The sequence below is a fragment of the Arthrobacter sp. Soil761 genome (assembly GCF_001428325.1).
In the GTDB taxonomy this organism is placed as follows: Bacteria; Actinomycetota; Actinomycetes; order Actinomycetales; family Micrococcaceae; genus Arthrobacter.
Window position 1 is genome coordinate 1 of the sequence record NZ_LMSF01000031.1, and the last position, 56568, is coordinate 56568.

The 56568-nt window shown below is 67.5% G+C and carries 51 protein-coding genes, 6 tRNA genes, 4 pseudogenes and 1 riboswitch (1 of these 62 only partly in view); of the genes and pseudogenes, 37 read left to right on the forward strand and 24 right to left on the reverse strand.

Features of this window, described 5'->3' with window-relative positions; genetic code table 11:
- Positions 1–289: 289 nt before the first annotated feature.
- From ASG79_RS24495 to ASG79_RS24200, 3 pseudogenes are all read left to right on the forward strand, one after another.
- A pseudogene (locus ASG79_RS24495) lies at positions 290–786 on the forward strand (endonuclease); the annotation flags it as partial.
- A 1-nt stretch (position 787) separates the two neighbouring features.
- A pseudogene (locus tag ASG79_RS24195) lies at positions 788–1259 on the forward strand (endonuclease); the annotation flags it as partial.
- A 1-nt stretch (position 1260) separates the two neighbouring features.
- A pseudogene (locus ASG79_RS24200) lies at positions 1261–1621 on the forward strand (HNH endonuclease signature motif containing protein); the annotation flags it as partial.
- Positions 1622–1896: 275 nt separating this feature from the next.
- Here ASG79_RS24200 and ASG79_RS20315 read toward each other — a convergent pair.
- The 3 genes from ASG79_RS20315 to ASG79_RS20325 all read right to left on the reverse strand — a co-directional run bounded on the left by ASG79_RS20315 (position 1897) and on the right by ASG79_RS20325 (position 4573).
- Positions 1897–2502: a dihydrofolate reductase family protein gene (locus ASG79_RS20315; RefSeq protein WP_026265995.1), complete on the reverse strand. Its 606-nt coding sequence runs from the start codon at positions 2500–2502 to the stop codon at positions 1897–1899.
- Positions 2503–2611: 109 nt separating this feature from the next.
- Positions 2612–3934 carry a septation protein SepH gene (gene sepH, locus ASG79_RS20320; protein ID WP_056393619.1) on the reverse strand — a complete coding sequence of 441 codons (1323 nt, stop codon included), beginning with the start codon at positions 3932–3934 and terminating at the stop codon, positions 2612–2614.
- Between the two features lie 150 nt (positions 3935–4084).
- Positions 4085–4573, reverse strand: coding sequence for a DUF3093 domain-containing protein (locus ASG79_RS20325; RefSeq protein ID WP_018770730.1), 489 nt, complete (start codon positions 4571–4573; stop codon positions 4085–4087).
- A 115-nt stretch (positions 4574–4688) separates the two neighbouring features.
- On the opposite strand from ASG79_RS20325, the gene dut reads away from it, so the two are divergent.
- From dut to ASG79_RS20345, 4 genes are all read left to right on the forward strand, one after another.
- On the forward strand, positions 4689–5207 hold the full coding sequence (gene dut, locus ASG79_RS20330; protein WP_056393621.1) for a dUTP diphosphatase: 519 nt from the start codon (positions 4689–4691) through the stop codon (positions 5205–5207).
- Between the two features lie 107 nt (positions 5208–5314).
- Positions 5315–6028 (forward strand): DUF3710 domain-containing protein, encoded by a 714-nt coding sequence (locus tag ASG79_RS20335; protein WP_056393623.1) that lies wholly within the window; start codon positions 5315–5317, stop codon positions 6026–6028.
- Positions 6029–6104: 76 nt separating this feature from the next.
- Positions 6105–6383, forward strand: a complete 279-nt coding sequence (locus ASG79_RS20340) for a hypothetical protein (RefSeq protein ID WP_018770733.1) — start codon at positions 6105–6107, stop codon at positions 6381–6383.
- Positions 6380–7147: a DUF3159 domain-containing protein gene (locus ASG79_RS20345; protein WP_018770734.1), complete on the forward strand. Its 768-nt coding sequence runs from the start codon at positions 6380–6382 to the stop codon at positions 7145–7147. The genes ASG79_RS20340 and ASG79_RS20345 overlap by 4 nt, the downstream gene beginning before the upstream one ends.
- A 56-nt stretch (positions 7148–7203) precedes the next feature.
- On the opposite strand, the gene ASG79_RS20350 is transcribed toward ASG79_RS20345, so the two are convergent.
- Complete coding sequence (locus ASG79_RS20350) at positions 7204–7977, reverse strand: potassium channel family protein (protein WP_018770735.1); 774 nt, start codon at positions 7975–7977, stop codon at positions 7204–7206.
- The gene (locus ASG79_RS20355; RefSeq protein ID WP_018770736.1) at positions 7974–8648 is read right to left on the reverse strand and encodes a potassium channel family protein; all 675 of its coding nucleotides are present in this window, start codon (positions 8646–8648) and stop codon (positions 7974–7976) included. Before ASG79_RS20355 ends, ASG79_RS20350 begins: the two co-directional genes overlap by 4 nt.
- Before the next feature lie 118 nt (positions 8649–8766).
- Between ASG79_RS20355 and ASG79_RS20360 the strand changes: the two genes are divergently transcribed.
- The 11 genes from ASG79_RS20360 to ASG79_RS20410 all read left to right on the forward strand — a co-directional run bounded on the left by ASG79_RS20360 (position 8767) and on the right by ASG79_RS20410 (position 23967).
- Positions 8767–10743, forward strand: a complete 1977-nt coding sequence (locus ASG79_RS20360; RefSeq protein ID WP_043425214.1) for an APC family permease — start codon at positions 8767–8769, stop codon at positions 10741–10743.
- On the forward strand, positions 10740–12128 hold the full coding sequence (locus ASG79_RS20365; protein ID WP_056393625.1) for a class I SAM-dependent RNA methyltransferase: 1389 nt from the start codon (positions 10740–10742) through the stop codon (positions 12126–12128). The genes ASG79_RS20360 and ASG79_RS20365 overlap by 4 nt, the downstream gene beginning before the upstream one ends.
- 165 nt (positions 12129–12293) lie before the next feature.
- The gene (locus ASG79_RS20370; protein ID WP_056393627.1) at positions 12294–15119 is read left to right on the forward strand and encodes an aconitate hydratase; all 2826 of its coding nucleotides are present in this window, start codon (positions 12294–12296) and stop codon (positions 15117–15119) included.
- A gap of 128 nt (positions 15120–15247) precedes the next feature.
- Complete coding sequence (dxs, locus tag ASG79_RS20375; RefSeq protein ID WP_056393629.1) at positions 15248–17221, forward strand: 1-deoxy-D-xylulose-5-phosphate synthase; 1974 nt, start codon at positions 15248–15250, stop codon at positions 17219–17221.
- Positions 17218–17835: a DUF402 domain-containing protein gene (locus ASG79_RS20380; protein ID WP_200953201.1), complete on the forward strand. Its 618-nt coding sequence runs from the start codon at positions 17218–17220 to the stop codon at positions 17833–17835. The genes dxs and ASG79_RS20380 overlap by 4 nt, the downstream gene beginning before the upstream one ends.
- A complete protein-coding gene (locus tag ASG79_RS20385) occupies positions 17832–18392 on the forward strand; it encodes a hypothetical protein (protein WP_056393631.1) in 561 nt (186 codons plus the stop codon). Before ASG79_RS20380 ends, ASG79_RS20385 begins: the two co-directional genes overlap by 4 nt.
- Before the next feature lie 9 nt (positions 18393–18401).
- Complete coding sequence (locus ASG79_RS20390) at positions 18402–19379, forward strand: aldo/keto reductase (RefSeq protein WP_056393633.1); 978 nt, start codon at positions 18402–18404, stop codon at positions 19377–19379.
- A gap of 6 nt (positions 19380–19385) precedes the next feature.
- A complete protein-coding gene (locus tag ASG79_RS20395; RefSeq protein WP_056393635.1) occupies positions 19386–20411 on the forward strand; it encodes a nucleoside hydrolase in 1026 nt (341 codons plus the stop codon).
- A gap of 185 nt (positions 20412–20596) precedes the next feature.
- Positions 20597–21484 carry a hypothetical protein gene (locus ASG79_RS20400; RefSeq protein ID WP_056393637.1) on the forward strand — a complete coding sequence of 296 codons (888 nt, stop codon included), beginning with the start codon at positions 20597–20599 and terminating at the stop codon, positions 21482–21484.
- Between the two features lie 10 nt (positions 21485–21494).
- On the forward strand, positions 21495–22283 hold the full coding sequence (locus ASG79_RS20405) for an energy-coupling factor transporter transmembrane component T (protein ID WP_056393639.1): 789 nt from the start codon (positions 21495–21497) through the stop codon (positions 22281–22283).
- Complete coding sequence (locus ASG79_RS20410; protein ID WP_082581846.1) at positions 22276–23967, forward strand: ABC transporter ATP-binding protein; 1692 nt, start codon at positions 22276–22278, stop codon at positions 23965–23967. Before ASG79_RS20405 ends, ASG79_RS20410 begins: the two co-directional genes overlap by 8 nt.
- 40 nt (positions 23968–24007) lie before the next feature.
- Here the strand turns inward: ASG79_RS20410 and ASG79_RS20415 are convergent, their stop codons facing one another.
- From ASG79_RS20415 to ASG79_RS20455, 9 genes are all read right to left on the reverse strand, one after another.
- A complete protein-coding gene (locus ASG79_RS20415; RefSeq protein ID WP_056393641.1) occupies positions 24008–26170 on the reverse strand; it encodes a 3-hydroxyacyl-CoA dehydrogenase NAD-binding domain-containing protein in 2163 nt (720 codons plus the stop codon).
- Positions 26167–27441, reverse strand: coding sequence for a thiolase family protein (locus ASG79_RS20420; protein ID WP_200953202.1), 1275 nt, complete (start codon positions 27439–27441; stop codon positions 26167–26169). Before ASG79_RS20420 ends, ASG79_RS20415 begins: the two co-directional genes overlap by 4 nt.
- A 119-nt stretch (positions 27442–27560) precedes the next feature.
- Positions 27561–28895, reverse strand: a complete 1335-nt coding sequence (locus ASG79_RS20425; protein WP_018770750.1) for an HRDC domain-containing protein — start codon at positions 28893–28895, stop codon at positions 27561–27563.
- Positions 28896–28907: 12 nt separating this feature from the next.
- Positions 28908–29600, reverse strand: coding sequence for a DUF3000 domain-containing protein (locus tag ASG79_RS20430; RefSeq protein ID WP_056393644.1), 693 nt, complete (start codon positions 29598–29600; stop codon positions 28908–28910).
- Between the two features lie 58 nt (positions 29601–29658).
- Entirely contained in the window at positions 29659–30756 is a 1098-nt protein-coding gene (locus ASG79_RS20435; protein ID WP_018770752.1) for a threonine aldolase family protein, read from the reverse strand.
- A 58-nt stretch (positions 30757–30814) separates the two neighbouring features.
- Complete coding sequence (locus ASG79_RS20440; RefSeq protein ID WP_056393647.1) at positions 30815–31561, reverse strand: SDR family oxidoreductase; 747 nt, start codon at positions 31559–31561, stop codon at positions 30815–30817.
- Positions 31558–32925 (reverse strand): DUF6421 family protein, encoded by a 1368-nt coding sequence (locus ASG79_RS20445; RefSeq protein ID WP_056393649.1) that lies wholly within the window; start codon positions 32923–32925, stop codon positions 31558–31560. The genes ASG79_RS20440 and ASG79_RS20445 overlap by 4 nt, the downstream gene beginning before the upstream one ends.
- Positions 32926–33096: 171 nt before the next feature.
- Positions 33097–33663 (reverse strand): peptide-methionine (R)-S-oxide reductase MsrB, encoded by a 567-nt coding sequence (gene msrB, locus ASG79_RS20450; RefSeq protein ID WP_200953203.1) that lies wholly within the window; start codon positions 33661–33663, stop codon positions 33097–33099.
- A 14-nt stretch (positions 33664–33677) separates the two neighbouring features.
- Positions 33678–34169 (reverse strand): hypothetical protein, encoded by a 492-nt coding sequence (locus tag ASG79_RS20455; protein ID WP_018770756.1) that lies wholly within the window; start codon positions 34167–34169, stop codon positions 33678–33680.
- A 172-nt stretch (positions 34170–34341) separates the two neighbouring features.
- Here ASG79_RS20455 and ASG79_RS20460 point away from each other — a divergent pair, with 172 nt between their 5' ends.
- The 4 genes and pseudogenes from ASG79_RS20460 (at position 34342) to ASG79_RS20475 (ending at position 39970) form a co-directional block, all read left to right on the forward strand.
- The gene (locus ASG79_RS20460; protein ID WP_056393651.1) at positions 34342–35613 is read left to right on the forward strand and encodes an alpha/beta hydrolase family protein; all 1272 of its coding nucleotides are present in this window, start codon (positions 34342–34344) and stop codon (positions 35611–35613) included.
- Position 35614: 1 nt separating this feature from the next.
- The gene (locus ASG79_RS20465) at positions 35615–37255 is read left to right on the forward strand and encodes a succinic semialdehyde dehydrogenase (protein ID WP_082581847.1); all 1641 of its coding nucleotides are present in this window, start codon (positions 35615–35617) and stop codon (positions 37253–37255) included.
- Between the two features lies 1 nt (position 37256).
- A pseudogene (locus ASG79_RS20470) lies at positions 37257–38134 on the forward strand (SDR family oxidoreductase).
- A gap of 60 nt (positions 38135–38194) precedes the next feature.
- Positions 38195–39970 carry a multicopper oxidase family protein gene (locus tag ASG79_RS20475; RefSeq protein WP_056393652.1) on the forward strand — a complete coding sequence of 592 codons (1776 nt, stop codon included), beginning with the start codon at positions 38195–38197 and terminating at the stop codon, positions 39968–39970.
- A gap of 25 nt (positions 39971–39995) precedes the next feature.
- Here the strand turns inward: ASG79_RS20475 and ybaK are convergent, their stop codons facing one another.
- From ybaK to ASG79_RS20490, 3 genes are read right to left on the reverse strand one after another with little or no spacing between them, the layout of a single operon-like run.
- Positions 39996–40508, reverse strand: coding sequence for a Cys-tRNA(Pro) deacylase (gene ybaK, locus ASG79_RS20480; RefSeq protein ID WP_056393654.1), 513 nt, complete (start codon positions 40506–40508; stop codon positions 39996–39998).
- Between the two features lie 10 nt (positions 40509–40518).
- Positions 40519–40977: a SufE family protein gene (locus ASG79_RS20485; protein ID WP_056393656.1), complete on the reverse strand. Its 459-nt coding sequence runs from the start codon at positions 40975–40977 to the stop codon at positions 40519–40521.
- Positions 40978–41006: 29 nt separating this feature from the next.
- A complete protein-coding gene (locus ASG79_RS20490; RefSeq protein WP_018770763.1) occupies positions 41007–41930 on the reverse strand; it encodes a sulfurtransferase in 924 nt (307 codons plus the stop codon).
- Between the two features lie 215 nt (positions 41931–42145).
- Here ASG79_RS20490 and zapE point away from each other — a divergent pair, with 215 nt between their 5' ends.
- A complete protein-coding gene (gene zapE, locus ASG79_RS20495) occupies positions 42146–43183 on the forward strand; it encodes a cell division protein ZapE (RefSeq protein ID WP_018770764.1) in 1038 nt (345 codons plus the stop codon).
- On the opposite strand, the gene ASG79_RS20500 is transcribed toward zapE, so the two are convergent.
- The 7 genes from ASG79_RS20500 to ASG79_RS20530 all read right to left on the reverse strand — a co-directional run bounded on the left by ASG79_RS20500 (position 43180) and on the right by ASG79_RS20530 (position 45501).
- Positions 43180–44400 (reverse strand): benzoate/H(+) symporter BenE family transporter, encoded by a 1221-nt coding sequence (locus ASG79_RS20500; protein ID WP_200953204.1) that lies wholly within the window; start codon positions 44398–44400, stop codon positions 43180–43182. The genes zapE and ASG79_RS20500 overlap by 4 nt on opposite strands.
- A gap of 165 nt (positions 44401–44565) precedes the next feature.
- On the reverse strand, positions 44566–44829 hold the full coding sequence (locus ASG79_RS20505) for an antitoxin (RefSeq protein WP_026265999.1): 264 nt from the start codon (positions 44827–44829) through the stop codon (positions 44566–44568).
- Positions 44830–44966: 137 nt separating this feature from the next.
- Positions 44967–45041, reverse strand: a tRNA-Val gene (locus ASG79_RS20510).
- A 32-nt stretch (positions 45042–45073) separates the two neighbouring features.
- Positions 45074–45146, reverse strand: a tRNA-Gly gene (locus ASG79_RS20515).
- Positions 45147–45200: 54 nt separating this feature from the next.
- Positions 45201–45272 (reverse strand) — tRNA-Val (locus tag ASG79_RS20520).
- 38 nt (positions 45273–45310) lie between these two features.
- Positions 45311–45381: transfer RNA gene (locus tag ASG79_RS20525), tRNA-Cys, on the reverse strand.
- Between the two features lie 47 nt (positions 45382–45428).
- A tRNA-Gly gene (locus ASG79_RS20530) sits at positions 45429–45501 on the reverse strand.
- 328 nt (positions 45502–45829) lie between these two features.
- Between ASG79_RS20530 and ASG79_RS20535 the strand changes: the two genes are divergently transcribed.
- The 14 genes from ASG79_RS20535 to hisF all read left to right on the forward strand — a co-directional run.
- A tRNA-Val gene (locus tag ASG79_RS20535) sits at positions 45830–45901 on the forward strand.
- Positions 45902–46006: 105 nt separating this feature from the next.
- A complete protein-coding gene (locus ASG79_RS20540) occupies positions 46007–46867 on the forward strand; it encodes a cytochrome (protein ID WP_056393657.1) in 861 nt (286 codons plus the stop codon).
- Between the two features lie 77 nt (positions 46868–46944).
- Positions 46945–47547, forward strand: coding sequence for a peptide deformylase (def, locus tag ASG79_RS20545; RefSeq protein WP_018770768.1), 603 nt, complete (start codon positions 46945–46947; stop codon positions 47545–47547).
- Positions 47544–48464 carry a methionyl-tRNA formyltransferase gene (gene fmt, locus ASG79_RS20550; RefSeq protein WP_056393658.1) on the forward strand — a complete coding sequence of 307 codons (921 nt, stop codon included), beginning with the start codon at positions 47544–47546 and terminating at the stop codon, positions 48462–48464. The genes def and fmt overlap by 4 nt, the downstream gene beginning before the upstream one ends.
- Positions 48461–50041: an RsmB/NOP family class I SAM-dependent RNA methyltransferase gene (locus ASG79_RS20555; RefSeq protein WP_056393659.1), complete on the forward strand. Its 1581-nt coding sequence runs from the start codon at positions 48461–48463 to the stop codon at positions 50039–50041. Before fmt ends, ASG79_RS20555 begins: the two co-directional genes overlap by 4 nt.
- Before the next feature lie 178 nt (positions 50042–50219).
- Positions 50220–50897 (forward strand): ribulose-phosphate 3-epimerase, encoded by a 678-nt coding sequence (gene rpe, locus ASG79_RS20560; RefSeq protein ID WP_018770771.1) that lies wholly within the window; start codon positions 50220–50222, stop codon positions 50895–50897.
- 39 nt (positions 50898–50936) lie between these two features.
- Positions 50937–51085: riboswitch (FMN riboswitch) on the forward strand.
- Between the two features lie 168 nt (positions 51086–51253).
- A complete protein-coding gene (gene ribD / locus ASG79_RS20565) occupies positions 51254–52393 on the forward strand; it encodes a bifunctional diaminohydroxyphosphoribosylaminopyrimidine deaminase/5-amino-6-(5-phosphoribosylamino)uracil reductase RibD (RefSeq protein WP_056393661.1) in 1140 nt (379 codons plus the stop codon).
- Positions 52393–53055: a riboflavin synthase gene (locus tag ASG79_RS20570; protein WP_056393663.1), complete on the forward strand. Its 663-nt coding sequence runs from the start codon at positions 52393–52395 to the stop codon at positions 53053–53055. Before ribD ends, ASG79_RS20570 begins: the two co-directional genes overlap by 1 nt.
- Positions 53052–53801: a 3,4-dihydroxy-2-butanone-4-phosphate synthase gene (gene ribB, locus ASG79_RS20575; RefSeq protein WP_082581848.1), complete on the forward strand. Its 750-nt coding sequence runs from the start codon at positions 53052–53054 to the stop codon at positions 53799–53801. Before ASG79_RS20570 ends, ribB begins: the two co-directional genes overlap by 4 nt.
- Positions 53798–54532: a GTP cyclohydrolase II gene (ribA, locus tag ASG79_RS20580; protein ID WP_056393665.1), complete on the forward strand. Its 735-nt coding sequence runs from the start codon at positions 53798–53800 to the stop codon at positions 54530–54532. Before ribB ends, ribA begins: the two co-directional genes overlap by 4 nt.
- 15 nt (positions 54533–54547) lie before the next feature.
- Complete coding sequence (ribH, locus tag ASG79_RS20585; RefSeq protein ID WP_056393668.1) at positions 54548–55036, forward strand: 6,7-dimethyl-8-ribityllumazine synthase; 489 nt, start codon at positions 54548–54550, stop codon at positions 55034–55036.
- Between the two features lie 123 nt (positions 55037–55159).
- On the forward strand, positions 55160–55423 hold the full coding sequence (locus tag ASG79_RS20590) for a phosphoribosyl-ATP diphosphatase (protein WP_009358176.1): 264 nt from the start codon (positions 55160–55162) through the stop codon (positions 55421–55423).
- A gap of 85 nt (positions 55424–55508) precedes the next feature.
- Positions 55509–56369, forward strand: a complete 861-nt coding sequence (hisG, locus tag ASG79_RS20595; protein ID WP_018770777.1) for an ATP phosphoribosyltransferase — start codon at positions 55509–55511, stop codon at positions 56367–56369.
- A gap of 41 nt (positions 56370–56410) precedes the next feature.
- Positions 56411–56568 carry the 5' portion of an imidazole glycerol phosphate synthase subunit HisF gene (gene hisF / locus ASG79_RS20600; RefSeq protein WP_018770778.1) on the forward strand. Its footprint extends 619 nt past the window's final position, so 158 of the gene's 777 nt are visible here — the first part of the coding sequence; its start codon is at positions 56411–56413; its stop codon lies off the right edge, out of view.

A 56568-nucleotide genomic window follows, 5' to 3' on the forward strand; every position in this document is an offset into this window, starting at 1 on the left:
GGGTCTGGAGGCGTTCGCGGATGCTGATGCGGTTTCTGATCCGCTGGCCGGTTTGGCGGATGGGTGCCTGGACATCCTCGCCGGGGCCCGGGAGGTCGAGGCGCGGGTTGCGGGGGTGAAGGCGAAGGCTGCGGTGGSGTACGCGGAGGCTGCGCATGCTGTGGCGGGGCCGGACGTGCCAATGGTGGCGCAGGAAATGGCGGTCGCGGCGGAGATCGGGTGCGTGCTGGCCCTGGGTCCGCGGGCGGCGGCGTCGTTCCTGGCCACCTCCCACGCCCTGACTGTTTCNCAGGAAATGGCGGTCGCGGCGGAGATCGGGTGCGTGCTGGCCCTGGGTCCGCGGGCGGCGGCGTCGTTCCTGGCCACCTCCCACGCCCTGACTGTTTCCTTGCCGCGGACTTTGGAGGCGCTGCAGTCCGGAACCCTGTCGTGGCAGCACGCGCTGGTGATGGCCGACGAAACGGCGTCCCTTGATACGGCGGGGGCGGCGGCGTTGGAGGCGCATTTCCTGCCACCCGATACACCGGACCCGGACGCCCTTCCCGCGGCCAGGGGGTGCCCGGTTGGGGAACTGCCGGCGCACCGGTTCCGGGTCAAGGCCCGGACCTGGCGGGAACGCCACCACGCCGAATCGATCGAGAAGCGGCACGCCAGGGGTGTGGCGGAGCGGCGGGTGGAGTTCCGGCCGGACCGGGACGGGATGGCGTGGCTGGGCGCGTACCTGCCCGCGGACCAGGCCATGTCTGGGTGGAACCGGCTCACCGTTGCCGCACGGGGTTTGCAGGGNCGGCACGCCAGGGGTGTGGCGGAGCGGCGGGTGGAGTTCCGGCCGGACCGGGACGGGATGGCGTGGCTGGGCGCGTACCTGCCCGCGGACCAGGCCATGTCTGGGTGGAACCGGCTCACCGCTGCCGCACGGGGTTTGCAGGGGCCGGGCGAGGACAGGACCATGCCCCAGCTGCGCGCGGACAGTTTCGCCGCAGCCATCCTCGGCAGCGGCAACACCCGGGGCGGCAGCACCAGTCTCACCAGTGCCAGTGCCAGTGCCACTGCCGGCGTCGTGGCTGCTGTGGGGCCGGGCGCCGGTGCCGGTGGCACTGACGGCGCCGGGCCGGGACACTTGCCATCGGTCCGCGCCGAGGTGCTGGTTACGGTTCCGGTGTTCGCGCTGATGGGTTTGACCGATGAGCCGGCGATGCTGGACGGGTATGGTCCGGTGCCGGCGTCGATGGCGCGGCGACTGGTCGCGGACGGGGCGGNCTCGTTTTACCGGGTGTTGGTGGATCCCCGGGACGGGGCGCCGTTGGAGATTGGCCGGAAGAGTTACCGGGTTCCCAGGGCGATGCGGGCCTGGCTGCGGATGCGGGACGGGAAATGCCCGTTCCCGGGCTGCAGCAACACCTCCCTGGACACGGAGGCCGACCATCTCCTCGCCTGGCACCACGGCGGCACCACCGGAATCAGCAACCTGGGACAGCCCTGCCCGAAGCACCACCGGCTCCGGCACACCACCGCCTGGAAACCCACCCCGGCCAGCACGAACGAACCACCGGGCTGGACCTCACCCACAGGCCGCCACTACACAAGCGAACACCAGGACTGGGAACCACCAAGGTGGCCGNCACCGGAATCAGCAACCTGGGACAGCCCTGCCCGAAGCACCACCGGCTCCGGCACACCACCGCCTGGAAACCCACCCCGGCCAGCACGAACGAACCACCGGGCTGGACCTCACCCACMGGCCGCCACTACACAAGCGAACACCAGGACTGGGAACCACCAAMGTGGCCACCCGGGTTCCTGCCCGGCGAACGAAGCCTCCTCGAAGAGGCACTTCAGGAATACCTCAGCGCTTGAGCCTTTGGAGCATGTCGCCGTACGTGAACGTGGCGGCCGTCAGTGTACGCGGCGATAGCGGATGTGCGTTGCCAGCGGCGAGTGGAGCACTTCGGCGGGTTCAAAGCCGAAGGATTCAACGCCGTCGAAAATCCGTTCCCCTGACCCGAGCAGCACCGGCGCGATGTCGAGGGTGAGTTCGTCGATTACTCCCGCGATCAGCGCCTGCCGGACGGTAGACGCCCCGCCGGCGATGTCCACGCCTTTGTCCCCGGCGGTGTCACGGGCGGCAGCGTAGGCGGCATCGAAGCCGTCGGTGATGAAATGGAAGGTCGTCCCGCCCTCCATCTGGAGGGAGTCGCGGGCATGATGCGTGAGGACGAACACTGGCGCGTGGTAGGGCGGTTCGGGTCCCCACCAACCGCTCCATTCCCCGTCCCAGTCTCCGCGGATAGGGCCGAACATGTTCCGCCCCATCACATAAGCGCCGCGCGGGCGCATAAGCCATTCGCTGGCCACCTTGTCGGCGTCGTTGGCCCGGGGGTCGCCCAGGTGCCACGCATGCAGTTCCATGCCGCGTCTACCCAAGGGGTTGTCGCGGCTTTGGTCCGGCCCGGCGACGAAACCGTCCAGGGAGATGGACATGTGGCAGGTTGTGTCCGGCACCGCAGACCTCCTGGTGATTGCGCTATGTGAAGCGGCCGTGTGGTGGGGAGCCTAGCACGCGCCCGTGCGTAACGCGGCCAATGCCATCATCGGTGCGGGGAGGGAGCTTCTAGTCGCTCCGCGTGCCAAAAACGATTTCGTCCCAGGACGGCACGCTGGACCGCTTGGGCCGTGCGGGCCGTTCCGGCGCCTCAGTCTCCGGCAGCTGTCCGGTGGAGGGGGAAGCGTCTTCCTGCTTCGCCGCCGGGCGGCGGGGATTGCTGCCCAGCAGCTCGTCCAGCCCGGCGCCGCCGGAAGTTCCGGAACCAGCCCCGGGAGTCGGACCGGAGGGCTTCTGCGGGGACGCCGCAATGGTGATTTCCCTCGTGTCGGTGCTGACGCCGTCGTGAAGCCGCAGCGCATCATCGTGGCTGTCACGGTGCGGCGGAAGGATGCTGAGCCTCGACAGCATGGAAGGCCTGGTGTCCCTGCGCCTGATGAAGGAGTCGCCCTGGGCTGCCGGCGCATCCCGCTGGTCATCCTGTGGTTCCGTCTCCCCGGCCTCAGGTTCAGCCGCCACTTCGGAAGGGCGCGGGTGGGCAGCGGGCACGCCATGGGTCAGCAGCAGCGCCAGTGCGTCGTCGGAATCCTCATCCACGCCCAGGCGCTGGCCGCGGCGGGAGCGGAGCATGTCAAGGAGGCCGTCGGATTCCTTGCCGGAATCCTGCACGGGCACTCCCTGGCCGGCCGGCGACGTCCTGGACGCATCCGCGTCCGTCTCGAAATCAAAGGGGCGGTCGGAAACCGCGGTGAGGCGGCGGGCAGGAACGGGCCCGTCCAGCGGTTCAAGTTCGCTCAGCTGCTGCGCCCAGCGGTTGGTGTTCTGCAGGGACTTCCGTGCCGGGCTGAAGGTCCACAGTGCAGGAGGTTCTTCGCCAATTCCCGAGGTACCCCCGGGCTTGGCTTCGAAACTTGCTGAGACAGTCCAGGTACCGTCCTGGCGCCGCCACGAGTCCCACTCCACGGTTGAGGGGTCGATGCCGTGGGCGGACAGGCGGTGGGCCACCATGTCGTCCAGCGTTGCCGGGTTGTCGCCGAAGGCGGACCGGTAGACGTCGTGGCCGGGGGAAGGCGCCGCGACTTCAACTTTCCGCGCCTGCTGGGCAACATATTCGCGCTCCGCCAAGACAGGGCCCTCGTAACGCTCCACCTTGGCCAGCGGCATCCCGGACAGCTCGGCGACGTCCGCAGCCGTGGCACCGGCACGGATCCGTGCCTGGATGTCCCGGGGGGACATGGGAACGGCCGGCCTCTCCGTCCGCGGCCTGGCCGTGGACCGGCTGGCCGTCCTGAGGGCCTCATCGATCGGCAGCTGGAACATCTCGCCGCCGGGCCCGCTTAACAGGAGATGCGTCCCGTCGTCGTGCACGCCTACAAGCCGTAGATCCTGCATACAAATCCTCCACCCTGGCATTACTATCAATCGAAACTCTGCCACCCGGCGGCGGGGAATTGGCTCAAGGAGCAGGGCGCGCCGTCATTTTCCGCTGGAAGCAGGCCCGAAAGGTGCGTGCGGGCGCAAGGACCGGCGGCCCCGGCGGCGTCAGTGCCGCGTCAGGGCTGCCGTCAGCTGGTCCGGATGGCGGGTTGAGGCGAGCCAGTAGGGGGTCCGGTCGGCGGGGTCCGTGATCTCGATTTTTACGACGGGATCGATCCAGCCGCGGATGCACAGGTAGGCGAGACCGTTGAGCCGGGTGCCCCGTTCCGCGGTCGCCTCCCCGGCCTTGAACTGCTGCACAGCGCCGACGAAACGGCGTTCGATGGTGGCCCTTCCAACGGTGAGAGTGTCAGCCGTGACCGAAATGACGGGGGTGGAAACAACCAGGAGGACCGCGATGATGGCGAAAAGCACCAATGCCGCGGTATAGCCTGCCGCCATGCTGATGGGGGCGAAAACCAGGATGCCCGCTGCGGAGACGCCGGCCGCGATGATCCAGATCCAGGCGTTGGGCCACAGCTTCTCCCTGTAGACAACAGGTGTCCCGGCAGAGGGTGTGCTGGGAACGGACGCAGGCGAGCTTGAATCGGGCATAGCCCAAGCTTTCCACCTTTGGCTGGCTATTTCACCTTGGGACAGGCTCTGCGGCCCGGCCTCCCCGGGAGTCTCCCTAGGAGTGATTTGGGGCCGCGGGTTAGAGTGAGTGACTGTGACTGATCATCCCGCCACGGTAGACCTTGTCCCGGACGCAGCCTTGCCCACCACCGCCGCTCCCACCCTGCAGGTCCAGTTGAAGATGCTGGATCCTGAGCTGGAAGCACCGTCCTACGCACATCCGGGCGACGCCGGCGCAGACCTCCGCGCCCGCGAGGACGTGGTCCTGATGCCCGGTGAGCGCAAATTGGTCCCCACCGGCGTGGCCATTGCCCTTCCTTATGGGTTCGTGGCGCTGATCCACCCCCGCTCCGGCCTGGCCACCAAGCATGGCCTGACGATCGTGAACGCCCCCGGCACCGTTGACGCGGGCTACCGGGGCGAGATTTCGGTAACACTGCTGAACACCGATTCGTCCCAGCCCATTGAGCTCCGGCGCGGCGATAGAATTGCCCAAATGGTTATCCAGCGGGTGGAGCACGCCCAATTCATTCCTGTCAGCGAACTGAGCGGATCCGTGCGGGGCACCGGAGGCTTCGGTTCCACCGGCGGGTTCAGCGTCCCCGGAGCCTGACCTTCAGGCTGCACCCGCAGCCACGCCGGCATGCACGACGGCGGAACCTCCAAAGTTTCGCCGGCAGGTTTCAGGACTGGCACTTTTCCAGAATTAAGGAGTCACCCATGGTCTTTGGGTTCGGCAGGAAAGCAAAGAATGAAGAGCCGGCAGAGCCGGCCGACGAGCTCACGGTTGCGGACGGCGAAGAAAGCGGATCCGCCACCGCCGCCCGCCGCCAGGACGGCCCCTTCGATGAGGCCGAGATCAGCAGCCGCGACGGCTATGTGGATCTTGGTGCCTTGCTGATCACGCCCAGCGAGGGCCTTCAGCTCCGCCTCGAAGTCGAGGAGGCAACACAGCGCGTGGTGGCGGTGACCCTGGACCTGGACGGCTCCAGCCTCCAGCTGCAGGCCTTTGCAGCGCCCAAAACCGAGACCTTGTGGGATGAGATCCGCGAACAGATCGGCCAGTCGGTCGGTGCGCAGGGCGGCCAGGTTGAAGAGGTGGAAGGGGCTTTCGGTACCGAGCTGGTGGCCAAGCTGCCTGCCGGGCTCCCGGACGGGAGCCAGGGCTACCGCGTGGCCCGGTTCATCGGCGTCGATGGTCCCCGCTGGTTCCTGCGCGGCGTCCTGGGCGGACCTGCGGCGCTGGAACGCCCCGCCGCGGAACCGCTCGAAGCACTGTTCCGGCAGGTCGTAGTGGTCCGTGGCGACAGCCCCATGCCCCCGCGGGACCTCCTGCAGCTGAGGCTGCCGAAGGACGCCTCCGCCACTCCTCCGCCCGCCGCGCCCACCCTGGAGGAGCCCGAACGTGGTCCCGAAATTACCCAGATCGGCTGAGTCTCCCCACAACAACCCGGTCCATGCGTCCGGCCGGATCACCCCACTGGAGCAACTTCCTGACAAGGGACGCGTCATGTGCCAGGGGCACATTGAATCGGTGACCTTTGTTCCTGCCGACCGGACCCCGGAATTCAGTGCCATTCTGTCCGAGGATGACGCCGAACGTCCGGGCCCTGGTCCGAAGCGGGGCAGGCCGCCCCGGCTCCGTGTCGTCTGGGTGGGCCGCCGCCGCGTGCCGGGCATCGAAGCGGGCGCGCGGATCCGGGTTGAGGGGATGCTGGCCCGGGGCGAAGACATGCCCACCATATTTAATCCCCGCTACGAGATACTGTCCCGCCAGGAGAACGAATGACCGCGCAAGAGCCCGAACAGCCGTCCGGCCCTGCACATCCGGGCAGAGAACAGCAGGGCAGGCCGCAGGCTCCCGGTCCATCGCCCGTTGCCGGCCTCGCCGCCGGGTACGCCGCCAAAGCGGGACTCCACCGCACCCACGACGGGCAGGTGGACGTGCTGCGCAGCGCCGGGGGAGTGCAGGGAATTGCCGAGAGCATCGTTCCCGGCCTGGTGTTCCTGGTGGCGTTCACCATCACCCGCGAGCTCACGCTGTCACTGGTGGCCGCCCTGGCATCGGCAGCCGTGTTCACCGTTGTCCGCCTGATACAGCGGCGGCCTCTGACCCAGGCCCTGGCGGGGATTGTCGGCGTCGGCATCTCCGCCTGGCTGGCCAACACCACCGGCAAGGCCGAAGACTTCTACCTCCCCGGCTTCTTCACCAACGCCGCCTACATCCTGGCGATGGTCATCTCTATTGCCGTGAAGTGGCCCGTGGCCGGGCTCCTCTTTGGCTTTATCCGCAACGAGGGCGTGGAATGGCGTAAGGAACCTGACCGGGTCAAGGCGTACCGCCTGGGCACCTGGATCATCGTGGGCGTCCTGGCGCTCCGGCTCATTGTGCAGGTGCCCCTCTACCTGATGGGCACCGACGGCCTGGCCGCCCTCGCCACCACACGGCTCATTATGGGCGCACCCCTGTACATCCTGGGCGTCTGGGTGGCCTGGCTGGTGACCCGGCCTGCCCCGGCGGAGCCTGAAGCCGGCACAGACCAGCCCGCCTGACAGACCAGCCCGCCTGACGGCCAGGCCGCCCCGCCTCTCCCCGGGCAGCGGCGGACCTAGCCGTCGAAGCCGTCGTCCTCCGGGACCGGGCCGTATCCGCTGGCGGTGGCCGGCTGGGCGCTGCCGCCCGCCTGCTCTCCACCGTTGATGCCGGCGGTGTCGATGCTGCCGGGTGCGGAGGAAAGCAGCTCCCGCAGCCGGTCCTCGGCGGCGATGGTGGTGACGAAGAAGAGTTCATCGCCTCCGTCGATCACGTCGTCGCGGCTGGGGGTAATGGGTGCCTGGTCCCGCAGGATCGCCACCAGGGTGGCGTCCTCCGGCCAGTGGATGTCGCCCACGGTCATGCCGATCACGTGCGAATCATGCGGGACGGTGAATTCCACCAGCGACGCCACGCCCGTCTGAAGCGTCAGCAGCCGGACCAGGTCGCCGATCTCCACTGCCTCTTCCACCAGGGCCGTCATCAGTTGCGGGGTGTTCACGGCGACGTCGACACCCCATGAATCGTTGAACATCCAGTCGTTCTTGGGGTTGTTCACCCGGCCCACCGTCCGGCCAACCCCGAACTCAGTCTTGGCCAGCAGGGACACCACCAGGTTCACCTTGTCATCGCCCGTGGCGGAAACCACCACGTCGGCGTCTTCCACCTTCGCGCCCTGCAGGGTGGAGAGCTCGCAGGCGTCACCCACCAGCCAGTGGGCGCCCCGCAGGCCGCTGCGCCCGATCACTTCCGGTTTGAGGTCGATAAGGAGGATTTCGTGCTTGTGCGCCAGCAGTTCGCGGGCAATGGACGATCCGACGCTGCCGGCGCCGACAATAACGACTTTCACTGATACTCCTTGGCGGGGGCTTTGGCGAGGATCTGGGCGATCTGGGCGCTGCGGTCCACCTGCAGCATGGCGTGCACGGTGTCGCCATCCTGGTAGGCGGTTCCGGCGTCGGGCAGCAGGCCCTCGCCGAAGCGGGTCAGGTACGCCACGCGCACATCGGCAGCCTTCTCAATGCTGCTGATGCGGTGCCCGATCCAGCCGGCGTCGAGGTCCAGTTCGGCCAGGACCAGGCGTCCTGAGGGCTCCCGGAAGTCGCCCGCGAGGTGCTGTTCGGGAAGGATGCGGCGCAGCACCTGGTCGGCGCTCCAGCGGACGGCCGCCACGGTGGGAATGCCAAGGCGCTGGTAAATCTCGGCGCGTCCCGGGTCATAGATCCTTGCGACGACGTGCGGGACGTGGAAGGTCTCACGGGCCACCCGGGTGGCCAGGATGTTGGAGTTGTCCCCGCTGGAGACCGCGGCGAAGGCATAGGCCTCGCCCACCCCGGCCTGCTTGAGGGTGTCCCGGTCAAAGCCAATGCCCGTGACTTTCCGTCCGGTAAAGCCCTGGCGGAGCCGGCGGAAGGCGCGGTCGTCCTGGTCGATGATGGCCACGGAATGTCCGGCATCCTCCAGCGTGTGCGCCAGCGTTGCCCCCACCCGGCCACATCCCATGATCACGAAATGCGCCACCGTATCTCCTCCATATGTAAGTCAGGATCGTGCAGCTAGAACTCTACCGGCACGGCCCCGGTTAGGCCCGGCCGGGGCCCGTCATGACATCGTCAGCGATTCAGACTAGCTTTGTGGGGTGTTGACAATACTGAACGCCGTCAAACGCGTGCTGGTGGGCAGGCCGTTCCGGAACGACCGGCTGGCCCATACCCTGCTTCCCAAGAAGATCGCACTGCCGATCTTCGCCTCCGACGCCCTTTCCTCCGTAGCCTACGCGCCGGACGAGATCCTCCTGACCCTTGCCCTGGCAGGTGTGAGCGCCGTGGCGATCTCGCCCCTGGTGGGACTGGCGGTGATGGTGGTCCTGCTGACCGTTGTCGCTTCCTACCGGCAGAACGTCCACGCGTACCCGTCGGGCGGCGGCGACTACGAGATCGCCAACGTAAACCTCGGCAAGTACGCCGGGCTGACGGTAGCCTCGGCCCTCCTGGTGGACTATGTCCTGACCGTTGCCGTGTCCATGTCCTCGGCAGCGGCGTACCTCACCACTGCTGTACCGTCACTGCACGGTGAGCAGGCCGTCATCGCCACCATCGGCGTCGTCATCCTTGCCCTGGTCAACCTGCGCGGCATCAAGGAAGCGGGCAGCGTATTCGCCGTCCCCACCTACATCTTCATGGCATCGATCCTGGGCATGACCGCGGTGGGCGTGTTCCAGGCCGCAACGGGGCAGCTGGGGGAGGCGCCGTCGGCGGCCTTCACCATCGTCCCCACGGAAGGCTTCGACCAGGGCCTGGTGGGCCTGGCCGGCGCGTTCCTGCTGCTCCGGGCCTTCTCCTCCGGCGCCGCAGCGCTTACGGGCGTGGAAGCGATCAGCAACGGCGTGCCGAACTTCAGGCACCCAAAGAGCAAGAATGCGGCCACCACCCTCCTGCTCCTGGGGGTGATCGGCGCCGCGATGCTGGCCGGCATCATCTACCTGGCCAACGCCACCAAGGTCCACATCGTGCTGGATCCGGCCACGGAATTCCTGCTCGACGGGAACCCGCTGCCGGAAGGATACGTCCAGAACCCGGCCATCAGCCAGATTGCCCAGACCATCTTCGGCCCGGGCAGCATCCCGTTCTACATCGTGGTGGCGGCCACCGGCGTTATCCTGGTGTTCGCGTCCAACACGGCCTTCAACGGCTTCCCGGTCCTCGGCTCCATCCTGGCCCAGGACGGCTACCTTCCCCGCCAGCTCCGGACCAGGGGCGACAGGCTTGCGTTCAGCAACGGTGTCCTTGCCCTCGCGGCAGGCGCCCTGGTGCTCATCATTTCGTTCGACGCGGACGTCACCAAGCTCATCCAGCTCTACATCGTGGGCGTCTTCATCTCCTTCACCCTCAGCCAGCTCGGCATGATCCGGCACTGGGGGCGCGAGCTGAAGCTTGCCAAGGACAAAGCCGTCCGGCGCCGGATGATGAAGTCCCGCACCATCAACAGCATCGGCTTCGGCATGACCGGGCTGGTGCTGGTCATCGTCCTCATCACCAAGTTCGAACAGGGCGCCTGGATCGCCCTCCTGGCCATGTTCGTCCTCTTCCTGATCATGTGGAGCATCCGGGCGCATTACGACAACGTGGCCAAGGAACTCGCGGTGGATGAGGACTCCTCACCCCGGGCCCTGCCCACCAGGGTGCACGCCGTCCTGCTGGTGTCCCACGTCCGCAAACCCGTCCTGCGTGCGCTGGCCTACGCCCGTGCGTCCCGGCCCTCCCGGCTGGACGCCATCACGGTGGACATCGACGCGGAGGAAACGGCCCACACCATCGCCGACTGGGAAAAGCTCGAAATCCCGGTCCCGCTGACCGTCCTGGCCAGCCCCTACCGCGAGACGGTCACGCCCATCATGGAGTACATCAAGCAAATGCGCCTGGACTCCCCGCGGGACCTGATCGTGGTCTACATCCCGGAATACGTGGTGGGCAAGTGGTGGGAGCAGCTGGTGCATAACCAGACCGCCTTGCGCATCAAGACCCGCCTGCACTTCGAACCCGGAGTCATGGTGGCCAGTGTTCCGTGGCAGCTCAAATCATCCGAAGAAGCAAAGAACCTCCAGGACGTCCAGTGACCGCAAAAACTTCAACAGCCGCGCCGCAGGCACCGGACGCTGCCGGGCATGCAGGCGAAGAGGCGGTCCTCGCCGTCGGGCCCGTGGCCCATGGCGGGCACTGTGTTGCGCGGCATGAGGGCAGGGTCATCTTTGTCCGGCACGCCATCCCGGGAGAGAAAGTCCGGGTCCGGCTGACCGATGCAGCGGACGACGCCAAGTTTTGGCGGGCGGACGTCCTCGAGGTGCTCGAGGCTTCCCCCGACCGGGTGGAGCACTTTTGGCATCCTGCGGATTCCCGCCGGGCATGGGGCCACGGCCACCCGCCTGTGGGGGGTGCGGAGTTCGGGCACATGACACTGGCCCGGCAGCGCAGCCTCAAGGCGGACGTCCTGGCCGAACAGCTCACCCGGCTGGCCGGCTTTGAGCAGCTGCCCGCCGCCTGGGCGGGCAGCGTGGAGGCGGTAGGGGAAAAGTCCGACGGCGGCACCGGCCTTGGGTGGCGCACACGGGCCAGCTTTTCGGTCACCCCCGGCGGCAGGCTGGGAATGCACGCGCACCGTTCCAGCCAGATCATCCCGGTGCGGGAGATGCCCCTGGCCAGCGACGCCATCAACGCGCTGCGCTTGTGGGACCTGGACCTCCAGGGCATCGAGCGGGTTGAGGTGGCCGCTCCGGCCAACGCTTCCCGGCCCCTGGTGCTCCTTGCGCCCGCGCCCGGGACAAAGGACAAACGGCTAAGGGCAATTGCTGCGGAAGTGCCGGGGGACGTTTCCGTGGCGGCCTTTGATGCGCTGACCGGTGACGTGACACAGCTCCGCGGCCGGACCTGGGTGCAGGAGTCCGCCGAGGGACACGATTTCCGCGTCACCGGAGAGGGCTTCTGGCAGATCCACCGCGACGCGCCCGGGACACTTGTGGGGGCTGTCACAGAATTCCTCCGGCATGGAGACTTCCTCCACCCCGGAGCCGTGGTGGCCGACCTCTACGCAGGAGCCGGGCTCTTCACCGCTGTCCTGGCCGACGCAGTGGGGGAGACCGGGTCCGTGCTCTCGGTCGAAGGAGCGCCCGGCGCCAGCCGCGACGCCCGGAAAAACCTGCACTCCGCGCCGCAGGTGGAGGTGGTCCAGGGCCGCGTGGAACGGGTCCTGCGCCAGAAGCCGCGGAATTTCGACGCCCTGGTCCTTGACCCGCCCAGGGCCGGAGCCGGGAAAGCCGTCGTTGGCCAACTCGTTGCCTCGCAGCCCCGGGCCATTGCCTACGTGTCCTGCGACCCGGCGTCGTTCGCCCGTGACCTGGGTTACTTCCGCCGCTCAGGGTGGGACCTCGCCGGCCTCCGGGCCTTCGACCTGTACCCCCACACCCACCACCTTGAGACCGTGGCACTGCTGGCTCCGGCTCCGTGATGCGGCCGCGGTTTTGGACTACGATGGCCGTAGTAGTCCCACGTCGCGCCCGAATTCTCGGCCGGCCGTGTGCAATTTTCGGGCCCTGTAACTACTTAGGGCGTCCTAACTAGCAGGCGGTCAACCGCGCGACAAAGATGAAACTGTTGCGAGAGGAGTCCTGCGATGAGCACTGTGGACAGCTTCGGTTCAAAAGGCAAACTTAATGTAGCCGGAACCGAATACGAAATTTTCCGGTTGAACTCCGTTGAAGGTGCAGAAGCCCTTCCGTTCAGCCTCAAGGTATTGCTTGAAAACCTGCTGAGGACCGAGGACGGCGCGAACATCACTGCCGATCACGTTCGCGCTTTGGCAGGCTGGGATCCGAATGCGGAGCCCGATACAGAAATCCAGTTCACGCCGGCACGCGTGATCATGCAGGACTTCACCGGCGTTCCCTGCGTGGTTGACCTGGCGACGATGCGTGAAGCCGTCAAGGAACTGGGCGGCGACCCCAAGCGGGTCAACCCGCTGGCGCCGGCCGAGATGGTCATCGACCACTCGGTCCAGATCGATGCCTTCGGCAACTCCGGCGCGCTGGAGCGCAACATGGAGATCGAATACCAGCGCAACGGTGAGCGCTACCAGTTCCTGCGCTGGGGCCAGACCGCGTTCGACGACTTCAAGGTGGTTCCCCCGGGAACCGGCATTGTGCACCAGGTCAACATCGAGTACCTGGCCCGCACCGTCATGACCCGCGAAGTGGGCGGCGTCCTGCGCGCCTACCCTGACACCTGCGTAGGCACCGACTCCCACACCACCATGGTCAACGGCCTGGGCGTGCTGGGCTGGGGCGTGGGCGGCATCGAAGCCGAGGCCGCCATGCTCGGCCAGCCCGTCTCCATGCTGATCCCGCGCGTCGTGGGCTTCAAGCTCAGCGGCAGCATCCCCGCCGGCGCCACCGCAACCGACGTAGTGCTGACCATCACCGAGATGCTCCGCAAGCACGGCGTGGTGGGCAAGTTCGTGGAGTTCTACGGCGAGGGTGTCGCAGCGGTGCCGCTGGCCAACCGCGCCACCATCGGCAACATGAGCCCGGAGTTCGGCTCCACGGCTGCCATGTTCCCGATCGACGACGTCACCCTGGACTACCTGCGCCTCACCGGCCGCTCCGAGCAGAACGTCGCCCTCGTGGAGGCGTACGCGAAGGAACAGGGCCTGTGGCACGACGCGTCGCGCGACATCAAGTTCTCCGAGTACCTGGAACTGGACCTGTCCACCGTTGTCCCGTCCATTGCAGGCCCCAAGCGCCCGCAGGACCGCATCGAGTTGACCGAGGCCAAGGACGAGTTCCGCCACGACCTCAAGAACTACGTGTCCCATGACGCCAACGCGGGCACCCTGGACGAGTCCCTCGAAGAGAGCTTCCCGGCCTCCGACGCCCCGTCCTTCACCTCCGGCGGAACCCACGTCTCCGACACCGACCGCGAACCGCCGAAGTATTCGGCGGCCCACGGCGGCGCCGGGCGGATCACCAGCCCGGTTCCCGTGAAGATGGCTGACGGACGCGAGTTCGAGCTGGACCACGGCGCGGTCACCATCGCGTCCATCACGTCCTGCACCAACACGTCCAACCCCTCGGTCATGCTGGCCGCCGCCGTCCTGGCGCGCAACGCCGTCGAAAAGGGCCTCACCGCCAAGCCGTGGGTAAAGACCTCAGTCGCCCCGGGTTCGAAGGTTGTCACCGACTACTACGAAAAGTCCGGCCTGACCCCCTACCTGGAGAAGCTCGGCTTCTACATCGTGGGCTACGGCTGCGCCACCTGCATCGGCAACTCCGGCCCGCTGGAACCCGAGATCTCCGAGGCCATCCAGGCCAACGACCTCGCCGTCAGCGCCGTCCTGTCGGGCAACCGCAACTTCGAAGGCCGGATCAACCCGGACGTCAAGATGAACTACCTGGCGTCCCCGCCGCTGGTCATCGCCTACGCCCTGGCCGGTTCCATGGACTTCGACTTCGAGACCGACGCGCTCGGCAAGGACGAGGCCGGCAACGACGTCTTCCTGAAGGACATCTGGCCCAACCCCGTTGAGGTCCAGCAGGTCATCGATTCCTCGATCGACAAGGAAATGTTCGCCAAGGGCTACGAGGGCGTCTTCGACGGCGACGACCGCTGGAAGGCACTGGACACCCCGGCTGGCGACACCTTCGCCTGGGATCCGAACTCCACCTACGTCCGGAAGCCCCCGTACTTCGAGGGCATGCAGGCGACGCCGGAACCGGTCAAGGACATCACCGGCGCCCGCGTGCTGCTGAAGCTCGGCGACTCCGTCACCACCGACCACATCTCCCCGGCCGGTTCGTTCAAGTCCGACACCCCCGCCGGCCAGTACCTGCTGGCCAACGGCGTGGAGCGCAAGGACTTCAACTCCTACGGCTCGCGTCGTGGCAACCACGAGGTGATGATCCGCGGTACGTTCGCGAACATCCGCATCAAGAACCAGCTCCTGGACGGTGTTGAGGGTGGCTTCACCCGCGACTTCACCCAGGCTGACGGCCCGCAGGCCTACGTCTACGACGCCGCGCAGAACTACCAGGCAGCCGGCACCCCGCTGGTGGTCCTGGCCGGCAAGGAGTACGGCTCCGGTTCGTCCCGTGACTGGGCCGCCAAGGGTACCGCCCTGCTGGGTGTCAAGGCTGTCATCGCCGAAAGCTACGAGCGCATCCACCGCTCCAACCTGATCGGCATGGGCGTCCTGCCGCTGCAGTTCCCGGCCGGCGAGAACGCTGCCAGCCTGGGCCTGACCGGCACGGAAACCTTCTCGGTGGAGGGCGTCACTGCCCTGAACGAGGGCACCACGCCCAAGACCCTGAAGGTCACCGCCACCGCCGAGGACGGCTCCTCGAAGTCGTTCGACGCCGTCCTGCGCATCGATACGCCGGGTGAAGCGGACTACTACCGCAACGGCGGCATCCTGCAGTACGTGCTGCGCCAGATCTCCGCCAACTAGCGGTAACTGCCAGCAGGCACCATCCTCCCGAAGCCCCGGCCGGTCACCGACCAGCCGGGGCTTCGGCTTTGCAGCCAAGCCAAGGCGTTAGAGTTAAACGGCACGTCTACCACCCGAAGGAGGGGTCATTGGGAATCTTGGACACCATCCGGAATCCGCAGGACCTGAACGAGTTGACCGAGGAACAGCTGGAACAGCTGGCCTCGGAGATCAGGGAATTCCTGATCACTAACGTTTCCCAGACGGGCGGCCACCTCGGACCCAACCTCGGCGTCGTGGAGCTGACGCTGGCCGTGCACCGCATTTTCGAATCGCCCCGCGACAGCATCGTCTTCGACACGGGCCACCAGTCCTACGTCCATAAGCTGCTGACCGGACGCCAGGACTTTAGCACCCTTCGCCAGGAAGGCGGACTCTCCGGCTACCCCGCGCGGGCCGAATCGGAGCACGACATCGTCGAAAGCTCCCACGCATCCTCCTCCCTGTCCTGGGCCGACGGCATCTCCCGCGCCCGCCAGCTCACGGGAGAAGGCGACAGGCACGTCGTCGCCATCGTGGGCGACGGCGCCCTCACCGGAGGGATGGCCTGGGAAGCCATCAACAACATCGCCGCGGACAAGAAGCGCCGCGTGGTCATCGTGGTCAACGACAACGGCCGCTCCTACGCACCCACCGTCGGCGGATTCGCCGACTACCTTGCCTCCCTGCGCCCCACCATCGACTCCTTCCGCGCCGCGCCGGCGTATGAGGGCGCACTGGACTGGTGGAAGAAGAAGCTCCAGAACGGTGGCCCGGTGGGCCAGTTCACCTACAAGAGCCTGCATGCCATGAAGAAGGGCATCAAGGACTGGTGGGCCCCGCAGGGCATGTTCGAGGACCTGGGCATGAAATACATCGGTCCGGTGGACGGGCACAACCTCCAGGCCATGGAACACGCGCTCTCCACCGCCAGGAACTACGGCGGCCCCGTCATCGTCCACGCCATGACGGAGAAGGGCCACGGCTACGCCCCTGCCCGGGCCCATGAAGCAGACCAGTTCCACGCCGTCGGCATCATCGACCCCGAGACCGGCGAACCAACCGGCAGTGGGGGCGCCCAGTCCTGGACCTCCGTCTTCGCCGATGAGATCGCCGCCATCGCCGACGAGCGCGAGGACATTGTCGGCATCACCGGCGCCATGCTGATCCCGGTGGGCCTGCACAAATTTGCGGCCAAGCACCCCGAGCGCGTCATCGACGTCGGGATCGCCGAACAGCATGCGCTCACCGCGGCCGCCGGCATGGCCTTTGGCGGGCTGCATCCGGTGGTTGCCGTCTATGCCACTTTCCTGAACCGCGCCTTCGACCAACTGCTGATGGACGTCGCCCTGCACAAGGCAGGCGTCACCATTGTCCTGGACCGTGCAGGGGTCACCGGCCCGGACGGCGCCAGCCACCACGGCATGTGGGACATGGCCATGGTCCAGATCGTCCCCGGCCTCCACCTGGCAGCGCCCCGCGACGCCACCCGGCTCCGGGAGGAACTGCGCGAAGCGGTGGCCATCAGCGACGCCCCCAGCGTGGTCCGCTTCTCCAAGGGCTCCGTTGGTCCGGCGGTCGAGGCGCTGGAGCGGCTGAGCGACGGCGTGGACATCCTTGCCCGCCGCCCCTCCGGCTCCACCGAGAACGACGTCCTGATCGTCAGCGTCGGCGCGATGTCCGAGCTGGCCCTCGACGTTTCCAACCGGCTCGGGGCGCAGGGCATCAGCACCACCGTAGTGGATCCGCGCTGGGTCCTCCCGGTCCGCCGTTCCATCATCGCGCTGGCCTCGCACCACCGGCTGGTGATCTGCATCGAAGACGGCGTCCGCGCCGGTGGCGTGGGATCGCGCATCCGGCAGGAGATGCGGGCGGCAGGCGTGGACACCGCCCTGAACGAGGTTGGCCTGCCCGTCGAATTCCTGGAGCATGGCACCCGCAACCAGGTGCTGGAGCGCGTTGGGCTGACCGCCCAGCAGATCACTCACGACGTCGTTGCGCAGGTCCTGGGAACCAAGGTTCCGTTTGCGCGGCCCCTGCCCGGGCAGCAGCACCCCACCACCGGCAGCCTCCCGATCCTGTGAGGGACGAGGACGAGCTGAAGTATCCCGGCCCCGCCGGGGAGTCCGGACCGGTCCTGCACACCACCACCACGCGCGTTCCCAACGGCCTAAAGCCGGGACAGCTGGTGGTCTCCCGGAACCGGAAGTGGAACGGCAAGGCCCACTGGGTGGTGCCGGGCCGGTACCTGGGCGAAGACCGGCACGGGTGGTGGATTTTCCAGGGCACCAACGAGTTCTGTTCCCGCCCCGGGGCCGCATTCTACACGCGCTCCGACGCCGTCCTGCTGGTGCCGCGCGAGGGTGACTGGGTGGCCACGTTCTACGACTCCGCGCATCCGGCGGGAGTACGGGTCTACATCGACCTGGCGGTGGGCCACGAATGGACACACATCCGGCCGGCGGTGACCGAGTTCCACGTGATCGACATGGACCTGGACGTCATCCGGACGGCTGACCGCGGCGTCTTCATCGACGACCAGGACGAGTTCGCCGAACACAGCGTCTCCATGCGCTACCCGCATCAACTGATTGAGGACATCCAAGCCGCAGCGGACGGGCTTTACCACGCCGTGAAGGCACAGCAGGCGCCATTCGACGGCACCGACGTCGAATGGTTTACAGAAGGACGTAAATGAGCGGCAGTGTCAGGGTCTACAAGCGCGACGACGAGGGCACCCTCCACTTCCGGGAGGCCTGGTTCGACGATGAGTACTCCCAGTTCGTCATGAACTTCGGCGCCGTGGGGCACCAGAGCAAAACCGAGGAAACCGACGTCCCGGATGCTGCTGCCGCGGAGGGCCTCCTGGACGCCTTCGCAGCCCAGTGCGCGGAGGACGGCTACGCCGAGATCCCCACCGAGGAACAGTTCTGGGTGGTGGCGCAGTTCGCGCTCAAGACCAGGGAGGGCACCGACCGGGACCGCTACCTGGAGCAGAAGGCCACGGACGCCCTGATCAGCCACCTCGCCTGGCGCGGCCTGGGCACGGTGGAGCGGTCCGAATTCACTGACTACAAGCTCAACATCTTCTGCCTCTGCCCGGACGTGAACAAGGCCGTCAACGCCATCAAAGTCTGCGCCCGCGGCGAGGACCTTGACTTCACCAAGCTCAGCATCGGCGCCGCCCCCTACGGCGACCCTGACCACTTCAAGCTCAAGCACTCAGCCAAGCCCGCCAGCAACTTCACACTCTAGGAGGCGTCCTTGACCAGTTACCGCCGCGTTGGAAAATCCGGCCTGACCGTCTCCACCGTGGGCCTTGGCTGCAACAACCTTGGCCGCGCCAATACCGCCACCGAGACGCAGGACGCCACGGACGCCGTCGTCCACGCAGCGGTGGATGCCGGCATCACCCTCTTCGACGTTGCCGACACCTATGGGCGGGAGCCCGGACTGAGCGAAACCATGCTCGGCAAGGCCCTCGGAAGCAAGCGCTCCGGCGTCGTCCTGGCCACCAAGTTCGGCATGGACATGAAGGGCGGCTGCGGGCCGGACTTCGGCGCCCGCGGGTCGCGGCGCTACATCATCCAGGCGGTGGAGGCCTCGCTGCGGCGCCTCGGCACGGACTGGATCGACCTCTACCAGTTCCACACCCCGGATCCGCTGACCCCCATCGATGAGACCCTCGCGGCGCTGGACACCCTGGTCTGCAGCGGCAAGGTCCGCTACATCGGCCACTCCAACCGTTCCGGCTGGCAGATCGCCCAGGCGGAGTACGTGGCCCGCGAACTGGGCACGGCCCGCTTCATCTCCACCCAGAACCACTACAACCTCCTGGACCGCCGTGCCGAGCTCGAGGTGACGCCCGCCGCGGAGGAGTTCGGGCTCGGTGTTCTGCCGTACTTCCCGCTGGCCAACGGACTCCTCACCGGCAAGTACTCACCGGGCCATGCCCCGGAGGGGTCCCGGCTCAGCCACACCCGCACCAACATGGTGGACGACGCCGACTGGGACCAGTTGGGCCGGTTCAGCGCCTTCGCGAAGGAACGCGGGCTGACTGAAATCGAGGTGGCCTTCTCCTGGCTTGCCGCCCAGCCCTCGGTGGCCAGCGTCATCGCCGGGGCCACCAGGCCGGAGCAGGTCAGGCAGAACGCGGAAGCGGCGAACTGGGTCCCCACGCCCGAAAACCTGGCTGACCTGGACGGGATCTTCCCGGCAGTGCCCAAGGTCGCGCTCTTCTAGGCCGCCGTGCCCGCCTACCTCCTGGATGTTGACACCGGGATCGACGACGCCCTGGCCCTTGCCTACCTGGCCGCCCTCCCGGACACGGAGATCGTGGCGGTCACGGCCTCTCCCGGCAACGTGGACGCGGACCAGGTTGCCCGCAACACCCTGGCCCTGCTGGAACTGTGCGGCAGGTCCGGGGTCCAGGTGGCGGTTGGTGCCCGCCAGCCCCTGTCCATCCCGCTGCTCACCACTCCTGAGACCCACGGACCGCAAGGGATCGGGTACGCCGTGCTGCCCGAACCCGCCGGGCGGCTCTGCGACCGGGACGCCGTGGACCTCTGGATCGAACATGCCAGGGCCAGGCCAGGCGAGCTCACCGCGCTCATCACCGCACCGCTGACCAACTTCGCCCTGGCCCTGCGCAAGGAACCGGAACTGCCCAACCTCCTGGCCAAGGCAGTAATCATGGGCGGCGCCTTCTACCACCAGGGCAACACCACCCCCACCGCCGAGTGGAACACGCACGTGGATCCGCAGGCCGCCAAGGAGGTCTACGCCGCGTACAGGGGAAGGCCGCTGGAGAAACTCCCCATCGTCTGCTCCCTTGACACCACCGAACGCATGGAACTGCACCCGGCCCACGTCACGGCGCTGGCCCGGGCCGCGGGTGCCGGCGTTCCCGAACTGCTGCTCCCGGAACAGCCGGAAGGGCGACGCAGCACCTCCGACAACACCCTCATCAGGCACCTTTCAGATGCCCTGCGGTTCTACTTTGAATTCCACCGGCTCTACGACCAGGGATACCTGGCCCACGTCCACGACTTCTTCGCCGCAGGAGTCGCGGCAGGCACGCTCGAGTACACGGCGCGGACCGCCACCGTGGACGTCGAAACGGATTCGCCGCTCCTGGCGGGAACCACTGTGGCCGACTTCCGCGGGCTCTGGGGCACACCCCCAAACGCCAGGATTGTCGACAGCAACAACCCGGAGCAGGCGTTCCGCGAACTCGTGTCCGCCATCGGAAGCCTGGCCCGCCGGGTTGGCTGACAGGGCAGGGGCGGACCCGTCATGACCGGGCCACCCGGCACGGGACGCTGCCGGACGATGGCCGGTAGAATGGGCCACGGACCGGCCCGGCGCAGTTGCCGCCGGCTGCTGCCGAGGTGACATAGGCAGCCACACTCCGGCCCGGCACTGCCGGGCCACTGCCTGCACCCAAAGGAACATTCCCCATGTCATCGCCCTCTTTGACGCTTCCGTCCCAGGAACGCCCGGCGGCCCGCCGCCGGCTGCTGGAGATCCTCGGCGCCCTGGCCATCGCGGCCACCTATGTCTACCTGGTGCTCAACCAGCCGGCAGACATCACCGGAGGTCCGGGCAGCGCATCGGCCCTGATCGCCCTCACCGGCTTCCTGGCAGGCGCAGTCCTGCTGATCGTCGCCGTCCTGCCCACGCTGCCCGCGTCCACCCTGGTGCTCATTCCGGTGGCCCTGGTCCTGAACATCGTGCTCGGCCAGTTCGTTGGCAGCACCCTGGTTCCCTTCTACCTCGACGCCATCGGCACGGTGTTGATCGCGGTCCTGGCCGGCCCGGCCGCCGGTGCCGCCACCGGAGCGCTCAGCAGCATCGTCTGGTCCTTCTTCAACCCCACGGTGCTTCCGTTCGCAGCCGGCGCCGCGCTCATTGGCTGCCTCGCCGGGCTGGCAGCACGCTACGGCCTCTTCCGCCGCTTCTACCTGGCTCCCGTGGCCGGTTTCGCCACCGGAATCATCGCCGGCGTGGTGTCCGCCCCGGTGGCCGCCTTCGTCTTCGGCGGCACCTCCGGCGTGGCCACGGGGGCCATCGTCAGCGCCTTCCGGGCCATGGGGGACACCCTCCTGGCCGCGATCACCAAGCAGGCGCTGATCTCCGACCCTATGGACAAGGCCATCGTGTTCACAGTCGTGGCCATCCTGGTCTATGCGCTGCCCCGCAGGGCACGCCTGCAGTTCCCTTTCGTGCGGCGCCACCGGGTCCTGGCCGGCAACACCCCCGTGGAGGCCGCGGCTGACGCTCCCGCACAGGGGCCCGGGCACGGTCCCGCGCAGGGCACCTCCCCGGATTCTGCACGGAAGGGCTGACCGCAACGCTGTGACGGCATCATCGGCAGGCAGGACGGCAGCGCCGGCCAGGCGGGAACGCCTTAACCCGCTGACGTCGCTGACGGCTGCCGCGGCCACGGCGGGCATTACGACGGCGGCCGGCACCTGGCCGCTGTCCCTCGCCGTGGTTGCCGCCTGCCTTGGCCTGTCCGTGGCGGGCGGCACGGCCCGGCGGGTGCTCCCGGCGGCTGCGGCAGTCCTGGTCCCGCTTGGCCTGTCGCTGCTGTGGCTGCACGGACTGTTCTTCCCGGAGGGCAGGACCGTCCTGGCAGAGTGGGGACCTGCCCGTATCACCCAGGAGGGCCTGGCATTCGCCGGGCAGCGGTTCCTGCAGCTGGCGGCCGTGGTCCTGGCCCTCCTGCTGTTCTCCTTCAGCGTCCGCGTGCCCGACCTCGTGGCGGCCTTGTCCGCCCGCGGCGTACAGGGCCGGTTCGCCTTCGTCCTGGCGTCCACCCTGACCCTGCTGCCGGCCATCGCCGCCCGGGCGCAGCGGATCCGGCAGGCCCAGGAATCACGCGGCCTGGTGGTCTCCCGCAGCCTGGTGTCCAGGCTGGGCGCGTTCCGGCTGCAGGCCGTTCCGCTGGTCCTCTCCCTGATCGATGATGCCGGCACCCGTGCTGCCGCCCTGGAAGCCCGGGGACTCAGCAACACCGGGCCGCGGACCAGCTACCGCGAGGTGGCTGATTCCGGCCGGCAGCGGACAGTACGCATCGTGCTGGTGCTCGCTGCCCTGGCGGCAGTGGTTCTCCGGGTAGTGCAGGCGGGCGCAGGTGGCTGAGCCCATGGTGTCCCGCGGCCAAAGCAATGCCAGTGATGCAGGCAATGCCAGCAACGCCAGTAATGCAGGCAATGACAGTAATGCGGGCAATGACAGCCATGCCGGTGATGCGGCTACGTCAGGCAAGCCGGTGCTGGCCGCCGGGATCCGGCACTTCACCTTCCACGACGGGCAGGTCCCGGCCCTGCAGGATGTCGCCATATCTCTTGCACCGGGCTCCTTCACGGCCATCCTGGGCGCCTCCGGAAGCGGGAAGTCCACCCTGGGCCGCCTGCTGGCCGGTTGGCTGCCTCCGGGCGGCCACGGATCGCTGGCAGGGTTCCTTGAGTTGTCCGGCACGCGCCTGGAGTTTGCCGGCGGCGCGGGGGACCCGCGGATCGATCCCGCCCAGTGGGGCCGCCACGTGGGCTTTGTCCCCCAGGACCCCGGCGCCGTGCTGTCCACCGTCCGCGCCACGGTGGCGGAGGAACTCGCGTTTGGACTGGAGAATGCCGGTACGGGGCGTGGTGACATGCAGGCGGCGGTGCAGCGCACGGCCGGGCTGCTGGGACTTCAGGGCCTGCTGGGCCAGGACCCCGGGACGCTTTCCGGTGGCCAGCTCCGCCGGCTGGCCATCGGCTGCGCCATCATCGCCGGACCTCCTGTGCTGGTCATGGACGAGCCCTTCGCCTCCCTGGACGCGGCAGGGGCGGAGGATCTTGCCACCCTGGTCCTGGACCTGCTGAAGCGGGGTACCGCCGTCGTAATCCTCAGCCAGGTGGTCGACCCCCTGCTCCTGGACGCAGACACATGGGTGGTACTCGCTGGGGGCATGGTCACGGCAGCGGGGCATCCCGCCGGTATGGGAGCGGGGCATTCCGGAGATGGCGGTGTCCCGCCAGTGCTGCCCCGGGCAATCAGGCGTCCTGCCGTGCCGGAGTCCGCGGTACCGCCAAGGCGGCCTGCAGCCCGGCAGACGGGGCCGGCTGCCCTGCAGCTCCGCGGCGTCTCCTTCGCGTACCCGGACCCGCAGGTTCGCGGAAAAGAAAGCCGCAGAAGATGGGGCAGGGCGGCACCGGCGGACGGCCTGAACACAGGCACCCCAGTGCTGCAGGACATCAGCCTGCAGGTCCACCCGGGGGAGATCGTGGCGGTCACCGGGCCCAACGGCGCCGGAAAATCGACGCTCCTGCGGCACTTCAACGGGCTGCTGCGACCCACCGCGGGAACTGTCCTGGTCAGCGGCAGCGACATATCAAGCGACCCCGTCGGACGGACCGCTGCATCCGTGGGCCTGTTGTTCCAGCAGCCGCGCGACCAGCTGTTTGAACGGACCGTACTGCGGGAGGTCAGCTTCGGGCTGGAGCGTTTGGTAGGCCGGGGCATGGTTGCCGGCCGCGCCGCCGCGGCGCTTCAGGCCGTCGGGCTGGCGGAGGCCGCCGACGAGCACCCCGCCGAGCTGCCGGCATCCGCCCAGCGCCTCCTGGCGCTGGCCACCGTCCTGGCGCGCAGGCCCGCCGTCCTGGCGCTGGACGAACCTACCGTGGCACTGGACGGGGACGGGCTGGCCCTGCTGGACGCCGCCGTCGGATCGGCAGCAGCGGCGGGCGCCGCCGTCGTGCTGGTCACCCATGACCTGGGCTACGCACGGACGGCGGCGCACCGGCTCCTGACGCTCGACGGCGGCCGGCTGACCCCGGCCTGACAGGCAGCACCCACCGTCCTGGCTGCCGGCCTGGTGCCGGTTACCCTGCGGCGGGGGACGCGACGCCCGGTGCCAGGAAACGCCTGCCGTTGACCCGCTCCGCGGCCCCCACCCGGTCCAGGTACGGCGTGATGCCACCCAGGAACATGGGCCAGCCCGCGCCCAGGATCATGCACAGGTCGATGTCCTCGGGTCCGGCGACGACGCCCTCGTCCAGCATGAGGCCGATTTCCTCAGCCAGGGCATCCTGGACGCGGTGCAGCACCTGCTCCGCCGTGGACGGGCTGCAGCCAAAGGACAGCAGCTCAAGCGTGGACTGGGGGATGGTCCGCGAACCGTCCGGGGCGGTCTCCCACAGTGCTTTGACGTTGTTGTCGATGAGCTTCTTGAGGTTATCGGAGACCGGGAAGCGGTCGCCGAAGGCGGCGTTCAGGGACTCCTGGACATGCTGCGCAACGGGCAGGCCCACCATGGCCAGCAGCGTGAACGGCGTCATGGGCAGCCCCATGGGCCGCAACGCGGCGTCCGCCACCTCCGCCGGGGTGCCCTCGTCGAAGGCCGCCGTGACTTCCCCCATGAGCCTCAGCAGGATGCGGTTGACCACGAACGCGGCCGCATCCTTGACCAGCACGCCGTTCTTCTTCAGCGCCTTGGCCAGTTCGAAGGCGGTGGCCAGCACGGCATCGTCCGTGCGCGGGGCGCGGACGATTTCCAGCAGCGGCATCACAGCCACGGGATTGAAGAAGTGGAAGCCCACCAGCCGTTCGGGATGCTGCAGGTCCGCGGCCATTTCCGTCACGGAGAGCGAGGACGTGTTCGTGGCCAGGATGCACTCCGGCGCCACGATGCCTTCCAGCTCGGCGAAGACCTGCTTCTTGATGTGCAGTTCCTCGAAGACGGCCTCGATCACGAAGTCGGCGTCAGCGAAGGCGTCCTTTGACACCGAGCCCGTCACCAGCGCCTTGGTCCGGTTGGCCGCGTCCTGGCTTAGGCGCTGCTTGGCCAGCAGCTTGTCCACCTCGGCGTGGACGTACGCAACGCCTTTGTCCACGCGCGCCTGGTCGATGTCGGTCAGGACCACGGGCACCTTCAGCTGGCGGGCAAAAAGCAGGGCCAGTTGGCCGGCCATCAGTCCGGCGCCCACCACGCCCACCTTGGTGACGGGCCGGGCCAGCTTGCGGTCAGGGGCGCCGGCCGGGCGTTTGGCACGCTTCTGCACCAGGTCGAGGAAGGCGTAGACGGTGGAGCGGAACTCATCCGTCTGCATCAGCCCGGCCAGTGTTTCGCATTCCAGCGCGGCGGACTCCGCCGCTGTCATGGTGCGGTTTGCCTCGAGGATGTCCAGGACCTTGGCTGGGGCTGGGGAGGCGTTGGAGGTCTTGGCCTCGACGAAGGCCCGCCCCGCGTCCACCGCGGCGGCCCAGCGGGTTGCCGCGTCAGGGGAGGAAGGGTCGACGGCGTTGGCCCGCTCCGGGACCACCTCACCGGAGATGACGCCGGCCGCCCAGGCCAGCGACTGTTCCAGGAAGTCGGCAGGCTCGAAGAGGGCGTCGGCGATGCCCATGCCGAATGCCTGCGCACCGGTGAGGGGGCGGTTGTTGCTGAGCGGGTTTTCGATCATGACCTTTACGGCATTTTCCGGGCCCACCAGGCGGGGAAGGATGTAGACGCCGCCCCAGCCGGGCACCAGGCCAAGGAAGGCTTCCGGAAGCGCCAGGGCACCCGCCCCCGTGGACACCGTGCGGTAGGTGGACTGCAGGGCGATTTCCAGGCCGCCGCCCAGCGCGGCGCCGTTGATGAAGGCGAAGCTGGGGACGCCAAGGTTTGCCAGGGTTGCATAGACGTCGTGGCCCAGCTGTGCCATCCACAGCCCGTGCTCACGCTTTTCCAGCGACTTCACGGCGGAGAGGTCCGCGCCCGCCACCAGGTAATGCGGCTTGCCGGTCACCCCGACGCCCACAATCTCGCCACGGGCCGCACGGTCGCGCAGGCCCTCCAGGACGGTGCCGAGCTCCACCAGGGTGTTGGGGCCCAGGGTGGTGGGTTTGGTGTGGTCCAGGTCGTTGTCCAGGGTGACGAGGGCAAAGGTGCCCGGGCTGGGCCTTCCCGCCGTGCCTGGCAGGGCGATGTCCTGCACATAGGAGTGGGTCACGGTTTCGTTGGGGAAAAGGTCCGCCAACTTGCGGTAATCTGCGGCGCTCATGCCATGGCTCCTTCGGAAACGGCGGCGGTCTTCCCGGAGGGGGTTCCGCTGTAGTCGGGGTGGTGCGGGTTCTCCCAGATCACGGTGCCGCCCATGCCAAGGCCCACGCACATGGTGGTGATCCCGTACCGCACGGAGGGGTCCTCTTCGAACTGGCGGGCCAGCTGGATCATCAGCCGGACACCGGAGGAGGCAAGGGGGTGCCCCACGGCGATGGCGCCGCCGTACCGGTTGACCCGGGGGTCGTCGTCGGCGATGCCGTAGTGGTCAAGGAAGCTCAGGACCTGGACGGCGAACGCCTCGTTGATCTCGAACAGGCCGATGTCCCCGATGGTCAGCCCGGCGTTCTTCAGTGCTTTCTCGGTGGCCGGGACGGGGCCGATGCCCATCACCTCGGGCTCCACCCCCGCATAGGCGTAGCTCACCAGCCGCATCTTCACGGGCAGCCCCAGCTCTGCGGCGGCCTCGGAGGAGGCAAGGACAGCGGCGGTTGCGCCGTCGTTCAGGCCGGCGGCGTTTCCGGCAGTAACCCGGCCGTGGGCCCGGAACGGCGTGCGCAGGGCGGCCAGGTCGTCCATGGTGGTGCCCGGGCGCGGCGGTTCGTCCTTGCTGTGGACGGTCCAGCCCTCGCCCGGCTTCCGGGCGGCAACGGGAACCAGGTCCGGCTGGATCCTGCCGTCCTGGTAGGCGGCTGCCAGCTTGTCCTGCGAGGCCACCGCGTAGGCATCGGTGCGCTGCTTGGTGATGGCGGGGAAGCGGTCGTGCAGGTTCTCGGCCGTGTTTCCCATGTTCAGGGCTGCCGGGTCCACCAGCCGCTCGGACATGAATCGGGGGTTGGGGTCGGCGCCGGAGCCCATGGGGTGGTGGCCCATGTGTTCCACTCCGCCGGCAACCACCACGTCGTAGGCGCCGAATCCGATGCCGCCGGCCGTGGTGGTGACGGCCGTCATGGCACCGGCGCACATCCGGTCGATGGCGAAGCCGGGGACCGTCCGGGGGAGACCGGCCAGCAGCGCGGCGGTCCGGCCCAGGGTGAGGCCCTGGTCGCCGGTCTGGGTGGTGGCGGCAATGGCCACCTCATCGATCCGCTCCGAAGGCAGGGACGGGTTGCGGCGAAGGAGGCCGCGGATGCACTTCACGATCAGGTCGTCGGCCCGGGTTCCGGCGTAAATTCCTTTCTCGCCGGCCCTGCCGAAGGGTGTGCGGATGCCGTCCACAAAGACGACGTCGCGGACAGTGCGCGGGGATGCGCCGCTTCCGTGCTGGCTCACGTGTAACTCCTCATCGAGACGTAGCGCCGGGCGCATGCCGGAGTGCGGCACTCACCTGGCGTCGGTCACACCGATGTTACTCGTGAGTAACTTAGCCTGCAAGGGCTGACGCGAAAAGGTTATTGGCCGGCCGCCGCAGCGGCCTGTTTGGGTTCCTTGGGTGGAAGCGGCTGCGGGTCCAGGAAGGCGGCGGAGATCAGCGGAGCCGTGAGTTCCACCTGCCACGGGCGGGCGCCCAGGGTCCGCAATTCCGCGGAAATCGAGTCTTCAGTGACGTCCGCGGGCGGCCGCCAGGCCACGCGCCGGAGGTAGTCGGGCGTCAGGAGGTTCTCCAGCGGGAGGTTCAATTCCTCGGCTTTCGCCTGGAGCAGGGGCCGGGCCGTGGCCAGGCGGGCAGCGGCTTCCGGATCGCGGTCGGCCCAGACCCGCGGCGGCGGCGGGGCGTTGGTGGCCAGGTGCAGGGGTGGCAGGTCCTCCAGGTCCCGGGCGGCCGTGATGCAGCGCAGCCACCGCGGCGCTTCGCGCTGGGCAGCGCGCCCGTGGAACCCCTTGGTGGTGAGCAGCTGTGGGACGGTGGCGGGCATGGCCTTCGCCGCGGCGACGAGGGCCGAGTCGGGGAGCAGCCGGCCCGGTGCCACATCGCGTTTTTGCGCCAGCGAGTCGCGTTCCAGCCACAGTTCGCGGACTGCGGCCAGCTGGCGGCGGTCCCGGATCTGGTGCAGGCCCGAGGTCTTCCGCCACGGGTCAACGCGCGGGGGAGCGATGCCCGCTGCGAGGATTGCCGCAAATTCCTGCTGGGCGTACTCCAGTTTCCCGTCCGCCTCCAGCAGCTCGATAAGTTCCTCACGCAGTTCGGTCAGGACTTCCACGTCCAGGGCGGCATAGCGCAGCCAGGGCTCCGGCAGGGGCCGGGTGGACCAGTCGGCCGCGGAGTGTTCCTTGGCAAGCCCGAATCCCAGCAGCTGCTCGATGACGGCGGCCAGGCCTACCCGGGGCAGCCCGGCCAGGCGCGCGGCGAGTTCGGTGTCAAAGAGCTTGTCCGGCCACATCCCGAGCTCGGAAAGGCAGGGCAGGTCCTGGGTGGCGGCGTGCAGGATCCATTCGACGCCCCGCAGGGCGTCGTTGATGATGTCCAGGTTCTCGAACGGTTCGGGATCGATCAGCCAGGTTCCGGCGCCCTCGCGGCGGATCTGGACCAGGAAGGCGCGCTGTCCGTAGCGGAAACCTGATGCGCGCTCGGCGTCCACGCCGGCGGGTCCGGTGCCGGCGGCAATGGCCGCGGCACACCGCTCCAGGCCGGACGCAGTTTCGATGACCAGCGGAACGCCGTCCCGGGGGGAGTCAAGGTCGATGATTTCGGGGATGGGGCTGTCAAAGCCCTCCACCGTGATGTGGGATGCGGCAGCAGCAGCCGGGACGCCGGCCGTGGTGTTTTCCGGAATGTTTGGGGTCATGATGCCCCCAGTTTACCGGGCTGCCCCATAACCGTTCTGCTGGCTTCGCCGACGGGGTGGGAGTGCGGTGACGCCGTCGGGGAGCGGCGGCAGGCCGGCGAACGTGCACACCATGTCGGACCAGGCCTCAAGGTGGGCCTGGACGTCGGAGGAAGCGGGCGTCCAGGAGGCCCGGAGTTCGATGTCGATGGACCCGGGCCGCCCGGCCAGTGTCCCGAAGCTTTCGGAGAGGACGCGGGTGGCGGTGCCGCCGGCGGCCCGGTATGCCGCCTTGTGGTTTTCCAACGCCTCCACCAGCCAGGTCCACGCCACGGTTCCCAGCATCTGGTCGTTGCCCATTTCCGGTTCCAGCTCTGCACGGATGTAGGTGACAATCCGGAACTCGCCATCCCAGACCGCCGAGCCATCCGGATCGTGCAGCAGGATGAAGCGTCCGGTAGCCAGCTCCGTTTCGTCCTCGTCCGCCGGTCCCGGGGCGGCCGTTCCGGATGCGGCGGCAAACGCCATGGCCGCAGGTCCGTGGACCGGCGTGGCCGGGGTTGCGGCGCCCGGTGCCATCACCTCTGCGCCCAGCGCGACGGCGAAGGGTGCCAGCCGCGCGGGGGCTGGGATCTCCGCGAGGCGAAGTTCCTTCCGGCAGCGGGCTTTCCTGAGGGTTCCCAAGGCGTGGAGAAAATCCGGGGGAACCTGGTCCAGTGCGTTCACCTTGGCAGATTACGGGGCGGGACGGGCCGGGGCAGGAAGGCTCGCCGTCGGCGGCCGCTCACCCGGCCTGGCCGGCGCGGTATTCCCGGAGCTCATGGCGGATCGCGGCAGCAAAGGTATCGACGTCCTCCTCCGTGGTGTCAAAGGAACACATCCACCGGACTTCCCCTTTCGCCTCATCCCAGTCGTAGAACCGGAAGGACTTCCGCAGACGGTCCGCCGTGCCGGGGGGAAGGATGGCGAAGACTCCGTTGGATTCGGTTTCCTGGGTGGGCCGGACGCCCTCAATGGTGTCGACGGCGGCACGCAGCCGGGTGGCCATGGCGTTGGCGTGTGCGGCCGAGCGCAGCCACAGGTCGCCTTCCAGCAGGGCGATGAACTGGGCGGACATGAAACGCATCTTGGAGGCCAGCTGCATGTCCATCTTGCGCAGGTAGACCAGGCCGTGGGCGGCTTCCGGGTTCAGTGCCACCACTACTTCGCCGAAGAGCAGCCCGTTCTTGGTGCCGCCGAAGGACAGGATATCGACGCCGGCGTCCCGGGTGAAGGCGCGCAGGGGCACGCCCAGGTGGGCTGCCGCGTTGGCCAGCCGCGCCCCGTCCATGTGCAGCTTCATGCCCCTGGCGTGCGCGTGGTCGGCGATGGCACGGACTTCTTCCGGCGTGTAGCAGGTGCCCAGTTCCGTGGTCTGGGTGATGGAGACGGCGAGCGGCTGGGCTCGGTGCTCGTCACCCCAGCCCCAGGCCTCCCGGTCGATCAGTTCAGGAGTCAGTTTCCCGTCCGGCGTGGGCACGTGCAGGAGTTTTAGGCCGCCGATGCGTTCCGGTGCCCCGTTCTCGTCCATGTTGATGTGGGCGGTGGAGGCGCATACCACGGCACCCCAGCGGGGGAGCAGGGACTGCAGCGACAGGACGTTGGCGCCGGTGCCGTTAAAGACGGGGAAACATTCGATGCCTGGGCCGAAGTGGTCAACCATCAGTTCCTGCAGCCGCGCGGTGTAGTCGTCTTCGCCGTAGGAGACCTGGTGTCCGCCATTGGCTGCGGCAAGGGCTGCCAGGACTTCCGGGTGGACCCCGGAGTAGTTGTCGGAGGCAAATCCGCGCACGTTGGGATCATGCAGCCGTAGCGCCGCACGGGTTTCTGCTGTGGTGGTCATGGGGTTGCTCACGCTTTCAGTTTAGGTACTGCCACGCCAGGCAAAGCCAGACAGGCGGTCAGTCCGCCAGCCGGAGCCGGGCGCCGTTGAGTTCGGCGGACGGAGTGGTGAAAAGCCGGACGACGGCGGCAGCCAGGTCAGTTACGTCCGTTGCCCCCGGGAATTTCCGCTGGGGATGGGCGCGGCGCAGGTCATCGTCCACCAGCGCCTTGACCACCAGGATGGTGGCGGCCGCCGGGCTCCCGCTGCTCCCGGAGGCCTGGCGGAAGCCATCGGCCATGGCCATGGTCCAGGTTTCCGCGGCGGCTTTCGCCGCCACGTAGCTGGCGACCGCTGCGGCGGGCTGATCCAGGGCAGTGGATGAAACCATCGCAAACCTTCCCGACGTGGAGGCGGCGATGTCGTCGAAAAAGACGCGTGACACGTTGCGCAGCGTGGTGATGGCGCCGCGTTCCAGGAAGTCCCAGTCGTCGTCGGACTGGTCCGCGATGCCCTTGGCCCCGCGCCAGCCGCCCACCAGGTGGATCACGCCGTCCACCGCCCCCAAGGCGCCGGTGACGTCGTCGCGCAGCCGCCGGACGTCCGCCAAAACCGCCAGGTCGCACGCAAAGGGACTGACGCCGTCGCCCGCTTTCCGCGCTGCCTCCGTGATCCGGGCCTGGTCGGAGCCCGCCGTGGCCACCCGGTGCCCCGCGGCGGTCAGTGCCCGCGCCACGGCGATTCCCGACGCGCCGCTGCCGCCGGCCACCAGGACAGTGAGCGGCCGGGCGGAGGGCGCGCCCCCGGCCGGACCGGCGCTGCTCACAGCGCGGAGCGGCCGGTGATCCCGGCGGTGGACTCAATGACGGGGCGCATCTTCTTCTCCAGTGCCTCGTAGAACATGGACAGCGGGAACTCGTCGTCCAGGACCTGGTCCGTAAGTCCGCGGGGCGTCCCCGCCAACGGCAGCGCGTCCGGGCCCTTGGCCCAGACGGAGGCGGGGTTGGGCGTGACGGTGGCCGAAACCAGCTGGTAGGCCGCCAGCCAGTGGGCGGTCTTGGGACGGTCAATGGACCGCCAGTAGAGTTCGTCGATGCTGGCACCCAGGGCGATCACGGCGTCCGCCACCTCATCCCAGTCGATGGTAAGGCGGGTATCCGTCCAGTGCAGCACGTGGTGCTGGTGCAGCCAGGCAAAGAGGAGCTGGCCGCCCAGGCCATCGTAGTTGCGGACCCGGCTGCCGGTGATGGCGAAGCGGAAAATGCGGTCGAAGATGATTGCGTACTGTACGAGCTTCGCGTGCCGCCGTGCGTCGGGGTCGGCGTCGTCGTCCCTTTCGATCCGCACCGATTCGCGGAAGGCCGTGAGGTCGCAGCGCAGTTCTTCCAGCGAATACAGGAAGTAGGGCATCCGCTGCTTGATCATGAACGGATCGAACGGCAGGTCCCCGCGCATATGCGTCCGGTCGTGGATCAGGTCCCACATCACGAAGGTGGCCTCGGTGAGGTCCGGGTCCGCGAGCAGTTCCGCGGCGGCCTCCGGCAGCTCCAGGGCCGTGATCTCCGCGGCGGCCTTCAGCACGCGGCGGAACCGGGCGGCTTCACGGTCGGCAAAGATGGCGCCCCATGTGAACGTGGGGGTCTGGCTGACGGCCACAGTCTCGGGGAAGAGGACGGCCGAGTTCGTGTCGTAGCCGGGAGTGAAGTCGACGAACCGGATGGGGACGAACAGCTTGTTCGAGTAGTCCCCGGCCTCCAGTCCGGCGATGAATTCGGGCCAGATGACCTCCACCAGCACAGCCTCCACCAGCCTGTTGCTGCTGCCGTTCTGGGTGTACATCGGGAACACCACAAGGTGCTGCAGCCCGTCGCGGCGGTGCTCCTGCGGCTGGAAGGCCAGGAGCGAGGAGAGGAAGTCGGGGACAGGATAGCCGTCGGCGGCCCATGCCTCGAAGTCTTTGCAGGCGGCGTCCAGGTAGTCGGCGTCGTGCGGAAAGGCGGGGGCCAGGGCCCGGATGGCGGCCACAATGGCATCCACGTACTGCGCTGCCTCCCCGTGGTCCGCGGGGTTGGGGACGGACCCGTCCTGGACCTGGAGCGCCTGCAGTGCGGTGGCGGCGGCCTTGAGCCGGAGCCAGTCGTGGTCCTGTGCGGAAATCCCGGTGACGGCGGTGGTCAGGGTCTCTGTCATCGTCGGCTGCCTTTCTGGTTGCTTGCTTCTCCGGTGAGCGTAACAAGCAACCAGCAGGACTTATGCCAAAACGACTCATTCGTAAGAAACGCTTAGCCTCGATGGTTTCCGGGAAGGATCGAGACTGTCCCTCCGCTGTGGGATCAGTCCCGGAACGCTGCCCTCTCCGGCTCAGCTTTCCGGCGTGCTGTCCCCGGCATCATCCCTGGCCACCAGCCGGAGTGACACCGAATTGATGCAGTAGCGCTGGTCGGTGGGCGTTCCATACCCCTCGCCCTCAAAGACATGGCCCAGGTGCGAGTCGCACGACGCGCACCGCACCTCAATCCTTTCCATGCCCAGGGTCCTGTCGTGGATGTAGCGCACATTCCCCTCAGCCAGCGGAGCCCAGAAGGAAGGCCAGCCGCAGTGCGAGTCAAACTTTTCGTTGCTGGTGAACAGTTCGGCGCCACACGCCCGGCACTGATACACACCCTCTGTGTGGGTATCCCAGTACTCACCGGTGTAAGGGCGCTCGGTTCCGGCCTGCCGCAGCACGTGGTACTCCTCCGGCGTCAGTTCCTCCCGCCACTGTTCATCGCTCTTCCTGACGGCAGTTTCCGGGATGCCGGTGTCCTGCTGAGGGGTGTCCTGTGTGGCAGTGTCATGCCGGGCAGGGTCCTGCGTGGCATTGGCCGGTGCCCCGCCAACAACGCCTGCCGACTTGTTACCGAAGATGCTGTTTCCAAAGATGCTCATAGCATTCCCAACGCTCAGGAGTCGCCGATAAATCCCGAGCCCGCGTACAGGTGGAGCACAGGGACACCGAGCTGGTCCTGCGCCTTGTTGGCCCAGTCGGTGTGGAAGGTATCGGCCACGGCATGCGGCCTGGTGATCACCACGGCCTGCGAGGCGCCGGTTTCCCGGACCTTCGCCACAAGGCCGTCCACCGCCTTCCCCTCCACCACCTGGCCGCTCACACCCGAGCCCAGGCCCTCCAGCGCGGCAAGCGAGGTGGCGAGCGTTTCATCCGCGTGCGCCCGCTCGGCGGCGGCGTCCGGGTTGCGGCCGGCGAGTTCCCGGAATGCCTTGGCAACGTCCAGCATGGAGAGGTTTTCGAGGAAGTCCACGAGCAGGTGGCGCTCGGTGTTCGCAGGGACCAGGACCAGCAGCCGGCTGTCCGACCCATCCACCAGCCGTTCAATGTTCACGCGGTCGTCCGCGCCCAGGGGTTCTTCGGTCAGGATGATGATCGGATCACTCATGGCCTTAGCCTAGCGCCGCTCGGGGGGCGCCTGCACCGCACTTGCGGAAAGTGCCGGAACACGACCGGAGAGCCGTTGCGCCGCCGTGCCGTTCCTGTCCGGGAATGCGGGTATCGGCGGCAACGCCGGTAAGAATAGTCCCATGGCACCTTTCCGGCGAGCGCGCCCTGCAATGACTGCAACCACCAGGGATTCCGGCGGAATGTCGCCGGGGGCGAAGTGGGCCATCGGCGGAGCTGTCGCCGGCGGCTCCGTGGCCAGCCTGCTGGGCGCCGGTTCGTCCGCGCTCGCCGTGTACTTTGCCCGCCGCGTCATTACCCCGGCCCGGCAACGGGCAGCGGACAAGGAACTGCTGGCCGTAATCCGGGACGGGCAGAAGCAGCAGGTGATCCTGGCCGCCAATGACGACACCACCGTGGATGGGGTTTACGGATTCTTTTTCGACGGCGGCAAGGGCCACGCGCGGATCGGCCGCATCATCTCCTACTCGCCGGCCGAACGCACGGTCCTGCGCGAGGTCGAAGCCGTCTACAGCGGCGACCTGTCCACGGCCCGCTGGGGATGGTGGAGCGGCGCCACCTACCCTGACCCGGCCGCCGTCGGAATTCCTGCCGAGGACGTGCTGATACCCGTGGAGCGCGGGGAAGCGCCGGCCTGGCTGGTCCGGGCCAAGGGGACAGCCCGCACCTGGGCCATCATGGTGCACGGCCGCGGAGCCACCCGGCAGGAAGCGCTGCGGGCGGTGGGACCGGCACTGGAGCTGGGCCTGACCAGCCTGCTGGTGTCCTACCGCAACGACGGGCTGGCGCCGTCGGCCGATGACGGACGGTACGGCCTGGGCTCTACGGAGTGGCAGGACATCGAAGCCGCCATTGAGTATGCGCTGGCCGAGGGGGCCGAGGAAATTGTCCTGTTCGGCTGGTCCATGGGAGGGGCCATCTGCCTGCAGACCGCGGACCTTTCACGGTACCGGCACCTGATCCGGGCCATGGTGCTTGACGCACCCGTGATCGACTGGGTGACCGTGTTGGCGCACCATGCACAGCTGAACCGGATTCCGTCGCTGGTGGGCCGCTACGGGCAGCTGATGCTGGGCCACCCGCTGGGGCGCCGCCTGACCGGCCTGTCGGCACCGGTGGACCTGAAGGTCATGGATTGGGTGTCCCGGGCCGTGGAGCTGCGGACACCCACGCTGATCATCCACAGCGTTGACGACGAGTACGTGCCCTACGGACCGTCCGCGCTCCTGGCCGAACGGAACCCGGAGATGGTCACGTTCGAGACGTTCAACCACGCACGGCACACCAAGGAATGGAATGTGGACCCCGAGCGCTGGGAACGGCTGGTTAAGGCCTGGCTCCGGCAGCAGCTCGCTCCGCGCCTCAACCCCGGCACGGGGCTCACCCCTGGAACGCTGGCCGGGCACACCGCTGCGGGGGCGTGACATGGCGGACCAACTCCACGAACAACAGCCCGGGACGGCGGCCTTGAGCGCGCGGGGCCGGGATCTCGCCGCGGGACTGTCAAGGCTGGTTGCGGCAGCACCGGGCGCCCCGACGCAGGCTTCGCACGCACCCTTTGACGGCACGCTTGTGGGCGAAGTGCCCGTGTGCAGCGCACCCGACGTTGATGCCGCCGTCGGAACTGCCCGCGTGGCGCAGCGGTACTGGGCAGGCGTTTCCGTCGAAGACCGTTGCCGGGTGATCCGGCGCTTCCGCCGGCTGGTGCTGGACCGGGAGCAGGACATCCTGGACCTGGTGCAGGCAGAGAGCGGCAAGTCCCGGCTGAGCGCCTTTGAGGAACTTGCGGACGTGGTCCTGACGGCGGACTACTACGCGCGCACCGCAGAACGGCACCTTGGGCCGCGCCGCCGGAAGGGCGCCGCCCCGGTCCTGACCCGCACCACCGAACACCGTCTTCCGAAGGGAGTGGTGGGGGTCATCAGCCCCTGGAACTACCCGCTGACCCTTGCGGTCTCGGACGCCGTCCCGGCCCTGCTGGCCGGGAACGGCATCGTCCTGAAGCCGGATTCGCAGACGCCCTTCACCGCCCTGCTGATGCTCAAACTGCTCCGGCAGGCGGGGCTTCCCGCAGGCCTGTTCCAAGTGGTCACAGGGCCCGGCACTGCAATTGGCCCTGCCTTGATCGCGCGGGTCGACTTTCTGATGTTCACCGGATCCTCGCAGACCGGCAAGACCGTGGCGCGGCAGTGCAGTGAGCGGCTGATCGGCTTCTCGGCCGAACTCGGCGGCAAGAACCCCATGCTGGTCCTGGCCGATGCGGATGTGGGCAAAGCCGCCGCCGGCGCGGTACACGCCTGTTTTTCCAACTCCGGACAGCTGTGCGTCAGCATCGAACGGATCTACGTGCACACAGACGTCCATGACAGCTTCCTGGCCGCCTTCGCGGCCGCGGTGAAAGGCATCCGCATGGCTCCCGGACCGGACTGGGACATCGGCATGGGATCCCTCATCAGCCCGGCGCAACTGGAACGGGTTGACCGCCACGTCCAGGATGCGCTCGCCAAAGGAGCCCAACTGGTCACCGGCGGACGGCACCGGCCGGATCTGGGGCCGCTGTTCTACGAGCCAACGGTCCTGACGGGAGTCACGCAGGAGATGCTCCTTGCCAGGGAAGAGACCTTTGGGCCGGTGGTGGCCGTCTACCGCACAACGGACGACGACCAAGCCGTTGCCCTGGCCAACGATTCCGACTTCGGACTTAATGCCAGCGTCTGGTCGGCCCGGCGGGGCGAGGCAGTGGCCCGCAGGCTTCTGACGGGAACGGTCAATGTCAATGAAGGCTACGCAGCCACCTGGGCATCCCATGATGCACCGATCGGGGGCATGAAGGAGTCCGGCGCAGGCCGCCGCCACGGCCGGGAAGGCATCCTCAAGTACACCGAGCCGCAGACCATCGCCGTGCAGCGGCTGCTCCGTGTTGCACCCCTTCCCGGCATGTCCAACCGGACCTACGCACGGATCATGAAAGGGGCCATCAGGGTGATGGGCCGCGTACCCCGAAGCCGTCAAAGGACACTGCCCGTGGCGCCGGGACACGCGCCGCCAACATCGCAGGAGGACTGATATGCCCCAGGGAACCAGGCTTTCCGGCGCAACTGTGCTGATCACGGGAGGCGGCAGCGGGCTGGGCCGCCGCCTGGCGCTTGGAGCAGCCCGGCGCGGAAGCCGGGTGGTGATCTGGGATGTGGACGTCCAACGCGGCACGGCGGTGCGCGACGAGATCCGGGCTGCCGGCGGTTTGGCCGAAGCCCATGCCGTGGACGTCACGGACCGTGGGGGCGTGAAGGCCGCGGCGGCTGTTGCCGGACCCGTGGATATCCTGGTCAACAACGCCGGAGTGGTCAGCGGCCTGGCACTCCTCGACGCCACGGAAGAAGCCATCGAAAGGACCATGAAGGTCAACGTCATGGCCCTGTACTGGGTCACCCGCGGCTTCCTGGGCGGAATGGTAGACCGCCGGCGGGGAACCGTGGTCACCATTGCCAGTGCTGCAGCCCTGGTGGGCGTCGCCCGCCAGACAGACTATTCCGCCAGCAAGTTTGCCGCCTTCGGTTTCAACGAATCACTCCGTGCCGAGCTCCGCGCTGGAAAAATTGGTGTCAATACGCTGGCGGTGTGCCCTTATTACATCGACACGGGGATGTTCGACGGCGTCCGGACGCGCTGGCCCCTGCTCTTCCCATCCTCCAGGAAGAGCAGGTGGCAACCAAGGTCCTGGATGCCATCGAAGCCGGGCGCCGAAAGCTGGTCCTGCCGCCCATCGTGAACCTGCTGCCGGCCCTGCGGGTCCTTCCGGTTGGCGTCTTCGACCGGGTCATGGACGTGCTGGGGGTCAACCAAACCATGGACCATTTCACCGGCCGGGCCGCGGGGCGGACTGGAGGGCATACCGGGGTGGCCCACCCCCTTACAGAGGGGACCCGTGACCCTATGACGGACTAAAGCACAGGTTTATCCTGCTGCCCAAGGGGGGATACCGCTGCGAAGAAATGGGGCCCCAAAATGCGCATTACAAGACGACAACTGCTGCAGGCCGGCGCTGTGGCCGGTGCAGGTGTTCTGACCCAGGCTTATGGATCCGGGGCCAGCCCGGGACTGGCGGCCCCTGTTTCCCCGCCCGGCACCTTTACGGAGCAGCTTCCCACGCTCGCCGACCTGGGGGTTATCGACATGCGGTCCGGCGGCAACCTTGAGTTGTGGGCCCGCAACTCCCGCCACCGCTTCCAGGCCGAAATGGGCCTGACCGACACGCTGACGTACCAGGACGCTGCATCATCCAGGAGTTACCTGGGGCCGGTCATCATCGCCCGGAAGGGTACACCCCTGAGCCTCACAGTCCACAACGATATTGGGCGGCATCCCCTTGCCTTCGCCATCGACCCGGAACTGGTCCCGCCTGGCAGCAACGACGCCCGATCTCCCCGGACGGCTGTCCACCTCCACGGCGGCAACACTGCACCAACGTCCGACGGCGGCCCTGGACAGACTTTCCGGCCCGGCGCCTCGTACACCTACCACTATGGCAACAACCAGGATGCGGCCGGCCTCTGGTACCACGACCACGCGCTGGGCCTCACCCGCCTGAATGTCTACGCCGGGCTGGCCGGTGGCTACCTGCTCCGGGACACCCGCAGTACGGGCATCGACACCGGCGACGGGACACATCTTCCACCGCCGCCATATGAATTGCCGCTGGTCATCCAGGACCGCATGTTCAACCCGGACGGCTCGTTTGCCTACCCGCCCAACCCTGAACTAGTGGACGCAGACGGCGCAGCCCGGCCCTGGGCCCCTGAGTTCTTCGGCGATGTTGCCACGGTCAACGGAAAATGCCGGCCCAACCTGGACGTGGCCCGCGGCAAGTACCGCTTCCGGATGTTCAACGGCTCCAACGCGCGGTTCTACGACTTCAAGTTCATCGCGGACGGCACCGCAGTCACTTTCCACCAGATAGGGTCCGACGGCGGCCTGCTGGACGCCCCGGTCAGGCTCAACAGGCTGGTCATGGGACCCGGTGAGCGGGCAGACATTGTGGTGGACTTCGCCGGGCTGAAGGCAGGTTCGAAGGTGGTCCTGGCCAACAGTGCCCGGGTGCCCTTCCCGAACGGGCCGGAATCTGTCCAGCGCGGCGCCATCCCGCTCCCACAAATCATGCAGTTCACTGTCCTCTCCGAGCCCGGCTATACGGTGCCGCTGCCGGCCCAGCTGCGGTCCGAGCCTCTCACCCGGCTGGAACTGCCCACCGTGGCCACCAGGTCCATGGCATTGGTGGAAGTGGCGAACGCCGATGACGTTCCCATCATGGCGCTGCTGAACAACAGGATGTTCGACAGCCCCGACATCACGGTGGTGAAGCAAGACACACTGGAGCAGTGGGAGCTCATCAACACCACGGTGGACGCCCACCCGATCCACCTTCACTTCACCCAGTTCCAGGTGCTCAACCGGCAAAAGTTCGATGCCGACTCCTACCTTGAGGCCACGGACTACGTAGACCCCAAAACCGGACTCGTCACGCCCGGAAGGGGGTGCGCTGTACCGGTCAAGCCCTTCCTGATCGGCCGTCCCAAGGCCGCGCCGGCCAATGAACAGGGATGGAAGGACACCGTGGTGGCGATGCCTGGCGAAGTGACGCGGATCCGCGTCCCCTTCGGTGCAGCCGCGGCAGGAGGTGACCCACTGGCCATCGGCTCATCCTTCACGGGTGAATACGTCTGGCACTGCCACATTTTGGAGCACGAGGACAACGACATGATGCAGCGGTACGTAATCGAGTAGCCAGGGGCTCCCAGCCCCTGCACTGCTATGGACGGGAGCTGCCCGCAGCCGGCGAACCAATGGGCGCCGCAACAGCTTCCGTCAGCCGGATGAGGTCGGCCGGAGCTAGCTCGATGTCCAGGCCGCGGCGCCCCCCGGACACCAGCATCGTCTCCAGCCGCAACGCGGAGGAGTCCAGGACCGTGGGGGAGGGCTGGCGCTGGCCGATCGGGGAGATGCCGCCCAGCACATAGCCTGTGCGCCGCTGGGCCGCTGCGGGATCGGCCATGGCAGCCTTCTTGGCTCCGAGTGCGGCAGCCATTGCCTTCAGGTCGAGGGTTCCGTTGACAGGTACGATGCCCACGGCCAGCCGGCCCTCCACGTCCACCATCAACGTCTTGAAGACGCGGGACGGATCAATGCCGAGGGCCTCGGCGGCCTCGGTGCCATAGCTCGCGGCCGCCGGATCGTGGGTGTAGGGGTGGAGCACAAAGGGAACCCCGGCCGCGGTCAAAGCCGCTGTGGCCGGGGTTCCCTGGGAGCCGTTCCTGCGTGCCATGGAGGCGGGGTCAGGCGACCTTGGCGGCGGCGGCCACCTTGCGCTTGATCCTTCCCAGCATGGCCGTCATGCCCCTCATGCGCAGCGGGGTGATGGCCCGGGTGAGCCCCAGCAGCTCCGGCATGTCGTCCGGCACGGACAGGATCTCCTCCGCGGACAGGCCGTCCAGTCCCTCGTGCAGGACGCCGGCAAAACCCCGGGTGGTGGGAGCCTCAGCCGGGGCCTTGAAGTACAGCCGCACGGCGCCGGCGGGACCGGCGTCGTTCTTCTCTGTCTCGATGGTGAGGAACAGCGGCGACTGGCACTCCACCACCTGCTCCAGGAGTTCGGGGTGGTCCTTGAGCCGGTCGGGGAGCTCCGGCAGTCCTTCGGAGAACTCCAGCAGCAGCTGCAGCCTCTCGGGTTCGGACAGGGCCTGGAAGTCGTCCACGATTGCCGCCAGGGCGGAAGGCAAAGCTTGAGTAGTCATCGTTCCAAGTCTACGCGGGTGGTCCTGCGTCAGGCTCCGACGGCGACGGGAACGGAACCACGCTCGGCGCCCTTGACGATCGGCACGCGCACGGCGTTGCCCCACTCGGTCCACGATCCGTCGTAGTTGCGGACGGAATCAAAGCCCAGGAGGTACTTCAGGGCGAACCAGGTGTGGCTGGACCGCTCGCCGATGCGGCAGTACGCCACGACGTCGTCACCCTCGGACAGCCCGGCTTCGCCCAGGTAGATGGCCTCCAGCTCCTCCCTGCTGCGGAAGGTGCCGTCAGCTGCGGCGGCACGGGCCCAGGGAATGGATGCCGCAGTGGGGATGTGGCCGCCGCGGAGGGCGCCCTCCTCCGGGTAGGCAGGCATGTGGGTGCGCTGGCCGGTGTATTCCTCGGGGGAGCGGACGTCGATGAGGGGCTTGCCCAGGTGAGCCAGGACGTCGTCCTTGAAGGCGCGGATCGGGGCGTCGTCGCGCTCAACTACCGGGTAGCTGCCCCGGGCGGGGGCAGGCCGGTCCTTGGTCAGCTCGCGGCCTTCGGCGATCCATTTGTCCCGGCCGCCGTCGAGCAGCCGGACATCCTGGTGGCCAAAGAGCGTGAAGACCCAGAGCGCGTATGCGGCCCACCAGTTGGATTTGTCGCCATAGATGACCACGGTGCTGTCCCGGGAGATGCCCTTGGACGCCGCCAGCTCAGCGAAGGCCGCGCCGTCAATGTAGTCGCGGGACACTTCGTCGTTCAGGTCGGTGTGCCAGTCGATCTTGACGGCACCGGGGATATGGCCGGTCTCGTACAGCAGCACGTCCTCGTCGGACTCCACCACCACCAGCCCGCCATTGGCCACTGCGCCGTCCTTGATGGCAGCCGCGAGCCACTCCGTGGAAACGAGCCGCTCCGGGTGGGCGTAGGCTGCGAACTTCTCATTCTGTTCAACCGGGTAGGGCATGGCTTGGCCTTTCAGTAAGAGCACGGGAAACCGTGGAACATGCATTGGAACCTGTTCCCACCCTAGCCAGCGCCCATGACGTTGTCCGTATTCCGTTAATAGGACGAAATGTTGCCTTCGTCACGCCCTCGGTCGGGAGGGAGGCAACCAGCCCGGGTCCGGTCCGCATTGCCGGTATCCTTTCTGGGGACCAACCACCAGCAGAACGGACCACCTTGGTACAGATCGAACAGCTTGCCGCCCGCACTCCGGCAGTTTCGGTGGACGAACTCCTCAAGGGCTTCTACCCATCGCCGCGGTTCGGGGAGGTCTCCTTTGCGAGCTACCGCCCGGACCCCAAGCAGCCCAGCCAGGCCGCCGCCGTGCGCGAACTGGAAGGGTTTGCCGACGGCGTGGGGTCGGGCAACGGAGGCGGGCTGTTCAAGAAGCTGTTCGGCAAAAAGGACGATTCCCGTGCCGGCATCTACCTTGACGGCGGGTTTGGCGTGGGCAAGACCCACCTGCTCGCTTCGCTGTGGCATGCCTCGCCGGGCCCCAAGGCTTTCGGCACGTTCGTGGAGTACACCAACCTCGTGGGCGCCCTGTCCTTCCGCAAGACCGTTGACGCCCTGAGCAGCTACAAGCTGGTCTGCATCGACGAATTCGAACTCGACGATCCCGGCGACACCGTCCTGATGTCCCGGCTCATGCGGGAACTGGCCGACGCCGGCGTCAAGCTCGCCGCCACGTCCAACACTTTGCCGGGTTCCCTGGGTGACGGCCGCTTTGCCGCAGTAGACTTCCAGCGCGAAATCCAGGTCCTGGCGGACCAGTTCGAGGTCATCCGCATCGACGGCGAGGACTTCCGCCACCGCGGCCTCCCCGCCGCACCGGCCCCGCTGAGAAACAGCGAACTTAACGCCCACATGAAGGCGGAGTTCGACGGCAAGACGGTTGCCCAGGACGAATTCTCCACCCTCATCCACCACCTGGCCGGTGTCCACCCCAGCCGCTACCGCCAACTGATTGACGGCATTGACGGCGTGGTGTGGCGCAACGTGGAAACCATCAAGGAGCAGGCTGTGGCGCTGCGGTTCGTGGTTCTGGCGGACCGGCTCTACGACAAGGACGTTCCCATCCTGGCCAGCGGCGTCCCCTTCGACCAGCTGTTCACCGAGGAAATGATGACCGGCGGGTACATGAAGAAATACTTCCGCGCCGTGTCCCGCCTGACCGCCCTGGCGCGTGAAGGGCAGAACCACGAACCGTCCTAAGAGGCGGTCCCGCTGCGCCGTGGCTGCAGCACCCACCGCACCGCCAGCCCGGCAATGAGCGCCCAGAACGCGGAACCGATTCCCGCAAATGCCAGGCCTGAGACCGCCATCAGGAACGTGACGGCCGGGGCGATGCGGTCTTCCGTGTCCGCCAGGGCAGCCGAAATCGCCGACGCAAGGGTTCCCAGCAGGGCCAACCCGGCCACTGCTTCGAGCATCCCGGCCGGCGCCAGGTTCACCACCGCCACCAGGGCAGCGGAAAAAGCGGCAAGCACCAGGTAGGCCAGCCCGGAGGTGAAGCCGGCAACCCACCGCCTGCTCCGGTCCCCGCCTGCTTCCCCGCCCGCGGCCAGCGCCGCGCTGAGCGCTGCAAGATTGATGGCGTGGCCGCCGAACGGAGCCCCCGCAACAGTCCCCGCTCCCGTGACCAGCATCGCCGGCCGCCACGGAGTGTCATATCCGAATGACCGCAGGACAGCCACCCCGGGAACGTTCTGCGACGCCATGGTCACCACGAACAACGGGACGGCGATGCCCACCAGGGCCTGCAGGCTGAACGCCGGCGTGGTCCAGGCGAGTGCGGGCATAAGGCCTCCCGCGTCCACCGGCGTCCCGGCGGACGCCAGGGAAATTCCGATCACGCCCAGGGCCATGAGCAAAGCCGCGGGTACCGCCCACCGCGGAGCGAACTTCATCATCACCAGCCAGCACAGGATCACCGGCGCCACAAAACCGGGCACCGTGCCCAGGGCTTTGAAGGGGGCCAGGCAAAGCTGGAGCAGGACCCCCGCCAGCATCGCCTGCGCCAGCGGGGACGGAATCCGCGCCATCAACCTGCCAAGCGCCGGCACCATGCCGGTCAGGGCCAACAGCAGGCCTGTCGCCAGGAAGGCGCCGACGGCGGCCGGCCACCCGCCGTCGGGCATTCCCGCTGCAGCCAGCAGCGCCGCACCCGGCGTCGACCAGGCCAGTGTCACCGGAACCCGGGAGCGCCAGGCGAGGACCAGGACGCCCAGCCCGACGGCGAGGGTCAGCGCCAGCAGGCCGGACGCGGCCTGGGTGGAATCGGCGCCCACCGCCTTGAGGCCGGCGAGGACTACGGCAAAGGACGAGGTAAAGCCCACCAGGGCGGTAACGATCCCGGCGACAACGGGCCGGGAGTCGAACCGCGGCAGTCCGGCCTTGGTTGTCCTGGAGGGTGCAGGGGAGTTGGGCATACCCGGCAGGTTACCGGCGCGGGTTTGGGAACCGGCAATCGGGGCTGCCAAAGGCAGACTGGCCGGGCAGCCGAGGGCATTTTTAAACGCCAAAGGCGCGGGCGCCGCCTCGCGGCGGGACCCGCGCCCCGTTGACGTGCTGGGGCAAGGCCCCGGCCAAATCCTTTACGGAGCCCTGTCCACCGGCGGAACCGGATTTTCAGGAGCTGCCGGGGGAACCTGTCCGGGGGCAGGTGCCTGGCCCGGGGTTCCGTTCTTGTCAATGAGCTTGGAAGCGCCATCCTGGATCTTGTCGACGTGGCCTGCGTACTTGCCGCCGGTCTTCGTGTCGACGAAATCGCCGGCCTTGCTGATGCCGTCCTTGATGGCCTGCTCGTTGCCGCGGATGAGACCCTGAGCCTTGCCCTTTAGATCGTCAATCAAACCCACGAGCACCTCCCTTCTGTCGCGGAGCCAGGTCGCTCCTCGCGCCTTCGATCCTATCCGGGCGTGAAAGGTGTGCCAAGGGAATTCGCCTGCAGCGGATTGGGAATACGAAAAAAGCAGCTCCGCAGAGCTGCTTTACATGGTGGGCGATACTGGGATCGAACCAGTGACCTCTTCCGTGTCAGGGAAGCGCGCTACCGCTGCGCCAATCGCCCCGAACCGGAAGACCGGCTGTGGGATGTAAGAGAGCGGACGACGAGATTCGAACTCGCGACATCCACCTTGGCAAGGTGGTGCTCTACCAGCTGAGCTACGTCCGCGTGTGCAGGATGGACCGGTAAACCGGTGGTACTGCGGGCAAGTTGCCTTGCCAGTGGGCGATACTGGGATCGAACCAGTGACCTCTTCCGTGTCAGGGAAGCGCGCTACCGCTGCGCCAATCGCCCATTGCATCCGAAGGATCCGGAAACCCTGGTTTTCACCGAGGTGGGTACGGGATTCGAACCCGTGTATACGGCTTTGCAGGCCGCTGCCTCGCCTCTCGGCCAACCCACCGTGTTAGCGTCAATTCCGAAGAACCTTTGCTGTGACAGTGTCCTGCGAGCGGACGACGAGATTCGAACTCGCGACATCCACCTTGGCAAGGTGGTGCTCTACCAGCTGAGCTACGTCCGCATTTTGGAGGGTTGATTCCCTGCCGTTTCCGGCATTTCCTCGCGTTCCAACGAGTAAAAACAATATAGGAGGTTCCGGGATTCTCCAAATCGCGCCGGCCCTGCGCCCATTGTGTGCCTCCAGATCGCTGTAATCACGCGGTTTTTGCGAGTTACAGGTGTGTAATTTCCGACGGCGGCAGGGGCGCCCGGGGGCGGCAGGCTGTGCTCCGCCGGGCTGCTTTCGAGGATTCCCGGCCAGGCAGAGGCTGCGGCGCGGTACCGGTCAGCGGGGTGTGTTGTTCGATTTTTGAAATAGGGCAGAGGTGGGCTAGCATTCAAATGCATCGGGGCGATTGGCGCAGTGGTAGCGCGCTTCGTTCACACCGAAGAGGTCACTGGTTCGAACCCAGTATCGCCCACCGCAGAGGCCCGTTTCCGCTCATCAGCAGCGGAGACGGGCCTTTTTCATGTGCAGCGCCTGCCTCCCGGAGCTTTTGTCGGCCCCCTGTGAAAGAGTCTTTTGTATGACTGATCCGCTTCTCGCCCACGCCACCGAATACGGCCGGATGTACGCACGGTCAACGTCTGAGCAGTTTTCCGTACCTTCCATCACCACGGTTATCAGCCAGCAGCCGCATGGCCTTGATGGCTGGTTCGGTTACATGGGTGCCAGCAGCCTGGCCAATGATCCGCTGCTGTCGGACTGCCTGGGCAGCCCGGCCAAAATCAAGCAGGCCATCAACCGTGCGGCCAAGGCTGCGGAAACCTATCGTGATGATGCCGCCCGGCGCGGGGACCGCGTCCACAATTACTGCGAGCAGGTGGCGTTGCGAGCGCTGGGACGTCCCCACGCCATGAAGGAGGCCCGTGAGGCGTTGGCCGCCAACGGGGAGGAAGCGTTCGCGGTCCGCTTCGACGAGTGGTGGGAGCTCTTCCAGGTGGAGCCCATCGCCCCCGAGATCACGGTCTGGAACAACACCGTGGGCTACGCCGGCACCCTTGACCTTGTGGCGCGGATCAACGGACGCATTTGCCTGATCGACTACAAGACCAAGGGCACAACGCGAGACGGCCTGGTCAAACCGCTGGACGACAAAGTAGTGATGCAGCTGGTGGCCGGCATGAAGGCGGAGGAAAGCCTGGTGGATGCGGAGGCGGGAACCTGGGAGCCCTGGAAGTACGGCGAAAACCCGGTCCTGCTGGCCGTCGCCATCGGGGAGACGGAGGTCCGGCCCGTCCGTGCCAACCCCGAGGTCCTCAAGAACCACTGGTGGAAATTCTGCGCCTTGCGCCGGGTCTGGGAACTGTCGGCGGACACCATCAGTGCAGGCACCGCGCTGCTGCCCATCGCACCCCCGCCGCTGGCACAGGCCCGTACCGCCTAAGCGCCGGATGGACCCGGAGAGACTGCACCTAAACTGGATAGGTTCCCTTTGCCGCCAACCGTGAGGACAAACAGCGCATGGCTATTCTGAATATCCGCATCATCGGTGATCCTGTGCTGCGCACAGTTGCCGATCCCGTGACGGAATTCGGACCCGAGCTTGCCAAACTGGTGGCCGACATGACCGAAACCATGGAGGACGTGGACGGTGCAGGGCTTGCCGCCCCGCAGGTCGGCGTCAGCAAGCGCGTCTTCACCTACCGCATCGACGGTGTGGAAGGGCACATCATCAATCCGGTCCTGGAGAACAGCGGGGACTACCAGCCGGACCAGGTGGAAGGCTGCCTGTCCATTCCGGGCCTCGGTTTCCCTGTCCGCCGCTTCCGCGCCACCCGGGTCACCGGCGTGGACATGCATGGACATCCGGTGTCCATCGACGGGGAGGGCATGCTGGCACGCTGCTTCCAGCACGAAAATGACCACCTGGACGGCATCCTCTACACCGACCGCCTCGAAGGCGAAGACCGGAAGGCTGCCTTGCGGTCCATCCGCAACGCCAATTACGACGCCGTCGCCGGGCGGACCACAGCCAAGCGCGCCAAGAACGTGGGATCGAGTTTCGGCGGGGCCGGCTTTGGCCAAACCAGCACCCCCGGCTCCAGCTTTGGCGGAGCAGGGTGAGGGTCCTCTTCGCGGGGACGCCCGCCGTCGCCGTGCCATCCCTGGACGCCCTCGTCAATGCCGGCTTCAACGTGGTCGCGGTCCTGACCCGTCCCGATGCCCCGGTAGGCCGCAAACGCGTACTGACGCCGTCGCCGGTGGCACAACGGGCCGGGGAACTGGGCATTGATGTCATCCGTGCCGCCCGGGTCGACGCCGACGCCGTCGCCGCCATCGCCGCAGTGCAGCCGGACGTCGCGGCCATCGTTGCCTACGGCGGACTGGTCCCCCCTGCGGCCCTGGGCATACCGCCGCACGGCTGGGTCAATCTGCATTTCTCCCTGCTGCCGGCCTGGCGAGGCGCGGCACCGGTCCAGCGGTCCGTCATTGCCGGAGACGATGTCACAGGTGCCGTGACCTTCCAGCTTGAAGAGGGACTCGACACCGGTCCTGTTTTTGGCACCCTCACCGAGGCGGTCAGGCCCCAGGACACGGCAGGAGACCTGCTTGAGCGGCTTTCCCGCAGCGGTGCCGTCCTGCTGGCGCAGACACTGTCCGCCATCGAGGCCGGAAAAGCGTCGCCGCAGCCGCAGGCCGGAGAGGTCTCCCTGGCACCCAAGCTGACCCTGGAAGACGGACACCTTAACTGGTCCCACCCGGCCCTTGCCATCAACAGGCAGGCACGCGGAGTCACCCCTGAGCCCGGCGCCTGGACCCTGCTGGACGGGCAGCGGGTCAAGCTCGAACCTGTCCGGCTCCGGCCGGATATTTCAGGACTTGCCCCTGGCTCAGTGGCATTGCAGGGGAAAGCCGTGTTGGTGGGAACAGGTTCACACGCCGTGGAACTCACCCGGGTCCAGCCCGCTGGGAAAAAGATGATGGCTGCAGCCGACTGGGCACGCGGCATGGCTTCACTGGAGGGTGTGGTGTTCGAATGAGCGTGTCCGGCGGTAATACAGGTGGACGGAACACGGGCGGACCAAACACCGGCGGAGGGGGAAGCGCCGGAGGAGGCGGCCGCGGCAAGGGCGGACCCCGGGATGCCAGCAGAAGGGATGCCAAAGGGCGGGAACGCAACCGCGGGCCGCAGCGGAACTTCACCGGGCAGGCGCCGTCGCAGCGGACCAGGCGCGCCGATCCAGCCCGCCTGGTGGCCTTCGAAGTGCTGCGTGCCGTGGCTGAGGAGGACGCCTACGCCAACCTCGTGCTGCCCGCGCGGATCCGGCACCACCGGCTGGACAAACGCGACGCCGGATTCGCCACGGAACTAAGCTACGGAGCCCTGCGCGGCCAAGGCACCTACGACGCCATCCTGGCGCGGTGCGTGGACCGGCCCCTGGCCCAGCTTGACCCCGCCGTCCTCGACGCCCTCCGTATCGGCGCCCACCAGCTGCTGGCCATGCGGGTCCCCGCGCACGCCGCCCTGGACCAGACGGTTGGACTTGCCCGTGCCGTCATCGGGGCGGGACCCTCCGCGCTGATCAATGCCGTCCTCCGCAAGGTCACTGCCCACCCCCTTGAGGAATGGCTGGACCTGCTGGTGGAGGGCGAAACCGACGAGACGAAGATTGCCTCGCTCAGGTACGCCCACCCCGAATGGATTGTCCGGGCAATGCGCCAGTCGCTCGTGGCCCATGGCCGGCCCGCAGCCGAGATCAACGACCTGCTCGAAGCGGACAACGCCGCCCCTGTGGTCAACCTTGTGGCCCTGCCGGGGCTGGGCAGCCTCGACGAAGCGCTGGAAAACGGTGCCACCCCCGGGGAACTGGTGGAAGGCTCCGCGCTCTCCAGCGGCGGTGACCTGGGGCGGCTGGCATCCGTACGCGCCGGTACCCTCCGGGTGCAGGATGTCGGTTCCCAGCTGGTGGCCAGGGCCCTGGCCGCAGTGAACCTCGGCCAGGCGGCCGATGGTGCCGGTGAAGCGTGGCTCGACCTCTGCGCAGGCCCGGGTGGAAAGGCGGCACTCCTTGGTGCCCTTGCGCACCAGCGGGGGGCCACGCTTCTTGCGAACGAGCCCGCCCCGCACCGCGCAAAGCTTGTCAGCCAGGCACTGTCCGCCGTACCGCAGGACAGCTGGCAGGTCCGGACCGGCGACGGCCGGGATGTAGGCGCCGAACAGCCGGGGCAATACTCCCGTGTCCTTGTGGACGTTCCCTGCACCGGCCTGGGGGCACTTCGGCGCAGGCCCGAGTCCCGGTGGCGTCGCTCGCCCAAGGACATTGCAGACCTGGGCCCACTGCAGCGCGAGCTGCTGAACTCTGCCCTGGCCGCGGTTCGGCCCGGGGGAGTGGTGGCCTACGTGACGTGTTCACCGCACCCGGCAGAGACCACAGCTGTTGTGGCCGACGTGCTCCGGAAGCGCGGCGACCTGGAACTCCTCGATGCCGGCGCCGCACTTGACGCAGTCAGCCTCACTGGAAGCCTTGGCGCGGGCCATGAACTGACCGCGCAGCTCTGGCCCCACATCCACCACACCGATGCCATGTTCCTGGCCCTGATACAGAAAAAATCCTGACAGGAGAAGAAACCCTGACAGGCAAAGAAACCTGACAGGCAAAGAAACCTGACAGGCAAAGAAACCTGGCCAGGAAGAATTCCCGGCTTCCCGACCTGCGGCTACCAGCCCCGCCCGCTCCCTGCAGCGGGCTGGAACTTCGCTGCGACCAACGCACGTTCATCCGAAAGGCAACCCTGTGACGCAATGCTGCATCAACCCGAGCATCCTCTCCGCCGACTTCGTCAACCTTGAGGCCGAACTGCGGCGGATCAGCAACGCCGACGCCGTGCACGTGGACGTCATGGACAACCACTTCGTCCCCAACCTGACCATCGGGCTGCCGGTGGTGCAGCGGATCCAGGCCGTCAGCCCGGTTCCACTCGACGCCCACCTGATGATTGCCGACGCGGACCGCTGGGCGCCCGGGTTCGCCGACGCAGGCCTGGCATCGGTCACGTTCCACGCCGAGGCATCCATTGCGCCCATCAAGCTGGCGCGGGAACTGCGCAGCAGGGGGGCCAAAGCGGGCATGGCGCTTCGCCCCGCCACCCCCGTGGAGCCGTACCTCGACATGCTGCCGGAGCTGGACATGCTGCTCATCATGACTGTGGAACCGGGCTTTGGCGGCCAGGCGTTCCTGGACGTCACGCTCCCCAAAATCCGCCGGGCCCGCGAAGCTGTGGAAGGCTCCGGGCTGGGAGTTGCCATCCAGGTGGACGGCGGGATCACCGAGGAAACCATCACCCGCGCCGCCGAGGCCGGCGCCAACGTCTTTGTGGCGGGCTCTGCCGTCTACGGCGCCGATGACCCCGCCGCAGCCATCGACCTGCTGCGCCACAAGGGCAGCCGGACATTACGCGGGGCGACGGAATAACCGGGTGCCCCTGCCGGTTGTGGCACAATAACAACACACATACGTGCTCCGGGGTCGGTGTAAGTCCGAACCGGCGGTGACAGTCCGCGACCCGCGAGCCGGCTTCCTCCCAGGAGGATTCCGGCGGACGGTTGAACCGGTGGAATTCCGGTACCGACAGTTAAAGTCTGGATGAGAGAAGCACGTACAGCTGTATCAGTGGGCCCGTTGGGTCCGCAACGTTCTGCTGTCGTATCCCCGGAGCCATCGCGGTTCGACAGGGAAGGAACGACACGCATGAACCCCCAGCGATGGCTCTTAACCGCCGAAAATACTGCCGCCTCCAAGGCAGGCACCCCATCCGTCCCGGCCGCCGCATGACGGGCCCGGTGGAACTGAAGCCCGCGGCCGGGGTGGTCACCGCCTTCAGCGCCGACGTAACCCGCGCCATGGAGCACGCCCTGCAGGCAGCCCTGCAGGGTCCGCGCGGAGCGAATCCCCTGGTGGGCGCCGTCGTCGTCGGTCCTGACGGGCGCCAACTTGTCACCGGCTACCACCGCGGCGCCGGCACCGCGCATGCCGAAGCGGACGCAATCGCCCAGGCCGCCGCCGTCGGCCTTGATCTATCCGGCTGCACCATGGTGGTCACGCTGGAGCCCTGCGACCACGTGGGCCGCACCGGGCCGTGCACGCAGGCGATCATCGACGCCGGCATCACGGACGTGGTGTACGCCGTCGACGACCCCCATGACCCGGCGGCCGGTGGCGCAGCAACACTGCGGGCGGCCGGCGTCCGGGTCCGCAGTGGCCTCGGCGCCGACGAATCCCTGGACCTGAACCGCCAGTGGTTTGAGGCAGTCGCCGCCAAGCGCCCGTTCGTCACCCTCCACATCGCCCAGACCCTGGACGCCCGGATAGCAGCCGAAGACGGCACCAGCCAATGGATCTCCAGCCCTGAGTCGCTGGCAGACAACCACGGAATCCGCGGCCGCATCGACGCCATCCTGGTGGGCACCCAGACCGTGCTGGTGGACAACCCCCGCCTGACCGCCCGGGAACCCTCCGGAGACCCCGCACCCAAACAGCCGGTACGGGCCGTCATGGGACTGCGCGGAATTCCGGACGACGCCGCGATCCACGGCGATGACGGCCTGGCTGTCCACCTCCCCACCCGGAACCCCCGCGAAGCGTTGACCCTGCTGTACAAAGCCGGGATCCGGCATGTGATGGTGGAAGGCGGCTCACGGATCCTCAGCTCCTTCCTCTCTGCCGGCCTGGTAGACGAACTCATCGTCTACCTTGCCCCCACCCTGCTGGGATCCGGCACCCCCGCCCTGAACGGGCTGGGCATCACCAGCCTCCCGGACGCCCAGCAATGGGAATGGGACGAGGCCGACGGCGGCGCCGTCCGGACGCTCGGCCGGGACCTCAGGCTTCACCTCAGACCGCAACGGAAAGTTGCACTCGACCACCCACCAACCCGCGGCAGCGCGGAAGAAGCCCAGGGAGGCTACTGATGTTCACCGGAATTATTGCCGAGCAGGGGCAGGTGCTGTCCGTCGAGCGTGACGGTAACACCAGCGCCACCGTGCGGCTGCACGCCCCCGGCTCCACCGAAGGCCTGGCACTTGGCGGCTCCATTGCCGTGAACGGGGTCTGCCTCACGGCAACCGCCATCGACGGCAAGGAGTTCAGCGTGGACGTCATGGGGGAGACCCTGGTCCGGAGCACCATCGGCGAACTCGCAGCCGGCGATTCGGTCAACCTGGAGCGCTGTGTTCCCGCGGGCGGCCGGCTGGACGGACACGTGGTCCAGGGCCACGTGGACGGCGTGGGGGTCCTGCTGGAACGCGAACCCCAGGGCAACTGGGAGCGGCTGCGTTTTGCCGTCCCCGCCAACCTGGCCCGCTACATTGCCGAGAAAGGCTCCATCGCCATCGACGGCGTCTCCCTCACCGTGACGGCCGTCAGCCCGGCTTCGGAGCAGGAACCCTGGTTCGAGGTAGGCCTGATCCCCACCACGCTGGCAGAAACGGGCCTGGGGACCAAAACCACCGGCAGCCGGGTGAACCTGGAGGTCGACGTGCTGGCAAAGTACACCGAGCGGCTGCTGGCCTTCCGCGACGCGGATGCAGCAACCGGTACCGGTGGCGCCGCGGTTGCAGGAGGTGCACGGTGAACGCCGCCGTACGCCTGGAACCCGCCGCATCCGCGGAGGCTGTCACTGTGACCGATGGACGGACGTCCGCGCCTGCCGTGGGACTGGACTCCATTGAGGACGCAGTCCGGGCCATGGCCGCCGGCCGGCCCGTGCTCGTCGTCGACAACGAGGACCGCGAAAACGAAGGCGACATCATCTTCGCCGCCCAGCACGCCACGCCCGCCCTGATGGGCTGGACCATCCGGTACAGCTCCGGCGTCATTTGCGTGCCGCTGACCGGAGACCGCGCGGATGCACTGGCACTGCCTCCCATGACGGCGGTCAACGAGGACGCCAAAGGCACGGCCTACACGGTATCCTGCGACGCCGCCACCGGCGTCAGCACCGGAATCTCCGCCACGGACCGGGCCCTGACCGCCCGGATTCTGGCCGACCCGCACGCCGGTCCTGCATCCGTGACCCGCCCGGGGCATATTTTCCCGCTTCGCGCGGTTGACGGTGGAGTGCGGGAACGCCAGGGGCACACCGAGGCCGCGGTGGACCTGTGCCGCCTTGCAGGCCTGGAGCCTGTCGGGGTGATCGCGGAAGTGGTGTATGACGACGGTGAAATGATGCGCCTGGACGGGCTCCGTTCGTTCGCAGCTGAACATGGATGCCCCCTGATCTCCATCGAGGACCTGGTGGCGTATCTTGAAGCCGGGGCCGGGGGAACCCAGCGTGAGGATGTCCGGGTAACGCCGGGCGAAGAGAAGGAGAAGCGATGACGGCAGCGGCAGCCACCGACGACAGCCACCAGAACGGCCACCGGAAACACCACACGGTGTCCGGCGCAGCGCCCCATCCCGTCAGCGGAGGGCCGGTTGTACAGTTGCCCACGGCCTTCGGCGAGTTCGTGGCACAGGCATGGACGGACCTGGTGACGGGTGTGGAACACCTCGCCGTCAGTTCCCCCAACGCTCCCACTGACGGTAAAGCACCACTGGTGCGGCTGCACTCCGAGTGCCTCACCGGCGACGTCTTCGGTTCCTACCGCTGCGACTGCGGCGAACAACTTGCCTTCGCGCTGGAACTGATCCGGGACAACGGCGGCACGCTGCTCTACCTGCGCGGGCAGGAAGGCCGCGGCATTGGCCTGGCCAACAAGATCAAGGCCTACGCCCTGCAGGAAGCCGGCTTCGACACAGTTGAGGCGAACGAGCAGCTGGGCCTCCCCGTTGACGCCAGGTGCTACAAGGCCGCAGCCCAGATCCTGGCCGAAATGGGCCTGCATGAGGTGCGGCTGCTGAGCAACAACCCGGACAAGCAGAACAGGCTGGCCAAGGCGGGCGTGAAGGTCGTGGAAATGGTGCCTACGGAGGTGCCGTCCCGCGAACAGAACATCCGCTACCTGCGCACCAAGAAGGACCGCATGGAACACCGGCTGCTGCTGGACACCGGCGTGGCTCCCGTGCCCGTGCCCGCCCCTGAAACCCCTTTCGACCACGAACAAGACTGAACGGAACAAGAACCCATGAGTGGACACGGCGCCCCCGACATCGACCTCAGCACCCTCAACCCGGCCGAGACGTCGCAGCTGAAACTGGCCATCATCGCAGCAAGCTGGCACACACAGATCATGGACGGGCTCCTGGACGGCGCACTCCGGGCCGCCAAGGATGCCGGCATCGCCGAGCCCACGGTGCTGCGGGTTCCCGGCAGCTTCGAGCTCCCGGTTGCCGCGGCGCGGCTGGCACGGCACTTTGACGCCGTTGTTGCCCTCGGCGTCGTGATCCGCGGCGGAACCCCGCACTTTGACTACGTCTGCCAGGCCGCGACGTCGGGCCTCACCGACGTCAGCGTGTCCACGGGCGTGCCGGTGGGTTTCGGCGTGCTCACCTGCGACAACGAACAGCAGGGGCTGGACCGGGCAGGCCTGCCCGGCTCCAAGGAAGACAAGGGCCATGAGGCCGTGACAGCTGCGCTGGCTACCGCCGTCGTCCTCAAGCAGTACCGGAGCTAGGCGCAGCACCGGACCCGGCGTCAGGTTGTTGCACGGGCGCGGTGTGTGTATTCGCTCACATCGCGCCCGTCATGCAACGGCCCGGGAAGCGCCGCTGCGGCTGCACCAAGTAGGCTGGAGGGCGTGAAGAATTTCGAGACGCTGTTCGCTGAGCTCAGCGAGAAGGCAGCCACCCGCCCGGAAGGCTCCCGCACCGTCGCTGAATTGGAGTCCGGTGTTCACGGCATCGGCAAAAAAGTCGTTGAGGAAGCAGCCGAAGTGTGGATGGCTGCCGAATATGAATCCGATGAAGCCGCGGCCGAGGAAATCTCCCAGCTGCTGTACCACCTGCAGGTTCTGATGCTCGCCAAAGGCCTGACCCTGGAAGACGTCTACAAGCATCTGTAGCCACCGGTCCGGCGCACTGCCGCCGGGCCCGCCGTGGCCTGCACTGCCTGAAAACCCAGACCTTCCACCCCAGAAAGAATTTCCCATGCTGCGAGTAGCCGTCCCCAACAAGGGCTCCCTGTCCGAAGCCGCCTCCGCCATGCTCTCCGAAGCCGGATACCGCCAGCGCCGCGACACGCGCGAACTGGTCATGGTGGACCCTGACAACGAAATCGAGTTCTTCTTCCTCCGCCCCCGCGATATTGCGGTCTATGTCGGCCAGGGAACACTCGACGTCGGCATCACCGGACGCGACCTGCTCCTGGACGCCGGCGTGGAAGCCGAAGAGCTGCTGCCGCTGGGTTTCGCCGGCTCCACCTTCCGTTTTGCCGGACCCGTCGGCGACTTCAGCAAGGTGGAGGAACTCGAGGGCAAGCGCCTGGCCACCAGCTACGACGGACTGCTGCGCAACTACCTGGCCGAACGCGGCATCAACGCCAAGGTGGTCCGGCTGGATGGCGCGGTTGAATCCTCGGTCCGCCTGGGCGTCGCCGACGCCATCGCCGACGTCGTGGAAACCGGCAACACCCTCAAGGCCGCCGGCATGGAAATCTTCGGCGACCCCATCCTCAAATCCGAGGCCGTCCTGATCCGCCGCACCGGCAACGGGGGCGCCGCCAACGGCACCGCCAAGGAAATCGACGTCCTCATCCGCCGGCTCCAGGGCGTCCTGGTGGCACGCCAGTACGTGCTGATGGACTACGACATCCGCAAGGAACTCGTGGAGAAGGCGGCCGGCCTGACGCCTGGCCTCGAATCGCCCACGGTCTCGCCGCTGCGCGACTCCGACTGGGTGGCCGTCCGGTCCATGGTTCCCAAGAAGGAAACCAACCGCATCATGGATGAACTGTACGACCTCGGCGCCCGCGCCATCCTGGTCAGCAGCATCCACGCCTGCCGCATCTGAGCCGGCCCCGCAGCAACCAACACAGACTCCAGGAGTACCCCATGGCAGTAGCAGTACGCGTCATTCCCTGCCTCGACGTCGACGCCGGACGCGTCGTCAAGGGCGTCAACTTCGAGGGCCTGCGCGATGCCGGCGACCCCGTGGAACTCGCCCACCGCTACGACAACGCCGGCGCCGACGAACTGACCTTCCTTGACGT

What these genes read in the sequence shown, in the direction of transcription:
- sepH (WP_056393619.1), bottom strand. Translation starts at nt 3,934, where the DNA reads ATGCAGGATCTACGGCTTGTAGGCGTGCACGACGACGGGACGCATCTC.
- ASG79_RS20325 (WP_018770730.1), bottom strand. Translation starts at nt 4,573, where the DNA reads ATGCCCGATTCAAGCTCGCCTGCGTCCGTTCCCAGCACACCCTCTGCC.
- ASG79_RS20335 (WP_056393623.1), top strand. Translation starts at nt 5,315, where the DNA reads ATGGTCTTTGGGTTCGGCAGGAAAGCAAAGAATGAAGAGCCGGCAGAG.
- ASG79_RS20340 (WP_018770733.1), top strand. Translation starts at nt 6,105, where the DNA reads ATGTGCCAGGGGCACATTGAATCGGTGACCTTTGTTCCTGCCGACCGG.
- ASG79_RS20345 (WP_018770734.1), top strand. Translation starts at nt 6,380, where the DNA reads ATGACCGCGCAAGAGCCCGAACAGCCGTCCGGCCCTGCACATCCGGGC.
- ASG79_RS20370 (WP_056393627.1), top strand. Translation starts at nt 12,294, where the DNA reads ATGAGCACTGTGGACAGCTTCGGTTCAAAAGGCAAACTTAATGTAGCC.
- ASG79_RS20385 (WP_056393631.1), top strand. Translation starts at nt 17,832, where the DNA reads ATGAGCGGCAGTGTCAGGGTCTACAAGCGCGACGACGAGGGCACCCTC.
- ASG79_RS20400 (WP_056393637.1), top strand. Translation starts at nt 20,597, where the DNA reads ATGTCATCGCCCTCTTTGACGCTTCCGTCCCAGGAACGCCCGGCGGCC.
- ASG79_RS20415 (WP_056393641.1), bottom strand. Translation starts at nt 26,170, where the DNA reads ATGAGCGCCGCAGATTACCGCAAGTTGGCGGACCTTTTCCCCAACGAA.
- ASG79_RS20425 (WP_018770750.1), bottom strand. Translation starts at nt 28,895, where the DNA reads ATGACCCCAAACATTCCGGAAAACACCACGGCCGGCGTCCCGGCTGCT.
- ASG79_RS20435 (WP_018770752.1), bottom strand. Translation starts at nt 30,756, where the DNA reads ATGACCACCACAGCAGAAACCCGTGCGGCGCTACGGCTGCATGATCCC.
- ASG79_RS20445 (WP_056393649.1), bottom strand. Translation starts at nt 32,925, where the DNA reads ATGACAGAGACCCTGACCACCGCCGTCACCGGGATTTCCGCACAGGAC.
- msrB (WP_200953203.1), bottom strand. Translation starts at nt 33,663, where the DNA reads ATGAGCATCTTTGGAAACAGCATCTTCGGTAACAAGTCGGCAGGCGTT.
- ASG79_RS20455 (WP_018770756.1), bottom strand. Translation starts at nt 34,169, where the DNA reads ATGAGTGATCCGATCATCATCCTGACCGAAGAACCCCTGGGCGCGGAC.
- ASG79_RS20460 (WP_056393651.1), top strand. Translation starts at nt 34,342, where the DNA reads ATGACTGCAACCACCAGGGATTCCGGCGGAATGTCGCCGGGGGCGAAG.
- ASG79_RS20465 (WP_082581847.1), top strand. Translation starts at nt 35,615, where the DNA reads ATGGCGGACCAACTCCACGAACAACAGCCCGGGACGGCGGCCTTGAGC.
- ASG79_RS20475 (WP_056393652.1), top strand. Translation starts at nt 38,195, where the DNA reads ATGCGCATTACAAGACGACAACTGCTGCAGGCCGGCGCTGTGGCCGGT.
- ybaK (WP_056393654.1), bottom strand. Translation starts at nt 40,508, where the DNA reads ATGGCACGCAGGAACGGCTCCCAGGGAACCCCGGCCACAGCGGCTTTG.
- ASG79_RS20485 (WP_056393656.1), bottom strand. Translation starts at nt 40,977, where the DNA reads ATGACTACTCAAGCTTTGCCTTCCGCCCTGGCGGCAATCGTGGACGAC.
- ASG79_RS20490 (WP_018770763.1), bottom strand. Translation starts at nt 41,930, where the DNA reads ATGCCCTACCCGGTTGAACAGAATGAGAAGTTCGCAGCCTACGCCCAC.
- ASG79_RS20500 (WP_200953204.1), bottom strand. Translation starts at nt 44,400, where the DNA reads ATGCCCAACTCCCCTGCACCCTCCAGGACAACCAAGGCCGGACTGCCG.
- ASG79_RS20540 (WP_056393657.1), top strand. Translation starts at nt 46,007, where the DNA reads ATGACTGATCCGCTTCTCGCCCACGCCACCGAATACGGCCGGATGTAC.
- def (WP_018770768.1), top strand. Translation starts at nt 46,945, where the DNA reads ATGGCTATTCTGAATATCCGCATCATCGGTGATCCTGTGCTGCGCACA.
- ASG79_RS20555 (WP_056393659.1), top strand. Translation starts at nt 48,461, where the DNA reads ATGAGCGTGTCCGGCGGTAATACAGGTGGACGGAACACGGGCGGACCA.
- ribD (WP_056393661.1), top strand. Translation starts at nt 51,254, where the DNA reads ATGACGGGCCCGGTGGAACTGAAGCCCGCGGCCGGGGTGGTCACCGCC.
- ASG79_RS20570 (WP_056393663.1), top strand. Translation starts at nt 52,393, where the DNA reads ATGTTCACCGGAATTATTGCCGAGCAGGGGCAGGTGCTGTCCGTCGAG.
- ribA (WP_056393665.1), top strand. Translation starts at nt 53,798, where the DNA reads ATGACGGCAGCGGCAGCCACCGACGACAGCCACCAGAACGGCCACCGG.
- ribH (WP_056393668.1), top strand. Translation starts at nt 54,548, where the DNA reads ATGAGTGGACACGGCGCCCCCGACATCGACCTCAGCACCCTCAACCCG.
- hisG (WP_018770777.1), top strand. Translation starts at nt 55,509, where the DNA reads ATGCTGCGAGTAGCCGTCCCCAACAAGGGCTCCCTGTCCGAAGCCGCC.